The sequence below is a fragment of the Salmonella sp. SAL00672 genome, assembly GCF_046552175.1.
GTDB lineage: Bacteria > Pseudomonadota > Gammaproteobacteria > Enterobacterales > Enterobacteriaceae > Salmonella > Salmonella enterica.
In genome coordinates this window covers 286,294-343,964 of sequence record NZ_JBGDUQ010000004.1, presented here as the reverse complement: position 1 = coordinate 343,964, position 57,671 = coordinate 286,294, and the positions used below count along the sequence as shown (strand labels likewise).

Genomic DNA, 57,671 nt, shown 5'->3' with positions numbered 1-57,671 from the left:
CCGTGGACAAATCGCCATTGAAGCCGGCCTTGAGCCGCTGGCCGATCTGCTCTGGAACGAGCCGTCCCACGATCCTGACGTGGAAGCGGCAAAGTACATTGATGGCGACAAAGGCGTGGCGGACACGAAAGCCGCGCTCGACGGCGCACGCTACATTCTGATGGAGCGCTTTGCCGAAGACGCCGCATTGCTGGCGAAAGTACGTGATTACCTGTGGAAGAACGCCCATCTGGTCGCCACAGTCGTGAGCGGCAAAGAGGAAGAAGGGGCAAAATTCCGCGACTATTTCGACCATCATGAGCCCATTGCTAACGTCCCGTCTCACCGTGCGCTGGCCATGTTCCGTGGTCGTAACGAAGGCATTCTGCAACTTTCGCTCAATGCCGACCCACAGTTTGATGAGCCGCCAAAAGAGAGCTACTGCGAGCAAATCATCATGGACCATCTCGGCCTGCGGCTGAATAACGCCCCGGCGGATAGCTGGCGCAAAGGCGTAGTGAGCTGGACGTGGCGTATCAAAGTCTTAATGCACCTCGAAACCGAACTGATGGGCACCGTGCGCGAACGTGCGGAAGACGAAGCGATTAACGTGTTTGCGCGTAACCTGCACGACCTGCTGATGGCAGCCCCCGCAGGCCTGCGCGCCACGATGGGCCTTGATCCTGGCCTGCGTACCGGCGTAAAAGTCGCTGTCGTTGACGGCACCGGCAAGCTGGTGGCGACGGATACCATTTATCCGCATACCGGTCAGGCGGCCAAAGCGGCTACAGTGATCGCCGCGCTGTGCGAAAAATACCACGTCGAACTGGTCGCGATTGGCAACGGTACGGCCTCGCGTGAAACCGAACGCTTCTATCTCGACGTACAAAAACAGTTCCCGAACGTGACGGCGCAGAAAGTGATCGTCAGCGAAGCGGGGGCGTCCGTGTATTCCGCTTCTGAGCTGGCGGCGCAGGAGTTTCCGGATCTCGACGTCTCCCTGCGCGGCGCGGTCTCTATCGCGCGTCGTCTGCAGGATCCGCTGGCGGAACTGGTGAAAATCGATCCGAAATCGATCGGCGTCGGCCAATATCAACACGATGTCAGCCAGACGCAGCTGGCGCGTAAGCTGGATGCGGTGGTCGAAGACTGCGTAAACGCCGTCGGCGTCGATTTGAATACCGCCTCCGTACCGCTGCTGACCCGCGTCGCGGGCTTAACGCGCATGATGGCGCAAAACATCGTCGCCTGGCGCGATGAGAACGGTCAGTTCCAGAATCGCCAGCAACTGTTGAAGGTGAGCCGTCTGGGGCCGAAAGCGTTTGAGCAGTGCGCGGGCTTCCTGCGTATTAACCACGGCGATAACCCACTGGATGCCTCCACCGTCCACCCGGAAGCCTATCCGGTTGTCGAACGCATTCTGGCGGCGACGCAGCAAGCGCTAAAAGATCTGATGGGCAACAGCAACGAATTGCGTCACCTCAAGGCCGCTGATTTTACCGACGATAAATTCGGCGTGCCGACCGTGAGCGATATCATCAAAGAGCTGGAAAAACCGGGCCGCGACCCGCGTCCTGAATTTAAAACCGCGCAATTCGCCGATGGCGTCGAAACCATGAACGACCTGCTGCCGGGCATGATTCTGGAAGGGGCGGTCACTAACGTCACTAACTTCGGCGCGTTTGTCGATATCGGCGTTCATCAGGATGGCCTGGTCCACATCTCTTCCCTGTCGACTAAGTTCGTCGACGATCCGCACACCGTGGTGAAAGCGGGCGACATCGTGAAGGTGAAAGTGCTGGAAGTGGATCTGCAACGTAAGCGTATTGCGCTGACGATGCGTCTGGACGAACAGCCCGGCGAAACCGCCGCTCGCCGCGGCGGCGGCGCCGATCGCGCTCAGGGCAACCGCCCGGCATCAAAAGCGGCGAAACCGCGCGGTCGTGACACCCAGCCAGCCGGTAACAGCGCCATGATGGACGCGCTGGCAGCCGCAATGGGAAAAAAACGCTAATCGGGTAATACGCAGGCCGGGTTACTTCTTATCCGGCCTGCGATTTTGCAATACGTCCAACCCTTTCTTTTTTAATTAACAATTAAATCTTACCCATTAGAATCTGTTAATTAATTTCCTTCTGCTATCCGCACTATTAATTATCACTTTATTAACAGATGAAACCTTAATTAAACATTAAAAACGGTGAATATTTGCACATTAGAGGTATTTGCAAAAAGACAAATAAATGTTGAGCCATATCAACATCGGCGCAAATTATCGCTTATTTGTACATTCCGTCACATTTTAATCGTTGAAGATAGAAACCATTCTCATTATCATTGTGTTGTTGATTATTTACTCTTTCCTTCGTTGGCTAAACATCGGGTCTCCTGCCGCCCCCCTGAGCGCCGCATGAGGTATACATCCAGTTAGTAAGAAACAAGTAGGTCGTATGCAATTCACTCCTGACACTGCGTGGAAAATCACCGGCTTTGCGCGTGAAATCAGCCCGGCGTATCGTCAAAAACTGCTTTCGCTCGGCATGTTGCCCGGCTCTTCATTTAATGTCGTCCGCGTCGCGCCCTTAGGCGATCCGATCCATATCGAAACACGACGCGTGAGTCTGGTTTTGCGTAAAAAGGATTTGGCGTTAATAGAAGTGGAAGCGGTTTCCTGTTAATACAGTGAGTCTATAAAAATGAAAAAATTAACCATTGGTTTAATTGGTAATCCTAATTCCGGCAAGACCACCTTATTTAACCAACTCACCGGCGCGCGTCAGCGCGTGGGGAACTGGGCTGGCGTCACCGTCGAGCGTAAAGAGGGCCAGTTCGCGACAACTGACCACCAGGTCACGCTGGTAGATTTACCCGGCACCTATTCTCTGACGACCATCTCGTCACAAACCTCTCTCGACGAACAGATCGCCTGCCACTACATCCTGAGCGGCGACGCCGACCTGTTGATAAACGTTGTGGACGCCTCCAATCTGGAGCGCAACCTCTATTTGACGCTGCAACTGCTGGAGCTGGGTATCCCCTGTATTGTCGCGCTCAACATGCTGGATATCGCCGAAAAACAGCAGGTTCGTATTGATGTCGACGCTCTGTCCACGCGTCTGGGTTGCCCTGTCGTACCGCTGGTATCGACTCGCGGCCGCGGTATCGAGGCGCTGAAACTGGCCATTGACCGTCACAACGCTAACGACAACGTCGAACTGGTGCATTATGCCCAGCCGCTGCTGCGCGAAGCGGGTTTCCTGGCCGACGCGATGGCCCAGGAGATGCCTTTACAACAGCGCCGCTGGCTGGGTCTGCAAATGCTGGAGGGCGATATCTACAGCCGGGCTTACGCAGGCGAGGCGGCGCAAAACCTGGACACCTCCCTTGCCCGTCTGAAGGATGAAATGGACGACCCGGCGCTGCATATCGCCGACGCCCGTTATCAGTGTATCGCCGCTATTTGCGACGTGGTCAGCAATACCCTGACAGCCGAACCCAGCCGCTTCACCAGGGCGGTCGATAAAATTATCCTGAACCGCTTCCTCGGCTTACCGATTTTTTTGTTCGTAATGTACCTGATGTTCCTGCTCGCCATTAACATCGGCGGCGCGTTGCAACCCCTGTTTGATGCCGGTTCCGTCGCCATCTTTATTCATGGCATTCAATGGATTGGCTACACGCTGCACTTCCCGGATTGGTTAACCATCTTCCTGGCGCAAGGTCTTGGCGGCGGGATCAATACCGTCCTGCCGCTGGTGCCGCAAATCGGGATGATGTACCTGTTCCTCTCCTTCCTTGAAGACTCCGGTTATATGGCGCGCGCGGCCTTCGTCATGGATCGCCTGATGCAGGCGCTGGGACTACCGGGTAAATCCTTCGTGCCGCTGATTGTCGGCTTCGGCTGTAACGTACCTTCCGTGATGGGCGCCCGCACGCTTGACGCTCCGCGCGAACGCCTGATGACCATCATGATGGCGCCGTTTATGTCCTGTGGCGCGCGCCTGGCGATTTTCGCCGTCTTTGCCGCCGCCTTCTTCGGGCAAAACGGCGCGCTGGCGGTCTTCTCGCTATACGTGCTGGGTATTGTCATGGCGGTATTAACCGGCCTGATGCTGAAACATACCATTATGCGCGGCGAAGCCTCTCCGTTTGTGATGGAGCTGCCGGTTTACCACGTACCGCATATCAAGAGCCTGATCATCCAGACCTGGCAACGCCTGAAAGGTTTTGTACTACGCGCCGGTAAAGTCATTATCATCGTGAGTATTTTCCTGAGCGCGTTTAACAGTTTCTCGCTGAGCGGCAAAATCGTCGATAACATTAATGACTCCGCCCTCGCCTCTGTAAGCCGGGTCATCACACCAGTCTTTAAACCGATCGGCGTCCATGAGGATAACTGGCAAGCGACCGTGGGTCTGTTTACGGGCGCCATGGCGAAAGAAGTTGTCGTCGGTACGCTGAACACGCTCTACACCGCCGAAAATATTCAGGACGAAGCGTTTAATCCTGCCGACTTCCACCTCGGCGATGAACTGCTGGGCGCGGTTGACGATACCTGGCAAAGCCTGAAAGACACCTTTAGCCTGAGCGTACTGGCTAACCCGATCGAAGCGAGTAAAGGTGACGGCGAAATGGCGACCGGCGCGATGGGCGTGATGGATCAAAAATTCGGCAGCGCCGCGGCGGCGTACAGTTACCTGATTTTCGTCCTGCTTTACGTACCGTGTATCTCGGTAATGGGCGCTATCGCCCGCGAGTCCAGCCGCGGCTGGATGGGCTTCTCCATCCTGTGGGGGCTGAATATCGCCTATTCGCTCGCCACGCTGTTCTACCAGGTTACCAGCTTCAGTCAGCACCCGACGTACAGCCTGATCTGTATTCTGGCAGTGATCGTCTTTAACGTTGTGGTGTTAAGCCTGTTACGCCGCGCCCGCAGCCGTGTAGACATTGAACTGCTGGCAACCCGCAAAAACGTCAGTTCCTGTTGTTCGGGCACTGCGGGCAATTGTCACTAAGGGATGTAAAAAATGGCTTCATTGATACAGGTTCGCGATCTACTGGCGCTGCGGGGGCGTATGGAAGCAACGCAGATCAGCCATACGCTGCACGCTCCGCAGCCCATGATCGACGCCATGCTGAATCAACTGGAGATCATGGGTAAAGCGGTACGTATCCCGGAAGAACCGGACGGCTGCCTTTCAGGCAGCTGTAAAAGTTGTCCGGAAGGTAAAGCCTGCCTGCGCGAATGGTGGGCCTTGCGTTAGCCTTCGCCGGGTAGCGACGTAACGCGTCTTATCCGGCCTTTATCCCGCGTTATGTTGCCCGGTACGCGTCACGCTGCCGGGCAATTTTGCGTCATGCCTTCCACAAAGATGAAAGCGTTACCGCCGTGCGCATTTATCTCCCCATGCGCCTCGCAAGCGCACTAATCCTCTACTGCAATCAGCCCGGTCTGCGCGTAGCGTCACGCCATTGAACTTCACCGATGACGGATCGATATGGCGACCTCAACAACATCCACGCCGCATGACGCGGTATTCAAACAGTTTCTATGCCACCCCGATACTGCACGGGATTTTTTGGAAATTCATCTCCCGACGACATTACGTCAAATCTGTAATCTGAATACGTTACGGCTGGAGTCCGGTAGCTTTATTGAAGAGGATTTACGCCCCCATTATTCCGATATCCTTTGGTCGCTGGAAACAAGTGAAGGTGACGGTTACATTTACGTGGTTATTGAACATCAGAGTACGCCGGACGCGCATATGGCATTTCGGCTGATGCGTTACGCAATGGCTGCAATGCAACGGCACCTGGAGGCCGGGCATAAGACGTTGCCATTAGTGGTGCCAATGCTGTTTTACCACGGAAACCGAAGCCCGTATCCGTTCTCATTATGCTGGCTGGATGAATTTGCCGACCCGGTGATGGCGCGTAAGCTATACGCCACCGCCTTTCCTCTGGTCGATATTACGGTCGTGCCGGACGACGAGATTATGCGACACCGACGGGTCGCGCTGCTGGAACTCATACAAAAACACATCCGCCAGCGCGATCTGATGGGGCTTGTCGAACAGCTGGTCGCCCTGCTGGTTAAGGGATACGCTAATGACACCCAGCTTCAAAGTCTGTTTAATTACATGATGCACACTGGCGACGCCGCGCGCTTCAATACGTTTATCCGCCAGGTGGCTATGCGTATCCCACAGCATAAGGAGAAGATCATGACTATCGCAGAAAGATTACGTCAGGAAGGACATCGTAACGGGTTACAGAAAGGGCTACAACAAGGCAAACAGGAAGGCCAACGGCTCGCCGCATTGCGCATTGCCCGCTCCATGCTAAACGATGGTTTCGATCGCGATACCGTGCTTAGGGTTACCGGGCTGGCGCCTGCCGATCTGGCGTCTGAAAGCCATTAATCTGGCAGAATGGTCCGGGCCCGGCAACGCCCTGGTTACAGCGATGATTTTAGCGTCATCAGCGCCTGACAAAACGCCGCCGGATGCGAGATAAACGGCGCATGGGCCGCCTTCGCCATTATCTGTGATGTACTGTGCGGCCATAACGTATCGAGCAAAGGCACGATTTTACGCGGCACCAGACCGTCCAGATAACCATACAAACGCAAAAACGGCATGTTCACATTTTTAAGCGCTTCTCGTAGATCGACCGTTTTTAAGATTTCCAGTCCGCCATTGAGCACCTCTACATCCGGCATAGGCTGCGCCAGCACCACGCTTTTTAAGGTGCGGGCATCCTGACGCGCCGTCTCCGTCCCTAACGTTTGCAGCGCCAGAAAACGCTCCACCGTGCGCTGAAAATCGTCGCTAAGCTGCTGCTGGAATCCGCCGAGGATTTCTGGTTTTATTCCCGGCCACCCCTCACGCGCGCTAAAGCATGGCGAAGAGGCGACAGTCACCAGCGCCTGGACGCGTTCAGGGTGGGTGAGCGCCATCTGACTCGCCACCAGGCCACCCAGGCTCCAGCCAAGCCAGATAGCCTGGTCCGGCGCGTTTTTCGCTACCTGCGCCGTCATCTCTTCAAGCGTCATGGCGCCAAACCCCGAGCTGCGACCATAGCCCGGCAAGTCGACCAGATGCAGCGTAAAATGCGAGCCGAGTTCCTCGCGAATGCAATGCCATACCTCCGCGTTCAATCCCCATCCGTGCAGCAGCACAAGATGACAATTTCCCTCGCCGTAGGTCTGCCACCAGATGTCATTCATCAGTTACTGTTCTCTTTTGTCTAACAAGGATGCACCTATGCTAACAGTACCGGGATTATGCTGGCTATGCCGAATGCCGCTGGCGTTAAGCCACTGGGGGATTTGTTCCGTATGCGCGCGCGCTGTTCGTCAGCGCGTCAGCCTGTGTCCGCAATGCGGATTACCTGCCGCGCATCCTTCGCTCCCCTGCGGTCGCTGCCTGCAAAAACCTCCGCCCTGGCAGCGTCTGGTGAGCGTCAGTGACTATACACCGCCCTTGAGTTTACTGGTGCATCAGCTTAAATTTACCCGCCGCAGCGAAATTGCCGCCGCACTGGCGCGTCTACTGTTGCAGGAAGTCCTCATGGCGCGCCGCAGCACCGGCTTGCAGCTTCCCGACAGAATCGTCAGCGTTCCGCTCTGGTCGCGCCGACACTGGCGGCGGGGATTTAACCAAAGCGATCTGTTATGTCAACCGTTAGCGCGCTGGCTTGGCTGCGCATGGGACAGCCAGACCATCACGCGGGTACGGGCGACCGCAACACAACATCATCTCAGCGCCAGGTTACGTAAACGCAATTTGAAAAACGCGTTTCGCCTTGAATTGCCGGTACAGGGTCTCCATATGGTTATTGTGGATGATGTCGTCACTACCGGAAGTACCGTCGCGGAAATCGCGCAACTGCTTTTGCGCAACGGCGCAGCGACTGTCCAGGTATGGTGCCTGTGTCGAACCTTGTAGAGCCTCGATGATGGGCGTATTATAACCAACTAAAATAGTCAACTATTAGGCCATTACTATGATCCGTATTTCCGATGCTGCACAAGCGCACTTTGCCAAACTGCTGGCAAATCAGGAAGAAGGGACGCAAATCCGCGTATTTGTCATTAATCCCGGCACTCCTAACGCAGAGTGCGGTGTTTCTTATTGTCCGCCCGACGCCGTAGAAGCCACCGATACTGCACTGAAATTTGACCTGTTGACCGCTTATGTCGACGAGCTGAGCGCGCCCTATCTGGAAGACGCGGAAATTGATTTCGTGACCGACCAGCTAGGTTCTCAACTCACATTGAAAGCGCCAAACGCGAAGATGCGCAAAGTGGCCGATGACGCGCCGCTGATGGAGCGCGTGGAATATGCTCTGCAATCGCAGATTAACCCGCAGTTGGCGGGCCACGGCGGTCGCGTCTCGCTGATGGAAATTACCGATGAAGGCTATGCAATTCTGCAGTTTGGCGGCGGTTGTAACGGTTGCTCGATGGTTGACGTCACGCTGAAAGAAGGGATCGAGAAACAGTTGCTGAATGAATTCCCGGAACTGAAAGGCGTTCGCGATCTGACCGAACACCAGCGCGGCGAGCACTCATACTACTAAGATTTTCCCCGCATCCATGCCCGATGGTGCTTGCGCCTGTCGGGCCTTGTCTGCCCCACCGTAGGCCGAATAAGGCGTCTACGCCGCCATCCGGCGCTATCAACCACATCTCATAACAATGGCCCTTCTTCTTTCGCCGATAACATGACCTGTGTCTCATAATTTAAATTTTGCCTGCCAGGGTCATTTTCAACACCCATATGTTACCCGTATCATTCTTATGGGCACCTAACATCCATATAACATCTGACTACGCTCATTCGTTTCAACGGTAATCAGTATTGGTGCTATTGCGACTCTGTTCCCGTCGGGAACAACAGGAATTTGTCGTCGAAACAATGACGTTACCCATAACAAAGTAAAGGCCAGGTAAATCATGCCATTAGTCATCGTTGCTATCGGTGTTATCTTGTTACTTCTTCTGATGATCCGCTTCAAAATGAACGGATTTATCGCCCTTGTCCTGGTAGCGCTCGCTGTCGGGTTGATGCAGGGAATGCCGCTGGATAAAGTCATCGGCTCCATCAAAGCCGGTGTCGGTGGTACGCTTGGCAGTCTAGCCCTGATTATGGGGTTCGGCGCCATGCTGGGCAAAATGCTTGCCGACTGCGGCGGCGCTCAACGTATCGCCACTACCCTGATCGCGAAATTTGGTAAAAAGCATATTCAGTGGGCCGTAGTGTTAACCGGCTTTACCGTCGGCTTCGCTCTGTTCTATGAAGTGGGCTTCGTTCTGATGCTGCCGCTGGTATTCACCATTGCCGCAGCGGCGAATATCCCGTTACTGTACGTCGGCGTGCCGATGGCCGCGGCGCTCTCCGTCACACACGGCTTCCTGCCGCCGCACCCGGGTCCAACCGCAATCGCCACGATTTTCCATGCCGATATGGGTAAGACGCTGCTGTTTGGTACGATTCTGGCGATCCCGACCGTGATCCTTGCCGGACCGGTTTACGCCCGTTTCCTGAAAGGCATCGATAAGCCGATCCCGGAAGGCCTGTACAGCGCGAAAACTTTTACGGAAGAAGAGATGCCGGGCTTTGGCGTCAGCGTCTGGACGTCGCTGGTTCCGGTTATTCTGATGGCGATGCGTGCGATTGCCGAGATGATTCTGCCAAAAGGCCACGCTTTCCTGCCCGTTGCCGAGTTCCTGGGCGACCCGGTAATGGCTACGTTAATTGCCGTACTGATTGCGATGTTCACCTTTGGCCTGAACCGCGGGCGTTCCATGGATCAGATTAACGATACGCTGGTCTCTTCCATCAAAATTATCGCCATGATGCTGCTGATCATCGGCGGCGGCGGCGCGTTCAAGCAGGTGCTGGTCGATAGCGGCGTGGATAAATACATCGCTTCAATGATGCATGAAACCAATATCTCTCCGCTGTTGATGGCGTGGTCTATCGCGGCGGTGCTGCGTATCGCGCTGGGCTCCGCGACTGTCGCGGCGATTACCGCAGGCGGCATTGCGGCGCCGCTGATCGCCACTACCGGCGTTAGCCCTGAACTGATGGTTATCGCAGTCGGTTCCGGGAGCGTGATTTTCTCTCACGTCAACGACCCGGGCTTCTGGCTGTTCAAAGAGTATTTCAATTTGACTATCGGCGAGACCATTAAATCCTGGTCGATGCTGGAAACGATCATCTCCGTCTGCGGCCTGATCGGCTGTCTGCTGTTGGGTATGGTGGTTTAAGCGAGGCGGCTTGTAGGCCGGATAAGGCAGCAATGTGCGCCAGGATTGCCTGATGGCGCTGCGCTTATCAGACCTACGTGCTCTCACCATCATAAAGCCGGGGAAATCCCCGGCTTTATTACTTCTTCTTCGCGGCCGCTTTTCGGCGCTTATCCAAATCCTTAATCAGCTTGTTTACGCCCTCATCGGCAAACATCTGCTCCAGCGTGGCGGTGAGCTTCCGCCGCCAGTTTTTATACTGATCGCTGGTGCCCGGTACGTTAACCGGATCGGCCATATCCAGCCAGTCCTCCGGCTGAAGCCCCAACAGACCGCTGTTACTGTCGGCGATATAGCGCTGAAGTCCGCGATTTAGCGTTGGCGTCATCGACATTAACGATGCCTTATGCCCGGCGCGTTTTGGCAGACAGCCATATTTATGCAGCGCGTCCAATAGCCCCTGTTTCGCCCGCTCGCGATCCTCATACAGCCCGCGCAGAATCACTTCATCCGGATAAAGCCCCAAAGCTTTACCCAACGTCAGGTCACCGCATTCCCAATAGCCGCGCAGCGTGGGGAGATCGTGCGTCGAGGCGACAGCCATCGATTGTTGCGGATATGCGCCCGGCGCGCGGAAGTTTTTCTCAAGGTCATTTTCAAACCACAGCACTTTATAAGAATAGACCCCGCTATCGCGCAGCTTGCCGACAATCTCAACTGGCACCGTCCCCAGATCTTCGCCTATCACCATACAGCGGTGACGTTGGCTCTCCAGCGCCAGAATAGAAAGCAAATCATCTACCGGATAATGGACGTAAGCCCCCTGATCCGCTGTTTCGCCATACGGTATCCACCACAGGCGCAGCAACGACATGACATGGTCAATGCGCAACGCGCCGCAGTTTTGCATATTGGCGCGCAGCAGGTCGATAAAGGGCTCATACGCCCGGGCGACAATGATATGCGGGTCCATCGGCGGCAGCCCCCAGTTCTGACCGAGCGGGCCGAGGATATCCGGCGGCGCGCCGACAGATGCTTTCAGGCAGTACAGCTCCCGGTCGCACCAGGTTTCCGCGCCGCCTTCCGCTACGCCAACCGCCAGATCGCGGTACAGACCAATCGGTAGTTTAAAACTCTGGCAGGTATCCCAGCAGGCGGCGAATTGGCGCCAGGCCAGCCACTGAAGCCAGAGATAAAACTCCACCTCTTCGCGGTGCGCTTCACAGAATTGTTTTACAGCGGGAGACTCTACCGACTGGTACGCCTCCGGCCAGGCTGGCCAGCCCCAGCGCTGCTCATCCTCTTTTACCTGATACGCATGCAGCGCGTCGAATGCCGCCTGCCAGTAAAGGCTTTCGCCTTCGCGGGCGATAAAGTGACGAAACTCCGCCATTTGCGCATCGTCGCGAGCGGCAAAGCGCGTCCACGCCATCCGCAGCGCCGTGATTTTCAGCGCGGTAACGGTAGCGTAATCCACCCATTGCGCATCGCGCGCCTGTCGCAGCTTTTGCTGTGTGGCGGGCATTTGCCACCATGCCTGCGCCTCTTCGCTCAGGCGGAAATCTTCGACGGCGTTGACGTCGATATATATCACGTTCAGCCAGCGACGAGACGAGGGGCTGTAGGGACTGGCGCTCTCCGGATTCGCCGGATAAAGCGCGTGGATCGGATTCAGGCCGATAAACGCGCCGCCGCGTGTCGCCACGTCGACCAGCATCGACTTCAAATCGCCGAAATCGCCAATACCCCAGTTTTTTTCTGAACGCAGAGTATAAAGCTGGACGCAGGCCCCCCACAGTTTTTTCCCTTCCAGCAGCGCCTGCGGCTCATAGCATCGCGGCGGGGCGACGATAATACGGCAGTGCGTACGCTGTTCATCCTGGGTCAACGTCAGGGTGTGGTAGCCCTCCGGCAACGTAGCCGGCAGGTTAAGTTTTTTACCGCCCGTCACGCGCCCTTTGTAATGCTCGCCCTCTTCCGTAGTCAGCAGCCAGGAAAACTCACCGCGCCCCTCTACCGGCAACGCCATTTTTTTACCCGCGGTATAAACCTTCACATTCGGCACGACCGCCTGTGGTCCTGTTGTCGTGCCGTGCATCGCCGCCAGCAAACGTCTCTTGGTTTCAGCGCCAATAGACTGCGGTTTGCCATGAGCATTGATGTAACTGGGGCTGATCCCCGCCGCCAGCGCGGCACTATCGAGACGTTTATTTTCCATCGCGCTCCCTTAGCGTTTTGCCTGCCAGATACGGGCCTGATAATCGCGAATAGAGCGATCGGAACTGAACATACCGCAGCGCGCGGTATTGAGGATCGCGGCGCGCGTCCACGCTTCCTGGTCGCGATACAGCGCATCCACCTGCTTTTGCGCCTCGACATAAGCGGCGAAGTCCGCCATGACCAGGTACGGATCGCCCCCCTGTTTGCCGAGGCTATGCAGCATCTGGTCAAAGGCATGTTTATCGCCATCGCTGTATTGACCGCTTTCCAGCTCTTTTAGCACCGCATCCAGCACTTTGTCTTTTTTACGCCATTTCACCGGATCGTAGCCTTTGGCTTTGAGCGCCTTGACCTCTTCCACAGTATGGCCAAAGATAAAGATATTCTCTTCACCCACCTTCTCAGCGATTTCAACGTTAGCGCCGTCCAGCGTTCCCACAGTCAACGCCCCGTTCAGCGCCAGTTTCATGTTGCCGGTGCCGGACGCCTCTTTCCCGGCGGTAGAAATTTGCTCGGAAATATCCGCCGCCGGAATGAGCATTTCCGCCGCCGAGACGCAGTAATCCGGCAGGAAAACCACCTTCAGCTTATCACCCACCGCCGGGTCGTTATTAATGGCTTCCGCAACCTTATTGATAGCAAAAATGATGTTCTTCGCCAGGTAATAGCCCGGCGCCGCCTTCGCGCCAAACAGGAATACGCGCGGTACGCGGTCGGCCTGCGGGTTTTCGCGGATCTCTTTGTACAGCGCCAGAATATGCAACAGATTCAGATGCTGACGCTTGTACTCGTGCAGACGTTTGATTTGAATATCAAAAATCGCATGGCTCGAAATCTCAATCCCGGTACGGGCCTGGATAAATTTCACCAGGCGCTCTTTGTTCGCCCGTTTGATGTCGCGATATTGCTGACGGAATTTGGCGTCGTCAGCGTATTTTTCGAGGTTGATCAACTGGTCGAGATCGTTAGCCCACTCTTTTTTCAGCGTTTTATCCAGCAACGCCGCAAGCTGCGGATTGCACTGTTTGATCCAGCGACGCGGCGTAATGCCGTTGGTGACATTGTGGAATTTGTTCGGCCAAAGCTGGTGATATTCCGGGAACAGATCTTTCACCACCAGATCGGAGTGCAGCGCCGCCACACCGTTGACCGCAAAGCCGCTGACCACGCACATATTGGCCATGCGTACCTGACGGTCGTGCACCACCGCCAGTTTTGCCCATACCTGCTTATCGCCAGGCCAGGTCTTATCGACCAGCGTCTTAAAGCGATCGTTAATCTGCTTGATAATCTGCATATGACGCGGCAACAGCGCTTTGATTAACCTCTCGTCCCAGCACTCCAGCGCTTCCGGCATCAGGGTGTGGTTGGTGTAGGCGAAGGTTTTGCTGGTGATAGCCCAGGCGTCATCCCAGCTCAGCTGGTGCTCGTCAATCAGCACGCGCAGCAGTTCCGGAATGGCGATGGTCGGGTGAGTATCGTTCAACTGAATGACCTCGTAATCCGCCAGCTCATGCAGTTTGCGTCCGGCCAGATGATGGCGACGCAGAATATCCGCTACCGAGCAGGCGCACTGGAAGTATTGCTGCATCAGGCGCAGTTTTTTGCCCGCCGTGTGGTTATCGTTGGGATAAAGCACCTTCGTCAGTTTTTCCGCATCGATACCCTGCTGTTCCGCCCGCAGGAAAGCGCCGTCGTTGAATTTGGTCAGATCAAACGGATGCGCGTGGGTCGCCTGCCACAAACGCAGCGGTTGCGCGACGCCGTTACGATAGCCTAACACCGGCAGATCCCAGGCCTGGCCTGTAATCACAAAACCTGGCTCCCAGCGCCCTTCTTTGGTGACTTTACCGCCGATCCCAACCTGGACGTCCAGCGCCTCGTTGTGGCGGAACCACGGATAGCTGCCGCGATGCCAGTCATCCGGCGCTTCCATCTGCTTGCCCTCAACAAATGACTGACGGAACAGCCCATACTGGTAGTTCAGACCATAGCCCGTAGCGGACTGCCCGACGGTGGCCATCGAATCGAGGAAGCAGGCGGCCAGACGTCCCAGACCACCGTTGCCGAGCGCCGGATCGACTTCCTCTTCCAGCAGATCGGTCAGATTAATATCGTGCGCTTTCAGTACATCGCTAACGTCCTGGTACCATCCCAGATTTAACAGGTTATTTCCCGTCAGGCGGCCAATCAAAAATTCCATCGAAATGTAGTTCACATGACGCTGGCCTTTCGTCGGCTGCGCTACCGGTTGCGCGCTCAGTAATTCCGCCAGCGCGCCGCTAACGGCCTGCCACCACTGACGAGGCGTCATGTCAGACGCTGACAGTAAACCGAAACGCTGCCACTGACGCGTCAGGGCGGCCTGGAATTGATCTTTATTGAAGGTTGGCTGTGACATAGGAAATCCGTCCTCGGGTAATAAAACAACGTTATCGCTAGTTTGCCAGGCTCGATGTTGACCTTCCTCCTCCCGGCAATGATTAGGGAGGGAGGAGGAGCGGGGATGAGCATAAAAGTGTGATCGCCGCCACTTACCCCTGTATAAACGCGCCGATTCCTGTCAACGACACCCAGTGTTACGCATAATCAAATGAATAAACAGAAATAACAGTAAATCGCGAAGGGGTATTTTCGAAGATTATATGAACGCCGAAATAGTTTCTTACCTGAAATATTCAGCAGCGGGAGGTTCACTAACTTAACATAATTAATTAAACGCCTGGTATCGCCATTGTGTTAAATCCGCATCCTGTCCAGGACATTATTTACAATAACGGAAATATGACCTCAGCCCAGCTCTGACGCTCGTTTCAACCGCGCCGAATACTTTTTTAATACCGTTATTTAGAATTGTGACAGAGTGCAAATTCAGACACATAAAAAGTCTGCTTAGCTTGCATTAAAATGCTTTCTGGCCGACCTTATATCTATTAATTACGAAGCGCAAAAAAAATCGCAGTTCCCCCCATTTCCCACAGTGAAGTGATTGCTATGTTGATTCCGTCTAAATTAAGTCGTCCGGTTCGTCTCGACCATACCGTGGTTCGTGAGCGGCTGTTGGCTAAACTTTCCGGCGCGAACAATTTCAGGCTCGCCCTGGTAACCAGTCCTGCTGGCTATGGGAAAACCACGCTTGTCTCACAGTGGGCGGCGGGCAAAAATGAATTAGGCTGGTACTCTCTCGACGAAGGCGATAACCAGCAAGAGCGATTCGCCAGTTACTTAATTGCCGCTATCCAACAGGCCACTGGCGGACACTGCTCTACCAGCGAAGCGATGGCGCAAAAACGTCAGTATGCCAGCCTGACGTCCCTCTTCGCACAGCTCTTTATTGAACTGGCGCAGTGGCATCGCCCGCTTTATCTGGTGATTGACGACTACCATTTGATTACCAATCCGGTGATTCACGACGCGATGCGCTTTTTCTTACGGCATCAGCCGGAAAATTTCACCCTGGTGGTGTTATCGCGTAATTTGCCGCAACTGGGCATCGCTAATCTGCGCGTGCGCGATCAGCTGTTGGAAATCGGCAGCCAGCAGTTAGCTTTTAACCATCAGGAAGCAAAGCAATTTTTTGACCGTCGCCTTTCGTCGCCCATTGAAGCCGCTGAGAGCAGTCGTATGTGCGACGATGTGGCCGGTTGGGCCACTGCGCTACAGTTGATCGCCCTCTCCGCGCGCCAGAACCATACCTCTGCGCATCACTCCGCCCGCCGTCTTGCCGGGATTAATGCCAGCCACCTTTCTGATTATCTGGTGGACGAAGTACTGGATAACGTGGATGTCAGCACCCGACATTTTTTACTTAAAAGCGCGATCTTACGCTCAATGAATGACGCGTTGATTGTGCGCGTGACCGGCGAAGAAAACGGCCAGATGCGGCTGGAGGAGATTGAGCGCCAGGGGTTATTCCTGCAACGCATGGACGACACGGGCGAATGGTTCAGCTATCACCCGTTGTTTGGTAGCTTTCTGCGCCAGCGTTGCCAGTGGGAACTGGCGGCGGAACTGCCGGAGATCCACCGTGCGGCCGCGGAAAGCTGGATGGAACAAGGTTTTCCCAGCGAAGCTATACATCATGCGCTGGCGGCGGGTGACGCGCAAATGCTGCGCGATATCCTGCTTAACCATGCGTGGGGGCTGTTTAATCACAGTGAACTGGCGCTGCTGGAAGAGTCATTAAAAGCGCTGCCGTGGGAAAGCCTGCTGGAAAATCCGCGGCTGGTGTTGTTACAGGCCTGGCTGATGCAAAGCCAACACCGCTACAGCGAAGTGAATACGCTGCTGGCGCGCGCCGAGCAAGAGATCAAAGGGGTCATGGACGGCACACTGCATGCTGAATTTAACGCGCTGCGCGCCCAGGTCGCCATCAACGACGGCAATCCGGAAGAGGCAGAGCGGCTGGCGAAACTGGCGCTGGATGAGCTTCCTCTCGCCTGGTTTTATAGCCGTATTGTCGCGACCTCCGTTCACGGCGAAGTGCTGCACTGTAAAGGCGATCTCAGCCAGTCTTTATCGCTGATGCAGCAAACCGAACAAATGGCGCGCCATCATGACGTCTGGCATTACGCGCTGTGGAGCTTAATTCAACAAAGCGAAATTCAGTTCGCCCAGGGATTCCTGCAGGCCGCATGGGAAACGCAGGAGAGAGCCTTCCAGTTGATCAAAGAGCAACATCTGGAACAACTGCCGATGCATGAGTTTCTGGTACGTATCCGCGCGCAATTGCTGTGGGCGTGGGCGCGCCTTGACGAAGCGGAAGCCTCGGCGCGCAGCGGTATCGCTGTGCTGTCCACCTTCCAGCCGCAACAACAGTTGCAGTGCCTGACGTTACTGGTGCAGTGCTCGCTGGCGCGCGGCGATCTGGATAATGCCCGTAGTCAGCTTAACCGACTGGAAAATTTATTAGGCAATGGTCGTTATCACTGCGACTGGATCTCTAACGCCGATAAAGTGCGTGTCATTTACTGGCAGTTAACCGGCGACAAGAAATCCGCCGCCAACTGGTTACGTCATACGCCCAAACCGGCGTTTGCCAATAACCATTTTCTGCAAGGACAATGGCGGAATATCGCCCGCGCGCAGATCCTGCTGGGCGAATTCGAGCCTGCGGAAATCGTGCTGGAAGAGTTAAATGAGAATGCCCGTAGCCTGCGCTTAATGAGCGATTTAAACCGCAATCTGCTGTTACTCAATCAGCTTTACTGGCAATCCGGGCGGAAAAACGACGCCCAGCGCGTATTGCTTGATGCCTTACAGCTCGCCAACCGCACCGGATTTATCAGCCATTTTGTGATTGAAGGCGAAGCCATGGCGCAACAATTGCGTCAGCTTATCCAGCTCAATACGCTGCCGGAGATGGAGCAGCATCGCGCGCAGCGCATCCTGCGAGAGATTAACCAACATCACCGGCATAAATTCGCCCATTTTGACGAAGGCTTCGTCGAGCGCCTGCTTAACCATCCGGATGTCCCGGAGCTTATTCGCACCAGCCCGCTCACCCAGCGTGAATGGCAGGTGTTAGGGCTTATCTATTCCGGTTACAGCAACGAACAGATTGCCGGCGAACTGGCGGTGGCCGCGACCACCATTAAGACGCATATCCGCAACCTCTACCAGAAACTCGGCGTCGCGCACCGTCAGGACGCGGTACAGCACGCGCAGCAGTTGCTGAAGATGATGGGGTACGGGGTTTGAGGCAAAACAGGCAACGTCCTGGTGTGTAAATTTGTTTAATCATAAAACCTGAAAGCACCGGTTAACATATGGGCAAAAACGGCGCTTTTAAAATAAATCGGCATGCGTTCCTGTTCGTTCAAATCGCAGGCATTCATCCGTTATCTTATCAATAAGAATCCAGTCAGGCCCAATATGGGCATCCCGGTATCCGCTATATGAACCTTGTAACGGGTGATCTTTATAAATGGCAGGAAGGGGAAAATGGTGGTGAATCAGAAGCGTCATAAGTGTTTTAAGTTTGCCGACATCCTTATGACGCTTTTGTGCCCGTTTTACATCTTTCTGGAACTGTCCCGAATATTCAATTTCCCTTTGCCCCATAGTCAGATCCCTAACTGGTCAAACAAATCATCAGCATCTTTGGCTTTATGAATGTCAACGCCAGCTTCGCTATTTTCTATCGTTCGGGACGTTAACTCATTGGGTATCCGCAAATCAAAAGGCAATGCCTTTTCACGCGCAACTTTAGTCAGTGTAATCCGTATCAAATCAGAAATGGTTAACCCCATTTCAGCCAGGACATCTGCCGCCTGATTCTTCAGCGTTTCGTCGATACGGGCACGAACAAGCGCATTTGCAGCCATCGATTAGTCTCCTGCACTGTGTATCTATACAGTTCAAATTGTGGCTCAACTGAGACACACATACAAACCGGGCCTGGATGTTTGCCTTGCAATGCTCGTAAAGATGACTTAGTCGCTTACCCGGACAAGATAGCCACTTTCGGTTGCTTCACAGGAAAATCTGACCGGCAAAAACCGTTCCACCACCGCAATATTGGTAAGCAAGTGAGCGGAGGCCCGCGCCACGGTAAACGCGCCTTCGCCCGCCAGCGCCAGCGGTAAAATCAGCTGGTCGGCCAGATGCTCTCCCACCGCCGCCGGGCTTGCGAGATAGCGCCGCGCTTCATGCGCAACCTGGTTAGCTACCGCTTCCGCGCTGGTGCCTTTAACGCCGAACGCGGCGAACAGTTCGGTCAGTTGTTCGCTTTGAATCATCAGCGACAGCGCGTTGCCCGGCCCGCAGCCGCCTTCCAGCGCAACGACGTTTTTCTCCGCCTGCGGGAAGTGGGCTTCCAGCGTTGCGACTTCACGTTCGCCAACGTGGTAAGGAACCGCCGCCAGCAAAGCTTCAGCGGTGGTGCGCAGCGTCTCGCCGCGCGATATCAGCGTTAGCCCGCGTAAAGACGTTGCCGGTTCGACGACCGTCGCCGCCGCGCCGCCGCCTGCCGGATAAAAGCCGTGTTTTATCAGCGTGGTACGCTGGCTGATGCCCATCCTCGCCAACAGCGGCTCCCAGACGCGGCAAATAAAATCGGCGCTGGGCGCGGCCTGATTATGCGTCCCGCCGTGAACCTCCACGCGGGATGAACCGTCAGCAAACCACAGCGCGGGCAGGACGGTTTGCAGCACCAGCATACAACTGCCCGCGCTGCCAATCGCGAAACGGTACTCGCCGCCGCGAATCGGCCCCGGCGTAAAACGCAACTGTTGCGAGCCCAGTTCGTCGCCGTTCACCTGCGCGCCGCAGATTTCCGTCGCCGCCCGCACTGCCGTTAAATGCTGGCGTAGCAGCCCCGGTTTGGCGCGCCCGGCGCGGATGCCGCTCATTTCAAACGGCTGGCCGGTTATCATTGATAAACTCAGCGCCGAGCGCAAAATCTGCCCGCCGCCCTCTCCCTGTGCGCCATCCAGCGCGATAATCCTTGCCATTTTCTATCCTTTAACGCACACCACCTGCCGCAGGGTGTACATGATTTCCACCAGGTCAGACTGCGCCGCCATCACCGCATCAATGTCTTTATACGCCATTGGGATCTCGTCGATCACGTCCGCATCTTTACGGCATTCGACATGCGCGGTGGCGCGAATCTGATCGTCAACGCTAAACAGTTTCTTCGCTTTCGTTCGGCTCATCACACGTCCGGCGCCGTGGCTGCACGAACAGAACGACTCTTCGTTACCCAGCCCGCGCACGATAAAGCTTTTCGCCCCCATCGAACCGGGAATGATACCGAACTCACCGCGCCACGCCGAAACCGCCCCTTTACGCGTCACATAGATCTCTTCGCCAAAGTGCTGCTCTTTTTGCACATAGTTATGGTGGCAGTTGATCTCGTCCATATCGAGGGCGATCGGTTTTTCCACGCAGCGCTGGAGCGCCGCCAGCGCGTTTTCCATCATCGCCTCGCGGTTCAGGCTGGCGAATTGCTGCGCCCAGTGTACCGCTTTCAGATAATCATCAAAATATTCGCTTCCTTCATTAAAATACGCCAGATCGCGGGACGGCAGCGTTTCTAACTGCTCCTGCATTTCTTGCTGCGCCAGGCCGATAAAATAGGTGCCGATGGCGTTACCGATCCCGCGCGAACCGGAGTGCAGCATGATCCATACCCGATCGGTTTCATCCAGACAGATCTCAATAAAGTGGTTACCGGTTCCCAACGTTCCCAGGTGCTTATAGCTATTGGTATTCAAAAAGCGCGGATATTTTTGCGTTAACCACTGATATCCCGCTTCCAGCTGCGCCCATTTTTCATCAACGTTGGCGGGCGGGTTTCCCCATGCGCCCACATCGCGACGCCCGCGTCCGGTGGTACGCCCGTGAGGCACAGCGGCCTCTATGGCGCTACGCAGCTCCGCCAGATTTTCCGGCAGATCGGCCGCCGTTAAGCTGGTACGCAGCGCGTTCATTCCACAACCGATATCCACGCCCACCGCCGCCGGAATAATCGCCCCTTTCGTCGGGATCACGCTACCGATGGTCGATCCTTTCCCCAAATGCACATCCGGCATAACGGCAATATGTTTGAAAATAAACGGCATTTTCGCCGTATTAATCAGTTGCTGACGGGCATCGTCTTCTACCGGTACGCCTTTGGTCCACATTTTTACCGGTGCATTCTGGGTGGTCATCAATTCGTAATTCATCATTTTTTCTCATTTTAATCATTAGGGTGGCGACAAGTTTATGTGAATACACCGCTCTACCATTGAGCTACAGAGCCGGGCTCTGACGGGTCTCGAACCCGCAACAAATGTAGATCCACAGGCATTCGCCAAAATAGGGTGGCACGACAAGTTAAGGTGAATCACCCGCTCTACCGTTGAGCTACAGGGCTAAGCCCCGGCAGGGTTCGAACCTGCGTCTGGCCATACAAGGTGTAGATCCACCAGCATTCGTGCCTTCAGCGTTGCACGACAAATTCATAGCCGGGATGATACGCATCGGGAAAGATGTAATCCCGGCCAGCATTCGCGCCGCGCTGAATACTCTTTACAGCGTCACGGCTTCAATCTCTTCCAGCCAGTGCGCGCTGCCATAGCGACCGTTAACAAAGTTATCTATCACCGTAAACACCTCGTCGCTGAAGCCGCCGACGTTCAAAATATCGCTTCGTTCCGCCGCCTGGGTGGTACCGTAAGGCAGCAGATCGATACACACCAGGCGCGCCTGCGGGTTGCGCTTTTTCAGTTCGATCCAGCATTCCATGGTGGCCGTTGAGCCATGGCGAGACTTATCAACCCACGATTCGTTATCCGACACCATAATCACCAGATCCACCCGCGCCCGCTCGTTCAACAACCTACGCAGCGGCGCGGAGCAGTTGGTGCCGCCGCCGCCAACCGCCGCCAGCTTTTGCGCGTTGTGCATAACCGACTGGCGCGCATCAAGCTGCACGTCGACCACATCGCATTCAAACGGCAGCACGCGGGCCTGCGGATGATTACGCAGCACGGCGGCGGCGATCAGCCCGGCAACGTCCACGCAGCGGATCTTACTGGTCGCCCCCTTGCGATAGCCGGTTATCGACGACTTCATCGACCCCGACACGTCCGGGCAGACCACCACATTGCCGTGAAACGGCGGAATGTTCTCCAGCGCGTACTCCATCGCCTGCACTAAAGCCTCGCGAATAACCTGCGGCACGCTGCTTTGCAGATTGCTCCACGCCGACAGCAACTGATAAGGATAGACCCAGGACTGGCGCACCTGCGCCCTGTCCGCCAGCCGCTGCGCCACGCTGGCGGCAAGCGTTGCATTCTCAAACACGTCATGACGCGCCAGCGTATTCAAATTCATGCGCAGCGTTTGCCAACTCATCCGCTGCGCCAGTTGCGCCCATTGTTCGCGGCTCAGCGGCGCGTTGGTCAGCAGTAAAAACGGCACATCGGGTAAGGCCGCGCCCATGTTGCCTTCACGAAACGCCAGCAGCGCGCGCGTTTTTTCCGGCAGCTGCGCCTTATCGCACGGCTTACCAATCAGCCAGGCGAAGAAGGCTTCCTGCCATGCCGCCTGCGGCCGTGGGTGCACCATTTTGACGATATCCGCCAGCGACGGCGCATTGCCCACCGATGCCTGCAATAAACGCTCTTCGCTGGCGTTCTGCAACCAACGCTGCACCAGCTTCTTTGGCCGCGTCCCCAGCGAGCGCCGTCCGGTCACGCCGCTGCGTAACATTTGCACAAAGTTACGCAGCATCCGGCCATTGTTGATCGCTCGCGCAAATACTACCGGCAGCAGCGCCGAACCACGCGCCGCCAGAATGGCGGTCAACAGCGCGGGCATATCCTTCATCATCCCGCGTTCGCGGCCATAAATCGCCAGTTGCGCTAAAAACAGATCGTCGAGATCTTTCGCCGTCGCCAGAACATCATTTAGCTGCGCCTGGCCGCTGGCATAAAAAGTCTCGTTCATGCAGCCGGTCATCACCATTTGCGCCAGTTTATGGCGCGGGGTGAAGGCAAAGGCCGCTGCGCCTTGCTGATTGCTGGCGTTGGCCAGCGGCGCGTCCCTTAACAGCGAACGGAACAAAAGTGGATTAGCCATTTGTTTTTCCCATTTCCGTTATTCTCCATGCCAGAGTTATTGCAACCAGCGTGCCAGAAAATAAATTATTTTATAATTTATTGATTTTTAAAAAATTTATTTCTTTGGTATTCAGATGAAAGAAAAATGCCTGCACGGCAGCCATTAAAAAGCGATAAAATTATCTCGTCTTTTAGAAGGAAATCTAAGATGCGAAAAACGGTGGCCTTTGGTTTTGTCGGCACGGTGCTCGACTATGCAGGACGCGGCAGTCAGCGTTGGGAAAAATGGCGCCCTACTTTGTGTCTGTGCCAGCAGGAGACGCTGGTCGTTCACCGCCTGGAACTGCTGTACGATGCCCGCTCTCGCTCGCTGTTTGAAGGATTAAAGAAGGATATCGCCAGCGTCTCGCCGGAAACGGACGTCGTCGGCGTAGAAATCGCGATCCGCAACCCGTGGGACTTCGAAGAGGTTTACGCCTGCCTGCACGATTTCGCCCGCAGCCATACTTTTCATCCCGAAGATGAAGACTATCTGATTCACATCACCACCGGCACCCACGTCGCGCAGATCTGCTGGTTCCTGCTGGCGGAGGCGCGCTATCTTCCGGCGCGATTAGCGCAGACCTCGCCGCCGCGCAAAAAAGATAAACCGCATAGCACGGGCGACGTGACGATTATTGACCTCGACCTCAGCCGCTACAATGACATCGCCACCCGCTTCGCCCAGGAGCGGGAGGAGACGCTCAACTTCCTGAAGTCCGGCATTGCAACCCGCAACCCGTGTTTCAACCGGATGATTGAGCAAATTGAGCGCGTCGCGATACGCTCCCGTTCGCCAATCCTGCTCAATGGCCCGACCGGCGCGGGCAAGTCGTTTCTCGCCCGTCGCATCTATGAACTAAAACTGGCCCGCCACCAGTTCAGCGGCCCGTTTGTCGAAGTGAACTGCGCCACCCTGCGCGGCGACACGGCGATGTCGGCGCTGTTCGGCCACGTTAAGGGGGCGTTTACCGGCGCGAGAGAGGAGCGTGCAGGGCTGCTGCGCAGCGCCGACGGCGGCATGTTGTTTCTTGACGAAGTGGGAGAACTGGGCGCGGATGAACAGGCCATGTTGCTGAAAGCCATTGAAGAAAAACGCTTTTACCCTTTCGGCAGCGACCAGCAGGTCAGCAGCGATTTCCAGTTGATTGCCGGCACGGTGCGCGACCTGCGCCAGCGGGTGGCGGAGGGGACATTCCGCGAAGACCTGTACGCGCGTATTAATCTCTGGACCTTCGAACTACCGGGCCTGCGTCAGCGCCAGGAAGATATTGAGCCAAACCTTGACTACGAACTGGAACGCCACGCGGCGCTAACCGGCGACAGCGTGCGTTTTAATACCGAAGCGCGCCGCGCCTGGCTGAGCTTCGCCACCTCGCCGCAGGCCGCCTGGCGCGGTAACTTCCGCGAACTCTCCGCCAGCGTCACCCGCATGGCGACGCTGGCGGACAACGGGCGAATCACGGTCGAAACGGTAGACGATGAAATCGCGCGTTTGCGCTATAGCTGGAATGACCATCGCCCCTCCGCGCTCGACGGACTGCCGGGCATTGACGCAACGGCGCTGGATCTGTTTGACCGTATGCAACTGGAAAACGTCGTTGCGGTCTGCCGCCAGGCGAAAACCCTTTCCGACGCCGGGCGGCAGCTATTCAACGTTTCCCGTCAGGGGAAAGCCACGGTGAATGACGCTGACCGGCTGCGTAAGTACCTGGCGCGTTTTGGGCTGACGTGGGACGTTTTACAGAATTAACACAGCTCCAGTTGAATATGGTTCTCCGTCAACACCTGCATCACGCCCGGCGGCGGCAGGGTATCGGTGTAGACCGCATCGACCATACTAATGCTGCCCATGTTTACCATCGCGTTACGGCCAAATTTAGAGTGATCCACCACCAGCATCACGTGGCGCGAATTTTCGATAATCGCGCGCTTGGTGCGTACCTCATGGTAGTCAAATTCCAGCAATGAGCCGTCGCTATCAATACCGCTAATACCGAGAATGCCGAAATCGAGACGGAACTGGGCGATAAAGTCCTGCGTCGCTTCGCCAATAATGCCGCCGTCGCGGCTGCGGAGTTCGCCGCCGGCGAGGATAATACGAAAATCCTCTTTCGCCATTAGCGTGTTCGCTACGTTCAAATTGTTGGTCACGATCCGCAAATTACTGTGCCCTAACAGGGCGTGCGCTACGGCTTCCGGCGTCGTGCCGATATCAATAAACAGCGTTGAACCATTGGGGATCTGGGCCGCGACTTTGCGAGCGATGCGCTCTTTTTCTTCCGTTTGCGTCGCCTTACGATCGTGCCACGGCGTGTTCACCGAGCTGGAGGGCAACGCCGCGCCGCCGTGGTGGCGCAAAATCATATTCTGTTCCGCCAGATCGTTAAGATCCCGACGAATGGTTTGCGGGCTGACAGAAAAATGCTCCACCAGCTCTTCCGTACTGACGTACCCCTGTTTTTTCACCAGTTCAATGATCGCGTCATGCCGTTGTGTTTGTTTCATGAATAATCTCTGAAAGTAACCAACCTTGCGCCGGATAGCGGCATTCGCCCTACCCGGCCTGGAAAAATATCTCGACCACAGGCCGGATACGCCTCACGTTCGTTTTCGCGCATTCAGCGTATCAACAAAGGCCATCGCTAAACCGACGATAAGCCCGGCGATGTGCGCGCCGTTCGCCATAGACATGCCAAACCAGTCAAACCAACCAGCGACTATCCACAATAATGCAAAAATAATTAAGCCGCGCTGGAGGTAAATTCCGCTTTGCGGATCGCGCTCTCCGCGCAGCCACACGTACCCCATCAGCGCATAGACGACGCCAGACAGTCCGCCAAACCACGGGCCGCTAAATTTCTGCTGTACATAGCCGCTTAGCAGCGCGCTTATCACCGTAATGACGATTAATTTACCGCTGCCCAGGCGCTTCTCTACCGCCCCGCCGAGATACCACCACCACAGCAGGTTAAAAAGAATATGCATCAATGAGAAGTGCATAAAGATATGGGTGAAGTAGCGCCAGACTTCAAATTTTAAAACCGGATCGAACGGCCACGCCAGCCACACCATCACCGTCTGATCGCCGATGAGACTCATCGCGATATAGACCACCACGCAGGCGAGCATCACGATCCAGGTAACAGGGCCGGCTCGTTCACGCAGCGTGGCGAGAAAGGGAAAACGGCGGTAGCGTAGCCCGCTGTTAGTCTGTCCGGACTGCCAGCTAGCCGCCAGATAACTCGGATCGCCGGGATTTTCTATAAACCGCGCCAGCTCGACCCGCACACGTTCGGCCTGCGATTCATCTGCCAACCAGATATCGCTTTGATTATGTTGCTGAATAGTAAGAATGACGCCCTGGGTGGCCATGTAATCAACAAATGCCTGCGCCACGCGAGGATTCGCAAAGGAAGTAATCATCAACATTATTGCTGTCGCTTAGTCCATACAAAAGAAGACAGTATATATACCCTTCTCGTCGGAGGCTGCATCTTTATGGGATTACGCGCCATTCGCGACATTGGCAGGGAAACGGCGATGCCAGGCCTCAAACCCGCCGTCAATGCTGTAAACCGCATCATAGCCTTGCTGGAGCAGATACTGCGCGGCGCCTTTACTACTGTTGCCGTGATAGCACATTACCATCACGGCGGTATCGAAACCATGCTCACGCATAAACGCGCCCAGCGTATCGTTAGTCAAGTGAAACGCCTGCGGCGCATGACCCATGGCATAACTTTGCGGATCGCGAATATCGACCAGCACCGCCGCGCCCTGGTGCAGTTTCTGATACGCCTCTTCTACAGTGATACATTCAAATTGTTCCATGAATCGCTCTTTCATTATTGCCGGTGAAGCCAATTAAGGCATTTTATCGCCCAGTGTACGTTGACGGAGTAGCTTAACGCCATAATGTTATACATATCACTCTAAAATGTTTTTTCGATGTTACCAATAGCGCGTTTCTTTGCTATTATGTTCGATAACGAACATTTTTGAACTTTAACGAAAGTGCAAGAGGGCAGCATGGAAACCAAAGATCTGATCGTGATAGGCGGGGGCATTAACGGTGCAGGCATCGCGGCTGATGCCGCCGGACGCGGTTTGTCCGTACTCATGCTGGAAGCGCAGGATTTGGCCTGCGCGACCTCTTCCGCCAGTTCGAAACTTATCCACGGCGGCTTACGCTACCTTGAACACTACGAGTTCCGTCTGGTCAGCGAAGCGCTGGCAGAACGTGAAGTGCTGTTGAAAATGGCGCCGCACATCGCCTTCCCGATGCGTTTTCGTCTGCCGCACCGCCCGCATTTACGTCCAGCCTGGATGATCCGTATCGGTCTGTTTATGTACGATCACCTCGGCAAACGTACCAGCTTACCCGGTTCCACCGGTGTGCGGTTTGGCGCAGATTCGGTGCTCAAACCTGAAATCGTGCGCGGATTCGAATATTCCGACTGCTGGGTAGACGATGCGCGTCTGGTGCTGGCTAACGCACAGATGGTGGTGCGTAAAGGCGGCGAAGTCCTTACCCGTACTCGCGCAACCGCCGCTCGTCGGGAAAATGGCCTGTGGATTGTCGAAGCGGAAGATATCGACACCGGTAAAAAATATGTCTGGCAGGCGCGCGGACTGGTTAACGCCACCGGACCGTGGGTCAAACAGTTCTTCGACGAAGGGATGCACCTGCCGTCGCCGTATGGCATCCGCCTGATCAAAGGCAGCCATATCGTCGTGCCACGCGTCCATAATCAGAAGCAGGCGTATATTCTGCAAAACGAAGATAAGCGTATCGTCTTTGTCATTCCGTGGATGGAAGAGTTTTCGATCATTGGCACGACCGATGTCGAATATAAAGGCGATCCGAAAGCGGTAAAAATTGAAGAGAGCGAAATTAATTACCTGTTGAAGGTTTATAACGCGCACTTCCAGAAACAACTGGGGCGCGATGACATCGTCTGGACGTACTCCGGCGTCCGTCCGCTGTGCGATGATGAGTCCGACTCACCGCAGGCGATCACTCGCGATTATACCCTTGATATTCATGATGAAAACGGCAAAGCGCCGCTGCTTTCCGTGTTTGGCGGTAAGCTCACGACCTACCGTAAGCTGGCCGAACATGCGATGGAAAAACTGGCGTCTTATTATCCAGGCATCGGCCCGGCATGGACCAAAACGTGCGTACTGCCCGGCGGCGACATCGACGGCAGCCGCGAAGATTACGCGGCGAAGCTGCGTCGTCGTTACCCATTCCTGACGGAATCGCTGGCGCGCCACTATTCGCGCACTTACGGCAGCAACACGGAGTGGATTCTCGGCGAAGCCACGTCACTGCTTGATTTAGGCGAAGATTTCGGTCATGAGTTTTACGAAGCAGAACTCAAGTACCTGGTGGATCACGAATGGGTGCGCCGTACTGAAGACGCTATCTGGCGTCGCACCAAAGAAGGCATGTGGCTGACCGCCGAACAGCAGTCCCGCATCACCCAGTGGCTGGCGGCGTATGTTGAGAAACACCAACTTTCACTGGCGTCGTAATAAAATCCGGGGCGGTTTATACCGCCCTTTTCGCCACATACCGCATTCACTCGCCGGGTTTTGTACAGTTGGGCATATGATTAGTGATACGGTAGCGATCGACACTTATTTGGGTAATAAAGAAGGGTTTTGCCCGCGCTTCGCTATTCCAGAGAGTTTTCCCCGTTTTACACCAGCTTTTATGAGTAAAGTTGGCATAATGAACCACGCTCTCCTCCCCCAGCACGCTTTCAAAATGCGCGCGTTTATCACCGTCGGCCACGCTAAAGTCAGCATAAAAAAGATTGCTGTCCAGGTTAAACGTCATTTCTATTTCACTGGCGGACGATGGAAAGAACACAGGTAGCCAGGTCCAGATACCGGACTGCTCGGGTATGGCGGCATAATCAGGAAAATAGCTTACCTGGCGATCATCGCAGGCGGTCAGCACAGCGATGATGATTAATGCTGCGCCACACCGGAGGACCTGATTAATCAGCTCAGCAACAATATCTTTATGCCACGAAGTGGATTCACGCCGTGCAATACGAATATCAGCGCCGCTGGCCGGGTCTACGCCTACCCGTTCCACATATAATTTAACATCTTCCATTTAGTCCCTTTATTTCGCGGCCGGATACAGCGGCACATATCCCACATCCTGCACCAACTGTTGTCCCTGCGGGCTTAGAAACCAGTCCACCAGCTTTTGTGTTTCCGCTGTGGGGTGTTCACGGGTGACCATATAAACATCAACCGTGTACGGGTAACTGCCGTTACGAATATTTTCAACCGTCGGCGCAACATCGTTTATCGCCAGTAATTTAATCTCTTTATTGCTGTGCATCTGCGTAGCGTAATAACGAAAGGTATAGCCAATGGCGTTGTGCGTATTGCGATACTCAGCCACGATATCCACCATTTCCCCCATCGCGGTTGCCACTGATGTTGTTTGCGCTGGCATCAGCTTTGTTTCTTTCATTACCTTCGCCAGCATCGCCGTTTGGCTGCCAGAGTTTTCCGGTCGCTGCCAGGGCTTAATGTCGATTGCCTCTCCGCCTACCTCATTCCAGTGGGTGATTCTTCCGCTAAAAATGCCGCGAATTTGTACATCACTCAACGATGACACGGGATTGTTTTGGTTGACGATAAACACAAACGCTTCACGTGCAAAGGGGGTGTAAACCAGTTTTACGCCACTGGCCTCGGCCAATTGCTTTTGAGCAGTGGAAGGCTGGGCGACAAAAATAAGATCGGCATTGCCGTTAAGGATATTTTGATAGGCTTCAATGGTTCCCTGGTTTTCAAGGTAGTCTTCAGGGCAGATATCATCCGGAAAGCGCGTAAGCGCATAAAAAGCCGAGGCGTATAACGGCAAGCCAGCCGTTGCGCCATCAAGCCGCGGCCAATTTTGAGTGAGCAAAAGTGTCGGTTCATCGCGCAGCCCGGTTAGCTTGTTGCCCCATGTGTGCGCCTGATAATCGCGGAAATAAAGATATTCACTGCTCTCGGGAGCGGGATACTTCACGGCATAAAGATGTGACTGGTATACGGCACAGCTCCCGAAAAACAGCAGGCAAATCACCAGCAGGTTACGACAAGTGTAGCCCGCACCGCCGCGTAGCACTCCCCAACGCGCACCGCCATACCCTAATGCAAAACAGAGCTGCGAGCCAACCGGGATGAGCAACACTGCCCATACCCAGCCATTGAAAAAGGATATTACGCTGGGTACTAACCAAAGCGTTTGCACTACCTGGGCGATGGGTTTACGCCCTATCGCGCGAATATTAAGATCGGTGAGAAACATCAGGATGACCCACCCCATCAGCACCACCAGAGCGGGCATAAGCAGGCAGCAATCACGCCATTCTGGATTTACCTCTGATGCATTTCCCTTTCCCCATATTCGGCCACAAAGAAAAATTAACCCTGCGCCCAGAAGCGCTACCGGGATAATGGTCGCCTTCTCAATAGATTGCGCGACGGGGATACTATTTTCAAGAACGCTAATGCACGCCCACATTCCCCCCACGATAATCGTAATAATGTTCACCAGCAGCGGCACGCCGATAAACGCCATTATGATTGACAAAAAAAGCCACTTAGCATTTTTCATTTTTCTATCCGCTAATCCCTGCGATAGCGGAAGTATAAACCCGGTAGTCCTGAGCACCCCCCATGCATTTTTCTGAAATCGCGACGTTAAAACATTCACGATAGCGGCAGACAGAAGTTGAAAGTTCCGGCTGCCGTTTTTTATTTACAGTCTCACATTAACCTGCAAGATCGATCTTTTTCCGCGCCTGCCCAACAGCATCGGCGGCCCGCAATGCCGCCTGAACGGCCTCCGGCGTAATGGTAAACGGCTCGTTGTGTATCGTTTCCCCAGTTTGACAAGACGCCCTGGCAACGGCCAGCAGTTCATCATCGCTAACGCCAGCCAGACCAATATCCGCCAGCGTGGTGGGCAAGCCTATATCTTCACAAAATTGATAAACCTCCTCGATAAGCTCAGGCGCTCTATCGGTGAGCATAAGCATTGCCAGCGTGCCAAACGCAACCTTTTCCCCATGCCAGTATTTGTGCGTGGCGGGCAGTACCGTCAGACCGTTATGAATGGCGTGCGCCGCCGCCAGCCCACCGCTTTCAAAACCGAGCCCGGATAATAGTGTATTCGCTTCGATAACATGTTCGAGCGCCGGAGTAACCTGATGTTGTTCACAGGCAAGCTTCGCCAGGCGCCCATAGCGCATTAAGGTGGTGTAGCAAAAGCGCGCCAGCTCAAATGCGGTCATCGGTCCTGGCCTGGTGGTCATATTGCCTGCCCCTTTGATGCGGCAATCTTCCGCTTCAAACCAGGTTGCCAGCGCATCGCCTATCCCGGAAACCAAAAAGCGTACCGGCGCAGCAGCAATAATACTGCTGTCCACCAGCACAAGCGTCGGGTTACGTGGAATCATCAGGTAGCGTTTGAATTTCCCTTCTGGCGTATAGATAACAACCAGTGAACTGCACGGCGCATCCGTTGAGGCCAGAGTAGGAACCACGGCAATAGGCAGCCGCAGGCTGGCGCCGGTTGCTTTTGCCGTATCCAGGGTTTTCCCGCCCCCCATACCAACAATCACATCGGCGCCAATTTCCTGCGCGCGTGCGGAGATGCGAGCAATTTCCTCATCACTGCACTCGCTACTGAACACTTCGATATCAAATTCAATCACCCCGTGCAGTGCTGTTGCAACTGTATCCCGGTAGGTGTTGTGAACAACAGGATCCTGCAAAATCAGCGCCTTATGACCGAGTGCGGCCAATTCCTGCGGGAGATGCGTTGTCAACGCTCCTTTACCCTGAACATATCGTGACGGAAAGATCGCGGTAGTAACCATTGTTTCTCCTTAAAAAGCATTAAAGTTCAATATACAGAACACAAATTCCACATAAAGAATTTAATGCTGTTTACTCTGAACGCACAATGACCAGGTGAGAGCATAATCTTATCCTGTGAGGCAGCGCACAATTTTGGCTATGTATTAGACCGATGAGCAGTTTCCATTGGGTTATCCGCTCTTTCTCACCTTATCTCCGTTCATTTTTGAAGCAAATCACAAAATATAACCTTCCTTAGAGTATGGAATTGACGCTGTATGAATACGTCGGCATAGTGTCAATATACAGAACAGTAGTTCCATATACAGAACACATTTTTGATACTAAAGGGATGCAATGATGAGCATTGAAATAGAGAAACCGACCACACGAGGGCGCTGGCTGCATATTATTCCAGCCACGATCCTCGTTTATATCGTGGCCTATATGGACAGGACTAATATCGCCATTGGGATCGCAGGCGGCATGGATGAAGATTTAGGCATGACGGCTTCTTTTGCCGGTCTGGTCGCCGGGATCTTCTTTATTGGTTATATCTTCCTGCAAATTCCCGGCGGTCAGATAGCCGAGCGGCTAAGCGCCAAAAAGTTAATTGCCTGGACAATCGTCGCCTGGGGGGGCTTTGCCCTGCTGACCGGTTTTGTTCAGACACCGACGCAGTTGTTGATTATCCGCTTTGTGCTCGGCGTGGCGGAAGGTGCTGTGTATCCCGCCATTCTGGCGCTGATTGGCCACTGGTTCCCAAATGAGGAGCGCGCCAGGGCTATCGCCTATTTTCAGATGAACCTGGCCGTCGCTTCTATTATTACCGGGCCGCTTTCCGGCTGGCTTATTGAAACCTACGGCTGGCGGGAGATGTTTATCATCGAAGGCTTGCTCTCTCTGGGACTGCTCTTTGTCTGGCTACCTTTGGTTTCCGATCACCCGCATCAGGCAAAGTGGCTGGATCCGAAAGAGCGCGCCTGGATCGAACAAAAATTGCTGGCCGATCGCGCGTTGAGTATTGGCGGAGAACAAAGCAGCATTCGCAGCGTATTAAAAAGCATCAACCTGTGGAAGCTTGTCGGTATCTATTTCTTCGTACAGGTCGGCTTCTATGGCTTCGCGCTATGGATGCCAAATCTGATTAAACACCTGACCGGCAGCGGCATGACCATCGTTGGGGTACTCACTGCGGCGCCTTACGTTCTGTGCATTATCGGTCAGTATTACATCGCCAAATGGTGTGATAAGACGATGAATCGCCGCCTTTACACGGCTATTCCTCTGCTGGGTTTCGCGGTCTGTCTCGCCCTCTCCTTATTACTGAAAGATAACGTCTGGCTCGCCTACGGCATGATGGTTATTTGCGGGTTCTTCCTGCAAGCCTATGCCGGTCCATTCTGGACGCTGCCGCCATTACTCTTCGCCCCCAACGTTCTGGGCGGCGTGCGCGGCACGATCAACGCCCTGGGCAACATCGGCGGCTTTATCGGTCCGTACCTCGTCGGGCTGTTAACGGTGACGTTCTCGCAAACAGCAGGAATGACCGTACTGGTTGCTGCCCTGCTTATCGCCGTTGGACTGCTTTTCAGCTTACCTTCTGTTACCGCTCATCCTGCAGGTAGCAGCAACACACCTAACACCTCGACGCCGGGTGCGTCACTTAAACAGGAAGGAATCGCCAAATGAGCCAAAAATGTCAACATGCTCGCGACCTGTGGTCGCAGCTCGACGCCCTGCGTCTTGGAATGAATTACAGCAAAGAAGATGTCAATAAACTGCAGGTCCTGGTGGATGATTGCTATGGCGAAAGTCATCCGGGCAGTTTCCATCTTAACCAACTGGGCGATGAAGCCGTGCTGGGTGTTCATGAAAGCGGCGGGCGCGCGGTCCGTCACCATGTGACGGATATCTGCGACGGCTGGGGTCAGGGCCACGATGGGATGAACTACATCCTGGCATCTCGCGAAGCCATTGCCAACATGGTCGAAATTCATGCCTCAGTGGTGCCTTATGATGCCGGTATTCTGATCTCAAGCTGCGATAAATCTATCCCGGCGCATCTGATTGCCGCCGCACGCCTGAACCTGCCGCTGCTGCATATTCCCGGCGGTTCTATGCGTCCGGCACCGAATATGAGTACTTCTGACCTCGGCGGGATCACTGCTAAGTTGAAGAAAGGCGAAATCGGCATTCAGCAAGTAGAAGCCATGCAGCAATGCGGTTGCCCCACCGCCGGAGCCTGCCAGTTTATGGGAACGGCCAGTACCATGCAGTGCATGTCAGAGGCCTTGGGGCTGGCCCTGCCAGGCAGCGCTTTGCTGCCATCGACCCTGGCGGAAATTCGCCGCGTTGCCAGAACCGCAGGCCACCAGGCGCTGTATCTGGCGGAGAAAAATATCACCACCCATAAGATCCTGACTCCTGCGGCGTTTGAAAATGCTATCAAAGTCCATGCTGCTATTGGTGGCAGCACCAATGCGATGATCCACCTTCCGGCCATCGCTCATGAACTTGGATGGGAGCTGAAGCCCGAACTGTTTGATCGGATCAATAACGAAATCCCTTATCTGACCAATATTCAGCCCAGCGGTGAATACGTTACCGAAATGATGTGGTTCGCTGGCGGCGTGCCAATGGTGCAATGGTATCTGCGCGATTATCTGGATCTTGATGTTCTTACCGTGACTGGCCGTACGCTCGGCGACAACCTGGAAATGCTCCATCAATCTGGCTTCTTTACCCGCAACCACGGTTACCTCAACAATTACAAAGTCAGTCCGGAGGAGGTGATCCGTAAACCAGAAAATGCCACCAAAAAAGGGTCGATTGCGGTACTGAAAGGCAACATCGCGCCTGAAGGAGCGGTCATTAAATACGCGGCCTGTGCGCCGGATATGCACCACCATACCGGTCCGGCTCGGGTCTTTAACTCCGAAGAAGACGCTCAGCAGGCCATCATCCATAACCATATCGAACCCGGCGACGTCATTTTCATTCGCTACGAAGGCGCAAAAGGCTCTGGCGCACCGGAAATGCTGATGACCACCGATGCCATCGTGTATGACAAACGCCTCGACGGAAAAGTCGCATTGATTACCGACGGTCGTTTCTCTGGAGCGACCAGCGGGCCATGTGTCGGACACGTCTCGCCAGAAGCCGCTGATGGCGGGCCGATTGCCCTGGTGGAAGATGGTGATTTAATCGAAATGGATGTGAAAGGCCGCAAGCTCAATATTGTAGGGATCGACGGGGTGCCTAAAACAGAAGAGGAAATACGCCGCTGTCTTGAAGAGCGTCGAGCAAGCTGGAAGAAACCTGATTATTCAAACCGTCGCGGCGTCTTTAAACAGTTCACCGCTAATGCAACATCATTAATGGCCGGAGCCTGGCTTAAATAATATCCCTGGCGGGCTACGGCTCGCCTGTTTTAAGGATCAATACATGACTCAGATTACGAAATTTCACGGCGTATTTCCGCCAGTTCCGACCATTGTTAATGCGCAGGGAGAGTTAGATAAAGTCGGCATGGCAACCTTGCTGGATCATCTTATTGCAAGCAAGGTCAATGGCGTATTACTGCTGGGCAGCGGGGGGGAATTTTGCCATATGACCAATGCGCTGCGTCTGGAAACCGCAGAGTTTTGCGTCCGTCATATTAACCGCCGTATTCCAGTACTATTAGGTATTAGCAGCACCAGCACGCAGGAAGTGATTGAGTATGGTCAGCATGCCGACCGACTCGAAGTCGATGCCGTGCTGGTACTCAATCCCTACTATGCCAGATTGACCGATGAGTATATTTATCATCATTTCAAAACCGTGGCTAATAACATAAAAAGCCCGGTCATTCTCTACAACTTTCCAGCATTGACGGGACAGGACCTTAGCGTTGATTTAATTACCCGGCTGGCGCAGGATCACCCCAATATTATCGGCATTAAGGATACCGTTGATAATATCAGCCATATTCGTGAAATCATCAATAATGTCAGGCCAGTGCGTCCGGACTTCGTTATTTTCTCCGGCTATGATGAATATATGATGGATACGCTTATCTTAGGCGGCAACGGCGGGATCCCAGCGACAGCGAACTTTGCGCCGCAGCTAACCTGCGGGATCTACCGCGCGTGGTGTGAAAAAGAGTATGAGACAATGTTCGGATTACAGCGCAGGCTGTCCGCACTTTCCACTATTTACAGCCTGGATTCACCTTTCTTCGGGATAATCAAAAAGGCAATTCAGCTTAGCGGAGTCGATATTTCAACTCATGTAATGCCCCCCGTTTTGCCGGCAAATGAAGAACATATTTCGAATTTGAAGCAGATCTTACAGCGTGCGGGACTTTAAGCGATGACGAAAGCGGGCTTCTTGCCCGCTGTGTCTTTTTATTTCAGCACATCAGACGCGTCAGGCTACGGCTGGCATCCATCATCAGCGTAGCAAGCGACTCGCGTTTATCATCGGGGATCTGGAACGTAACGCCGGATACGCTCAGGGCGGCGATCACTTTCCCCTGCGTATTGAATACCGGCACCGCAATGCAGCGCACGCCAAGGGAGTCTTCTTCGTTATCATAACCCCAGCCGCGACGGCGAATTCCTGCTAACTCCTGCTTAAGGATATTCACATCCGTGATCGTCGTATCCGTAAAACGCGTTAATATCTGATCTGGAGGCAGCAACTCCTCCAGCTCTTCCCCGCTAAGCCATGCAATCAGCACCTTTCCCAGCCCTGAGCTATGTAATGAGAGGCGCTTGCCCTCCCAGCTTCGAATCACAATAGCCTGTGGGCTTTCGACTTTCAGAAGATAAATAGGGGCATCGCCTTCCAGAACGCCAAGATGGCAGGTCAGGCCGGTGTTATCGCGAATCTCTTCAAGAATCGGTAACGCGATTTTTTTAATGTCGTACTGTTCCGCCGCTTTATTACCTAATTCATACAGGCGTAGCCCCAGATAATACTTGTCTTTTTCCTGGCGTAATAACCCATGCTCCACCATGCCGTTGAGCAAAGATGAGGTACTGCTTTTCGCAATCCCTGAATTTTGATGGATCTGGGTAAACGTTGCGCCATCGCACTCCAGAAGGTAAGCAAATACGCGCATAATTTTATCGAGAGCCGGAATAGATGTCGTAATCTTTTTCATATTATTATCAATTAATTATGGATTTTTCTGCTAATACTATACACCAGTACTCAACCCTTTTTCCATGACAGAGACCAAGTGCCGCTAACAGATTCAGCAGACGAATATCGGCATACCCCCCGAATATACCACGATAAAAAACGGGGCCGTTTGGCCCCGTTCTCAAGCGTTAAACCGCTACAACCGCACCGGATCAATATGCCAGATATTTTCGGCATACTCTTTGATGGTTCTGTCCGATGAGAAGTAGCCCATATTGGCAATGTTGAGCATCGCTTTCGTCGTCCACTCTTCCGGGCGACGATACAACTCATCCACCTTATCCTGGCAGTCCACGTAGCTGCGGTAGTCCGCCAGCACCTGATAGTGATCGCCAAAGTTAATCAGCGAATCTACCAGATCGCGGTAACGGCCTGGCTCTTCCGGATTAAAGACGCCGCTACCAATCTGCGTCAGTACCTGATGTAGCTCTTCATCTTTTTCATAATAGTCGCGAGGCTTATAACCCTGCCTGCGCAACGCTTCCACCTCTTCGGCAGTATTACCGAAGATAAAGATATTCTCCTCGCCGACATGCTCCTGCATCTCTACGTTCGCGCCATCCAGCGTACCAATGGTGAGCGCGCCGTTCAGGGCAAATTTCATATTACTGGTGCCGGAAGCTTCTGTCCCTGCCAGCGAAATCTGCTCAGACAGGTCGGCAGCGGGAATGATCACCTGCGCCAGGCTGACGCTGTAGTTCGGGATAAACACCACTTTCAGCTTGTCGCCAATCTGCGGATCGTTGTTAATCACTTTCGCCACGTCGTTGATCAGATGAATAATGTGTTTTGCCATGTAATAGGCGGAAGCCGCCTTACCGGCAAAAATATTCACCCGCGGCACCCAGTCGGCCTCCGGATTTTCTTTAATGCGGTTATAGCGGGTAATGACATGCAGCACGTTCATCAGCTGACGTTTGTACTCGTGAATACGCTTGATCTGCACGTCAAACAGCGCCTTCGGGTTAACCACCACATTAAGCTGCTGCGCTATCACTACCGCCAGCCGTTTTTTATTTTCCAGCTTCGCCTGACGCACCGCATGATTGACCAGCGGATAATCACAATGCTGCTTTAGCTCGCTGAGCTGACTAAGATCGGTACGCCAGGTACGACCAATATTCTCATCCAGCACGTCAGAAAGCGGCGGGTTTGCCAGCGCCAGCCAGCGGCGCGGCGTAACGCCGTTCGTGACGTTACAAAAACGGGTCGGAAAAATCTTCGCAAAATCCGCGAACAGCGACTGCACCATCAGGTTGGAATGGAGTTCAGAAACGCCGTTGACTTTATGGCTGACCACCACCGCCAGCCAGGCCATCCGTACCCGGCGACCGTTCGACTCATCAATAATCGACGCGCGTCCAAGCAGGCTGGTATCGTTGGGATATTGCTCCTGCAACGTTTTCAGGAAATAGTCGTTAATCTCGAAGATAATCTGCAGGTGACGGGGCAGAATTTTCCCCAGCATATCGACGGGCCAGGTTTCCAGCGCCTCGCTCATCAACGTATGGTTGGTATAAGAGAAGACCTGACAGCACACCTCAAACGCGTCGTCCCAGCTAAATTTATGTTCATCAATCAGCAGGCGCATCAGCTCCGGAATTGACAGCACCGGATGCGTATCATTGAGGTGAATGGCGATTTTATCCGCCAGATTCTCATAGGTTTTATGCAGTTGATAATGACGGTGCAGGATATCCTGTACCGTCGCCGAGACCAGAAAATACTCCTGGCGCAGGCGTAGCTCGCGTCCGGAATAGGTGGAATCGTCCGGGTAGAGCACCCGTGAAACGTTCTCAGAGTGGTTTTTATCTTCCACCGCCGCAAAGTAGTCGCCCTGGTTGAATTTACCGAGGTTGATTTCACTACTGGCCTGCGCATTCCACAGCCGCAGTGTGTTAGTGGCGTCGGTGTCGTAACCGGGGATGATCTGATCATACGCGACGGCCAGAATCTCTTCCGTCTCAATCCAGCGCGCTTTTTTACCTTCCTGCTGAATGCGACCGCCAAAAAGCACCTTATAGCGCGTATTGTGGCGCTTGAACTCCCACGGGTTGCCATATTCCAGCCAGTAATCCGGAGACTCTTTTTGCCGCCCGTCGACAATATTCTGCTTAAACATGCCGTAGTCGTAGCGAATGCCATACCCGCGACCCGGTAATCCTAGCGTCGCCAGCGAGTCCAGGAAGCAAGCCGCCAGCCGTCCTAAGCCGCCGTTGCCAAGCCCTGGATCATTCTCTTCATCGATCAGCTCTTCGAGATCTAAGCCCATGGCCTCCAGCGCGCCTTTAACGTCGTCATAAATGCCCAACGAGAGCAGCGCGTTAGAGAGAGTACGACCAATCAAAAACTCCATCGACAGGTAATAAACCTGCCGGGTTTCCTGCGATAATTGGGCTCGATTAGAACGCAGCCAGCGCTCCACCAGACGATCGCGCACCGCGAACAACGTGGCGTTCAGCCATTCGTGTTTATTGGCAATGACCGGGTCTTTACCAATCGTAAACATCAGCTTATAGGCAATAGAATGCTTAAGCGCCTCAACGCTGAGAGTGGGCGATGCATAAGTAAACGGAGCATTCATATAAATGATTCCTGGATGACTATTTCAAGCGATAGTACAGCTCGCGGTATGATTTCGCGGCAACTTGCCAGCTAAAATCCATCGCCATCGCCTGCCGTTGTACAAACCGCCAAAGCGAAGGCCGTGACCACAACACAAAAGCACGCCGAATCGCGCGTAGCAACGACCAGGCGTTACTGTCTTCGAAGACAAAACCGCTGGCGATACCGTCCGCCAGATTTTCCAGCGAACTGTCGGAGACCGTATCGGCCAATCCCCCGGTACGCCGCACCAGAGGCAGCGTGCCATACTTTAAGCCATATAACTGCGTTAAGCCGCACGGTTCGAAACGACTGGGCACCAGAATAACGTCCGCGCCGCCCATAATGCGATGCGAGAAAGCTTCGTGATAGCCGATCTGTACGCCAACCTGCCCTGGGTGTTCCGCCGCCGCCGCGAGGAACCCTTCCTGAAGCACCGGATCGCCCGCGCCGAGTAGCGCCAACTGCCCGCCCTGCTCCAGCAGCCCCGGTAACGCCTCCAGCACCAGATCCAGACCTTTCTGGTTGGTCAGACGGCTTACCACGGCAAACAGCGGCACTTTGTCGTTAACCTTCAACCCCATCGCAATTTGTAGCTGACGTTTGTTTTCCGCCTTCTCTTCCAGGGTATCGCGCGTGTAGCGCGACGCCAGCAGCAGATCGGATTCCGGATTCCAGATCTTCTCATCCACGCCGTTCAGTATGCCGGACAAGCGCCCTTCCAGATGACGCTGACGCAGCAGGCCTTCCATACCATAAGCAAACTGCGGTTCGGTAATTTCACGCGCATAGGTCGGGCTCACCGCCGTAATATGGTCGGCATAGTACAAACCGGCCTTCAAAAAGGAGAGTTGTCCGTTGAACTCCAGCCCATGCATATTAAAGAATGACCACGGCAGTTCGATGTCATCCATATGCTTTGCATAAAACATGCCTTGATAGGCCAGGTTGTGTACGGTAAAGACCGATTTCGCCGGCCGCCCGCGCGCCGCCAGATAGGCGGGCGCCAGCCCGGCGTGCCAGTCATGGGCGTGCACCACGTCGGGGCGCCAGAATGGATCAAGTCCGCAGGCCATTTCACAGCCGACCCACCCTAACAGGGCAAAGCGCAGCACGTTATCGGTATAGGCATATAAATTCGTATCGTGATAGGGACTGCCTGGACGCTCGTACAGATGCGGCGCGTCGATCAGATAAATGCCCACGCCGTTATAATGCCCGAACAGCAGCGATATCTTACCTGCGAAAGTATCGCGGCGGCTCACCACATGCGCATCGGGTATCCCCCGACGGATATCGGGAAACCCAGGAAGCAGAACGCGAACATCAACACCATCCGCAATTTGTGCCGCAGGCAACGCGCCTATCACATCCGCCAGCCCCCCAGTCTTCAGCAGGGGGAACATCTCTGAACATACATGTAAAACCTGCATTATCGCTCCTGTTTGACCTGCAGTTTGCGCAGCATTTCACGCGTGACCAGTACAATACCTTCTTCTGAACGGTAGAAACGACGAGCGTCCTCTTCCGCATTTTCACCAATCACCATGCCTTCCGGGATAATACAGGCACGGTCAATAACACAGCGACGTAAACGGCAGGAGCGCCCTACCCAAACCTCAGGTAACAACACTGCCGAATCAATATTACAAAAAGAATTTATTCTCACCCGTGGGAAGAGCACAGATTGCACCACCACCGAACCGGAGATAATGCAGCCGCCGGAGACCAGCGAGTTCAGCGTCATACCGTGGCTACCGGAGCGGTCCTGCACGAATTTCGCAGGCGGTAGCGATTCCATATGCGTACGGATAGGCCAGTTCTGGTCATACATATCCAGCTCCGGCGTCACCGAGGCTAAATCCAGGTTCGCCTTCCAGTAAGCTTCCAGCGTACCTACATCGCGCCAGTACGGTTCGGCTTGCGGATCGGACTGCACGCAGGAGAGCGGGAAAGGATGCGCGTAAGCCATACCTTCGCGGGTGATTTTGGGGATAATGTCTTTACCGAAATCGTGGCTGGAAGCGTCATCTTTATCGTCTGCCGCCAGCAATTCATACAGGTAATCGGCGTCAAAAACGTAAATGCCCATACTGGCCAGCGCTTTGCTGGCGTCACCAGGCATTGCGGGGGGATTCGCCGGTTTTTCGACAAAATCAATAATCTTGTCGCTTTCATCGACCGCCATCACGCCGAACGCCGTCGCCTCTTTGATCGGCACCGGCATACAGGCCACCGTGCAACGCGCGCCCTTTTCAACGTGATCGATCAACATACGCGAGTAGTCCTGCTTATAGATATGATCGCCTGCCAGGATGACGACATATTCCGCTTTATAGCGACGAATAATATCCAGGTTCTGGGTCACCGCGTCTGCCGTGCCGCGATACCAGTTTTCGCCCTTCATACGCTGTTGAGCTGGCAGCAGATCGACAAATTCGTTCATCTCTTCGCTAAACAGTGACCAGCCGCGCTGAATATGCTGCACCAGCGTGTGGGACTGATACTGAGTGATCACGCCGATACGGCGAATCCCGGAGTTCAGACAATTAGATAAGGCGAAATCGATGATGCGGAACTTCCCACCAAAGTGGACGGCTGGTTTGGCGCGTTTGTTCGTTAAATCTTTTAGACGCGTGCCACGGCCGCCGGCCAGGATTAGGGCAACAGATTTCAATGGCAGCTGGCGCGCCAACATTACACGATCGTTCTTCTCTAAACTCACCATGATTAACTCCTTTTTTATCCTCTCTGGAACACACACAGTCCATGCGCAGGTCCCTGCCAGACCGCCGTTATCACCGGATTATCCTCTCCAGCGAATGGGGGAACGGCGCGCCATTCCCCTTCGGGTAAAACTATATCTGTCACCTCAAGCGTGGCATTTATCGCAATCAGAAAACGGTCCGACAACAGAATTTGCATCAGCTTAGGCCCGTTTTGCCACTCATCCGCACTCAAGGGTTGCGCGTTTTTATTCAGCCAACGCACGTTGCCATCGCCCTCTTCCCACCAGCTATTGCCGGTTAAAGCCGGTATCTGCTGACGCAAACGAATCAGCGCGGCGGTAAACGTGGTTAACCCACGGTTTGCCTGCTGCCAGTCCAGCCAGGTTAAGGCATTATCCTGACAGTAGGCGTTATTGTTGCCATGCTGGCTATGGCCGTGTTCATCGCCTGCCAGCAGCATCGGCGTTCCCTGAGAGAGCAGTAGCGTCGCCAGCAGGGCATGAATGCTGTCGCGCCGCCGCTCCATTAAATCAAGCGGACCGCCTAATCCTTCTTTACCATGATTGTCGCTGTAATTGCTGTTGGTGCCGTCGCGATTTTCCTCACCGTTCGCCTCATTGTGTTTCTGATTGAAACAGACGCAGTCCCGGAGCGTAAAACCGTCATGCGCCGTGAGCAGATTGACAGAGGCGCCGGGCGCGCGGCCATTGCGTTTAAACACATCGCTGGAAGCGGCGAAACGACAGGCAAACTCCCCGGTCGTCAGGTTACGCGGCAACCAGAATCGGCGGGCCGCATCGCGAAAATGATCGTTCCACTCGGCAAACGGTGGCGGAAAATTCCCGACCTGATAGCCGCCCTCGCCAATATCCCACGGTTCAGCAATCAGCTTGACCGTTGATAACACAGGACACGCTTTAATCGCGGCGAACAGCGGCGCATCCTGGCGAAACGTCGGCGTGCGCCCCATGACGGACGCCAAATCAAAACGAAAACCATCGACATGACAGGTTTCCACCCAATAGCGCAAACACTCGCACGCGTACTCCACCACGCCAGGATGGCTTAAATTGAGCGTGTTGCCGCACCCCGTCCAGTTGTGATAATCGCCATCGTCCCTTATCCAATAATAGCTACGGTTATCAATTCCGCGCAGGGAGAAGGTTGGACCGTCCAGATCCAGCTCGGCGCTATGGTTTAATACGATGTCCAGAATGACCTCAATCCCCGCGCGATGCAGCGCTTTCACCGCATCGCGAAACTCGTCCAGCGCCGTCTCGGGCGAACTGGCCCAGGCGGGATGCAGCGCGAACATCGCCATCGGGTTATAACCCCAATAATTGGTCAGCCCCATACGTTGCAGGCGCGGCTCGCTGGCAAACTGCGCCACCGGCAACAGTTCCAGCGCCGTAATGCCAAGCTGTTTGAAGTACGCCACCATGACCGGATGACCGAGCGCTTTATAGGTACCGCGTATCTCCTGGGGGAGTTCCGGATGCAGGTAGGTAAGCCCTTTGACATGCGCTTCATAGATGACCGTTTTTCCCCACGGCGTGCGCGGCGCGGCGTCATCTTCCCAGTCATAATGGTCGCTGATTACCACGCTTTTCGGCGCCACCGCCGCGTTATCGCGGTAGTCCGGTTCATCGTGTCCGCCGTGCAACAGCGGATGATCTTTTAGTTCGCCCTCGACCCGGCGCGCATAAGGATCAAGCAGTAACTTCGCCGGATTAAACCGATGCCCCTGCGCTGGCTGCCACGGGCCATGTACGCGATAGCCATAGCGCAAACCTGGCCTGGCGCCTGCCAGATAACCATGCCAGACATCGCCGCGACGTCCTGGCAGGTCATAGCGACGCTCATTCCCTCGGGAATCAAAAACGCACAGCTCTACGCGCTCCGCATGGGCGGAAAAGAGCGTGAAATTCACGCCATGACCGTCATACGTTGCGCCATGCGGCGTTGCTTCGCCGATCGCAAGCTGCGTCATTCCCCCTCCCGCATCAGCCAGATCGTCGCCAACGGCGGTAACGTCAGGTTAAGAGAGTGCTGACGGCCATGGCTTTCGATCTCATCGCTGTGCACCACGCCGCCATTGCCGGTGTTGCTACCGTGATAATGCATCGAATCAGTATTGAGAATTTCACGCCAGCGTCCCGGCTGATTGATGCCAAAACGGTAGTCGTGGCGAGGAACGGGCGTAAAGTTGCTGGCGACGATGATCTCGTTACCGGCTTTATCACGGCGTACAAAAATCAGTACCGAGCGTTCATTGTCATCGACCACCAGCCACTCAAAGCCGTAAGCATCGAAATCCAGCTCATGCAACGCTTTATGGTGGCGATAGGTGTGGTTGAGATCGCGTACCAGACGCTGAACTCCGTGGTGCCAGTTATCGCTCCCCTCCAGCAGGTGCCAGTCGAGGCTGGCGTCATGGTTCCACTCGCGTCCCTGGGCAAACTCATTCCCCATAAACAGCAGTTTCTTGCCGGGGAAGGCCCACATCCAGCCATAATAGGCGCGCAGGTTGGCGAATTTTTGCCACGCATCGCCCGGCATACGATCGAGAATGGATTTCTTGCCGTGAACCACCTCATCGTGCGACAGCGGCAGAACAAAGTTTTCGGTATGGTTGTACAACATACCAAAGGTCAGCTTGTCGTGATGATACTGGCGGTACACCGGGTCCAGCTTCATGTAGTCCAGCGTGTCGTGCATCCAGCCCAGATTCCACTTGTACCAGAACCCCAGGCCGCCCGTTTCCGGTGGACGCGTCACGCCAGAGAAGTCTGTCGATTCTTCCGCCATGCTGACCGCGCCGGGCACCTGCTCGCCAATAATGCGGTTGGTATTACGCAGAAACTCAATGGCTTCCAGGTTTTCACGACCGCCGAACTCGTTCGGTATCCACTCGCCCTCTTTGCGGCTGTAGTCGCGGTAGATCATAGAGGCCACCGCATCGACACGCAGCGCATCAATCCCAAAACGCTCCATCCAGTACAGGGCGTTACCCACCAGATAATTACTGACTTCACGACGACCATAGTTGTAGATCAGCGTATTCCAGTCCTGGTGATAGCCCTCGCGCGGGTCGCTGTGCTCATAGAGGTGGGTGCCGTCAAACTCCGCGAGGCTAAATTCATCGGACGGGAAATGGCCCGGCACCCAGTCGAGAATGACGTTAAGGCCCGCCGCGTGGGCCGCATTGATGAAATAGCGGAAGTCGTCCCGCGTACCAAAGCGGCGGGTCGGCGCGTAGAGGCCGGTCGGCTGGTAGCCCCAACTGCCGTCAAACGGATGTTCGTTGACTGGCAAGAGTTCAAGGTGCGTAAAGCCCATCCATTTGGCGTAAGGCACAAGCTGATCCGCCAGCTCACGATAGCTCAGCCAGAAATTGTTATCCGTATGGCGGCGCCATGAACCTAAATGCACCTCATAAATCGAGATCGGCGCATCAAACTGATTGGCTTTTTGTCGTTCTTCGCTTGGCGTCACTTTCTCCGGCAGTCCGCAAATCATCGACGCCGTTTCCGGACGCATCTGCGCCTCAAAAGCATAGGGATCGGCTTTAATGCGCAGATTACCGTTCGCATCAAGCAGCTCGAATTTATACAGTTGTCCATTATGCGCGCCGGGGATAAACAGCTCCCAAATACCGCTCTCTTTGCGCAGACGCATCGGGTGGCGACGCCCATCCCAATAGTTGAATTGCCCGACAACCGAAACGCGACGAGCATTAGGCGCCCAGACGGAGAAACGGGTGCCGGTGACGCCATCCATCGTATCGGCGTGCGCGCCCAGCGTTTCATAAGGACGCAGGTGGGTGCCTTCCGACAATAGCCAGGCATCCATTTCCTGTATTAATGGACCAAAACGGTAAGGATCGTCGATGAGGTTCTGCTGTCCGTGCCAGGTCACGGCGAGCTGATAGCGAAAGAAATTTTTACGTCGGGGTAAAACGCCGCAGAAAAAACCGCGAGCGTCGAGACATTCCAGTTTGCCGACTTTACGTCCGGTTTTGGGTTCAATCACCCATACGTCGGTGGCGTCAGGTAATAGGGCGCGGACTTCTAGTCCGGCTTGGGTCTGGTGCATTCCGAGTACGGAAAAAGGGTCCGCAAAATGTCCTGCAATTAGCGCATTAATCACGTCTCTATCGATACGACTGGACATGGTTTGTCATCCTGTTTTGTGGCGTCACTCCATCTCACTGAATTCAACATCAGGTAGTGACACTTCTTTGACCTGAACGGCGCAGCACACTGTGCATCCTATCTGCGTCGTCCTACCTTCAGGTTAGGCTTAATACCCGTGGGATTAAGCTACCCTTAAAGAATAGCCAATGCTCTGCTTAACTCCTGATAAAAATGAAACATCTGCGTTTACTCCTGTATTACGCAAAAAAAAGGGTGACGATGCACCCCTGGTTTAACACAAATTTCCCCGCCGGATGGCGGCGCTGACGCGCCTTATCCGGCCTACAGAACCACACGCAGGCCCGATAAGCGCTGCAATAGCCACTACGCCAACTGGCGCAGCATTCGACGCAGCGGTTCGGCGGCGCCCCATAACAACTGGTCGCCTACGGTAAACGCCGACAAGAACTCTGGCCCCATGTTCAGCTTACGCAGACGACCAACCGGCGTAGTCAACGTGCCGGTCACCGCCGCCGGGGTTAATTCGCGCATAGTGATATCACGATCGTTCGGTACCACTTTCGCCCACGGATTATGTGCCGCCAGCAGTTCTTCCACCGTCGGAATGGATACCTCTTTTTTCAGCTTAATGGTGAACGCCTGGCTGTGACAGCGCAGCGCGCCGACGCGCACACACAAACCATCAACCGGGATCACAGAGGCAGTATTGAGAATCTTGTTGGTTTCCGCCTGGCCTTTCCACTCTTCGCGGCTCTGGCCGTTATCGAGCTGTTTGTCGATCCAGGGGATCAGGCTTCCCGCCAGCGGTACGCCAAAGTTATCAACCGGCAGCTCGCCGCTGCGGGTCAATGCCGTAACTTTGCGTTCAATATCAAGAATTGCGGAAGACGGCGTCGCCAGTTCATCGGCGACATGGCCATACAACTGACCCATTTGGGTTAACAGCTCGCGCATATGGCGCGCGCCGCCGCCGGAGGCGGCCTGATAGGTCGCGACGGATACCCAGTCAACGAGATTATGGGCAAAGAGACCGCCCAGCGACATCAACATCAGGCTAACGGTACAGTTACCGCCCACAAAGGTCTTCACGCCATTGTTCAGGCCGTCGGTAATCACGTCCTGGTTGACCGGGTCGAGAATAATAATGGCATCATCTTTCATGCGCAGCGTAGAAGCCGCGTCAATCCAGTAACCCTGCCATCCGCTTTCGCGCAGCTTTGGATAAATTTCGTTGGTATAATCGCCGCCCTGGCAGGTCACGATGATATCGAGCGCTTTTAGCGCATCCAGATCAAAAGCGTCCTGTAGCGTGCCGGTGGAGGTGTCGCCGAAGGTGGGCGCCGCCTGTCCAAACTGGGAGGTAGAAAAGAAAACAGGGCGAATAGCGTCGAAATCGCGCTCCTCTACCATGCGTTGCATGAGAACAGAGCCGACCATTCCGCGCCAGCCGATAAAACCAACATTTTTCATAGCGTTTTTTTCCTGCAAAGAGATGTGCTGTGTATGCGCGCCAGTATCCTGTGGCGCATCCTTCACCATACAAAAAGCAGCCAAAGTCGCAAGTGAAATTAATCAATGATAGCGAAGCCATCAGTAATGCGACTTATCCTGCCTTACCGCGCAAGCAGAAAGTCCAGTGGCGATTATCAGGGAATTTGCGTTAGGAAGGGAATCATTTCCGTCGCTGTTTTATTGATCCTAATTATGGATCAGCGTAGAAATTTTCCTGCTTTTATGCGCGTACTGAAACATGGCGAGGCAAAATATCGTTGGGCGATTGCCATGCACACCTCAATAAAAAAACCGGGTAGCGATTACGCCTTACCCGGCTTACGGTGTCGATATGTGCCCGTTTCCAGGCCCGGTAAGCACAGCGCCACCGGGCAACAAGACTCAGCTCAGCAGTTGGAAAGCAATCATCCCGACAATCGCGCCGACCGTGCCGAGGATAGTTTCCATCATCGTCCAGGTTTTTAACGTCTGCGCTTCGGTCGCGCCGGTAAATTTACCGAACAGCCAGAAGCCAGCGTCGTTAACATGAGAAACCACAATTGAACCGCCGGCGATACAGATAGAGAGCGCCGCCATCTGCGCGCCGGAGAAATTCAGTTGCTCTATGACCGGCATCACCAGACCGACCGCGGTTAAACACGCCACGGTCGCGGAACCCTGAATGATGCGCACCGCCGCCGCCAGCACAAAGCAGGTAATGGCAATCGGCAGTCCCATACCGGTTAACGCTTCGCCCAGCGCCGGGCCGACGCCGGAGTCAACCAGTACCTGTTTGAACACCCCGCCTGCGCCAATCACCAGCAGGATAATGCCCGCCGGTTGCAGCGCGTGGCCGCAGATTTCCATCACTTTGTCTTTCGGCATCCCCTGGCGCATCGCCAGGCCGTAAATCGCTACCAGACAAGCGACCAGAATCGCAGTGAAGGGGTGGCCGATAAACTCAAACCATTCGTAAGCGGTGGAACCTTCCGGCACAAAACGCGCGGCGATCGTTTTCAGCCCTACCAGCACCAACGGCAGCAGGATCAGCGACAGGCTGAAGCCGAAAGAAGGCATTTTACCTTCACCCAGATGCGGCTCGGTAATGTCGTCAGGAATACGCAGCTCAACATAACGGCTGATAAAATTCCCCCACAGCGGCCCGGCGATAATCATGCCAGGAATGGCGGCGCACAGCCCAATCAGGATCATCCACCCGAAATCAGCATGCATCTGGGAAGCCAGCAGCATCGGCGCAGGCCCAGGCAACAAAAACGCCGCGGCTGCCGCCACGCCCGCAAACAGCGGAATGACCAGCTTCACCAGGTTTGTGCCGGTATGACGCGCCATAGAGAATGCCACGCTTATCAGCAGCACAATCGCCACTTCAAAGAACAGCGGAAGCGCGCAAATCAGCCCGGCCAGGCCAATCGCATAGTGCGCGCGGTTATGACCAAAGGATTTAAGCATCTTGACGGCTATCTGATCGACCGCGCCGGTTTCATGCAGAATCTTGCCGAACATCGCCCCCAGCGCGACCACAATCGCCAGGAATCCCAGCGTGCCGCCCATCCCTTTTTCCATGGTCGCGGCGATTTTATCAAGCGGCATCCCTGAAAAAAGCCCCGCGCCCATCGAGACGACCATTAACGCGACGAAGGCGTGCATACGCGCCTTCATCACCAAAAACAGCAGCAGTAAGACGGAACCGACGGCGGTTAAAACCAGTGTTAATGTACTCACAGCGTACTGCCTTTATTGATGACCTCAATGGTGCTCGCCACGACGCCTTCCAGCGGCTGGTCGATATCCACCACCAGAACATCGCGTTCGTCGGCACCCGGCTCTTGCAGCGTTTCAAACTGCGTCACCAGCATCTGGGTTTTGAAGAAATGACCTTTGCGCGCTTTCAGACGGCTTTCAATGACGTCGAAATCACCTTTCAGGTAGATAAAGGAGAGGTTCGGGTTTCCCTCGCGCAGCAGGTCACGATAATGTTTTTTCAGTGCGGAGCAGACGATCAGCGAGATTTTATTGGTACGCTGCATCGCGAAAGCGGCGTCGTTCAGCGCCTGTAACCACGGTTTGCGGTCATCGTCATTCAACGGCTCGCCGGAAGCCATTTTTTCAATATTGCAGCGCGGATGCAGAAAATCGCCGTCCAGAAACGCGGCATGAAGCTGATGCGCCACGGCGCTTGCGACAGCGGATTTACCGCTGCCTGATACGCCCATCAGAACGTAAACGTGGTGATCATGATTAGTCGTGCTCAAAGCGGGCCCCCACTCTACAAGTTGCAAAATTTGTTACGGGTAACTGTTATCGGTAACATTGTCCAACCGCACCATTCACGACGCAATGACCATTCGTGCCAAAAGTGAATAAGTGTGAGCTACTTCAAAGTTGTCAGACTAAATAGATCCGCCCGGTGACAAGGTGAAACCTAAATCTAACATTTTCGGCGTGACCGTTTCGCCGCGAATGCGGGCTAACAAACGTTCCGCGCCAATGCTGCCCATTCGCTCGCGCGGCGTCAGGACGCTTGCCAGACGCGGTTCCATCACCTGGCCGATGTCATGACCGTGGAACCCGGCGATCGCCATGTCGTCCGGGATTTTTAGCCCCAGGCGCTGGCATTCGAAGGCCGCCCCCACCGCCAGGTCATCGTTGGTGCAAAAAATACCGTCAAGCTGTGGGTATTCACGTCGCGCCTGGCGCATGAGTTCGATACCGGAAGAGTAGGATGAAGATTGCTCCATCATCACACTGTAAGGAACCAGGCCTGCGTCCCGCATCGCCTGTTCATAGCCCTTCTGCTTGATGATAGTACGTTCGTCGAGGCGCGCCCCCAGATAGGCGATATGACGATGACCACGCGCGATAATCGCGGCGGTCATCTGACGGGCGGCCTCGAAGTTATCAAAACCAACGGCAATATCCAGACACGGCGACTGGCTGTCCATCAGTTCCACCACCGGAATCCCGGCGACTTCGATCATTTTTAAGGTGCGCGGCGTATGGGTACGCTCAGTGAGGATAAGACCGTCGATATTCCAGGAGAGCATCGACTCCAGGCGCTCCTGCTCCATTTCGGGCTTATAGCCGTAGTGCGCCAGCATGGTTTGATAACCATGCGCGTCGGTGACGGCCTCAATGCCGCGTAACACTTCCGCAAAAACCTGGTTGGTGAGAGACGGTAACAGCACGCCGATAGCGCGACTGGTGGCGTTAGAAAGGATATCAGGAGCGCGATTGGGAATATAACCCAGCTCATCAAGTGCAGCGGCAATTTTGCCCCGCAGCGCCACGGAGACCTGCTCCGGGTTACGCAAAAAGCGGCTGACCGTCATTTTGGTCACGCCCACGCGGTCGGCTACATCCTGAAGTACGGGTCTTTTCTTTTTCATCGTCCTGAAAGGTATAAAAGGGATAGATTTGCCCAGTTTACCACGGACGTGCGGAATTAATGACAAACGATGAAAAGCCGGATGGCAACGCTTTCGCGTCTTATCCGGCCTACAAAAGGTTACAGCACGTTAAACTGGCGGCAAGTCAAACAGCAACACTTCACTGTCGCTATCGGCATGAATCGAGATTGCCTGCTCATCCCAAATCGCCAGGCCATCGCTGGTGGTGGCTTTAGTACCGTTAATAGTCACGTTACCTTTTACCACCTGTATCCAGACGCGGCGCTCAGCGGCAATCTGATGCACCGACTGCTCATCTTTGAGCAGCGCCCAGCGGTACAGCTCCATATCCTGGTGGACCTTCAGCGAACCATCGCGAGCATCTGGCGAAAGCACCAGTTGCTTGCCCTGCGCGGCGTCGAAGCGACGCTGTTCGTAGCGCGGCGTGATGCCGGTTTCTTGCGGAATGATCCAGATCTGGTACAGCCGCAGACGATCCGTTTTGCTCGGGTTGTACTCGGAGTGGCGAACGCCGGTCCCGGCGCTCATAATCTGGAATTCACCGGCCGGAACCTGTTCTTTATTGCCCATACTGTCCTGGTGTTCTACGGCACCTTCCAGCACATAGGTCAAAATTTCCATGTCTTTATGCGGATGCGTGCCGAACCCCTGGCCTGCGTCGATCACATCGTCGTTAATCACACGCAGCGCCGAGAACCCCATAAAGTTCGGATCGTAATAATCGGCAAAAGAAAAAGTATGCCAGGAGTCAAGCCAGCCATGATTCGCATGACCGCGGTCGTTTGCTTTGCGTAAGTAGATCATTGTGTTCATCCCCAGATGTTTTCGATGGAATAAGTGTGGACTCATTCCGTCCGGGATCATAGAGGGTGAAAATTGACTCCTCTGTTCAAAAAATATGAATAAGCGCAGAGGAGTCTGTAAGGGCTATTTAGCGAGGGTTATCGTCGCAGGCGATGCCTGTTCGAAAGCACGCTCGAGGATTTCCAGATTGGTAAGAACTTCAGATTCCTTGACGTAATTAGGCGTACCGACGGTCAACGTCTGGTACAGCGCATCATAAACACGACCATAGTCACCCGTTTCCGGTTTCACCTCTTCTTTCACCGTAACGCCGTCGTCATTGACATACTCCAGCACACCGACGGATTCGTCAGCGGCAAAACCCGGCTCGCCAGGCATAATGTTCGCTTTCAGGCCGGTTTCTTGTTGATCGATACCGTATTTCACAAACGAACCTTTGGTGCCGTGAACAATAAACTTCGGATAGTCGATTTTCACCAGATGGCTGGTTTTAACGATAGCCTTCAAATCGCCATAAAACAGTTGCGCTTCAAAGGTGTCATCCGGATTCGCTTTATTACGCAGGCTACGAATGTCATACGCGACATGATCCGGACGGCCAAATAGCGAAATAATTTGATCCATGGTGTGGACGCCAAGTCCATAGAATGCGCCGTCCTGCGGCAGGCCCGGTTTGGTTTCTGCTACCGGGCGGTAATAATCGAAATGGCTTTCAATTTCGACAATCTTGCCCAGTTTCCCGCTCTCAATCGCTTTTTTAGCCGTGAGAAAACAGGAATCAAAACGCCGATTCTGATACGGCGTGACGGTCAGTCCTTTGCTTCGCGCCAGGTCGAACAACACTTTTGCCTCCGCCAGCGTCGGCGTGAAAGGTTTCTCAACCAGCACATTTTTACCCGCTTCCAGCGCGCGTTTGGCGTATTCGAAATGGCTGTCAGCATGCGTACAGACGATCACCAGCTTTACCTGCGGATCGCCCAACACCTCATCCAGATCGCTGGTGAAGTGAATATGTGAATACTGTGGCGCCTGCTCTTCCGGTTTAGCGTGACGACGGAAAATATGTGCGACATGCCAGGTATCTTTACGATTCAGAACATAGGGGAGATGGTAACGGGTGGTACTTTTGCCGAATCCAATAAATGCGCAGTGTAAGGTCATGAGACGATCCTTTTGAAGATGATTGTTTACACCATAGCGCAAAGCGTGAGGAGACTGAATGTTGGATTCTTTGCCGGATGCGGCGTTGCCTTTTTGGGCCTACAAAAGCAGATGCCTCAAGATCGGGCGTAAGTGGCGCAGGCAGATTGTTCACGGCAAGCGCGCAGGGCCCGGAGCGTACTAAATGTACGTGAGGAGCACGAGCACTTCCCGGGGACAAAATGACAAGTAAGCCAGGCTGAAACAAAACCCAAAAAAAAAGCCAGCAAAAGCTGGCCAAAATAATACTGGAAGCAATGTGAGCAATGTCGTGCTTTCAGGTTCTCCGTAGGGGTTCCCCTGAACGCAAGGCAATAATAATCATTCTCATTCGCACTTGTCTACTTCTTTTTGCAAAAAAATGCGGTTGACGGAATTTTCTTTCTCAGCGAGTGTAAATACACAATTAACCCTGCAGGAGATAAGGAATGAGTGAAATAGTGATACGCCACGCTGAACCGAAAGATTACGACGCCATTCGTCAGATCCACGCCCAGCCGGAGGTGTATCACAACACGCTACAGGTTCCTCATCCTTCCCTCGAAATGTGGCAGGCGCGGCTAACCGAGCAAGCCGGGGTTAAACAACTGGTTGCCTGCATTGACGATATTGTCGTTGGCCATCTTTCTATTCAGGTCACCCAACGTCCCCGTCGCAGCCACGTGGCCGATTTTGGTATCTGCGTGGATGCCCGGTGGCACAATCGTGGCATTGCCAGCGCGCTGATCCGCACCATGATCGACATGTGCGATAACTGGCTGCGCGTTGACCGTATTGAGTTAACGGTGTTTGTTGATAACGAGCCCGCCGTGGCGGTGTATAAGAAGTACGGCTTTGAAATCGAAGGCACCGGTAAGAAATACGGCCTGCGCAACGGTGAGTACGTTGATGCGTACTTTATGGCGCGCGTGAAATAGCGCTTCCCCGCCCCACCCTGTGGGGCGAAACGTCACAAACCTTCACAACATTCCAGTTATTGCAACCTACTTCCCCTATATCAAAACAATAACCATCTGAATTTCATGGTTATTGCCGCTTTAAGCTTTATCACCGTTTTTTTCGTAATTTTAGCAATATTAATATTACATTTTTGTTTTTTTTTGGTTTCTGCCATCACTTTATGGTGACAATCACAACAATATACTCCTCCCGGGACTAATTTAACCACGGTGAGGTAAAAAATGAAATTTGAACGCCATCATAGAATATTGAAGGAACTCAGTATTTCGGGAGTTGTAAAAGTTTCAAATCTGGCGAAAAGTCTCAAGGTAACAAAGGAAACTATTCGTTCAGATCTCAATGAACTTGCCGGACAGGGATATCTTACTCGCTGTCATGGTGGTGCATTTATTACCCTTGATTCTCTTGATAACGTCGCAAAAAATGAAATTGCTTATGTGCTGGAAAAATATGAATCAGCGCAGAAAATAAAAAAAGGTCTCTCTGCCATGAAAAATAATGTATGTGTTATTGGCTCGTTCAATGTTGATATCATCAGTTATCTACCGAGATTACCCTCAACGGGAGAATCATTGCTGGCCGATAAATTTATTTTTTCACCCGGCGGTAAGGGATGTAATCAGGCATTAGCAGCAAGCTATGCCGACTCTGATGTGCATTTTATTACTAAAGTCGGCTCAGACCATTTTAGCGATTACGCCATTAATTTTATAAACTCATCAAAAATCCATAAAAGTGTTATCTACCAGACCAAAGAAACACAAACAGGTACAGCAACCATCATGGTGAATGGAGATACCGGAGATAACGTCATCGCTATCTACCCTGGCGCCAACATGACAATTTCCCCTGATGAAATCACCATTCAGAAAGAAGCCATTGTTCATTCAGATATTGTTCTTGTCCAACTGGAGACGAATTACGAAGCGCTGCAGCAAACAATTCGTCTCGCACAAAAAAATGACATACCGGTCATCATCAATCCAGCGCCATACAATGACATGGTTAACACCATCATTGATAACATTGACTATATTACGCCAAATGAAACGGAAGCAGGCCTGCTGGCCAATATGGCGGTTAATGATATCGAATCAGCCAAATGCGCGGCCAAAATTATTCATCAGAAAGGCGTCAAAAATACCATTATTACATTAGGTAGCAAAGGTTCGCTTGCTTATGATGGCACACAATTCATCTATTCCCCGGCATTTCCGGCAGTTGTAAAAAATACGGCGGGAGCGGGTGACGCTTTCAATGGCGCCCTCGCATCTGGTCTTGCAAAAGGAAAGTCACTGGCATCCGCATTGTGCTACGCCAGCGCATTTGCCTCACTTGCGGTTGAAACGCCTAATGCCTCTGATATGCCGGAAAACGACTCCGTTCTTCATCGTATTCAGGGTTCACATTACAAACAAACTATCTCTACTCACTAAATCAAGGAGCAGACTATGAACAATACGCAGAAAAAACTAAAGGTGCTCTTTATTGGAGAATCCTGGCATATTCATATGATTCATTCAAAAGGTTATGACAGTTTCACCTCCAGTAAATATGAAGAAGGCGCTACATGGTTACTGGAATGCTTGAGGAAAGGCGGCGTTGATATTGATTACATGCCTGCCCACACGGTACAAATTGCCTTTCCAGAGAGTATTGACGAATTAAACCGTTACGATGTGATTGTTATTAGCGACATTGGTAGTAATACCTTCCTGTTGCAAAACGAGACATTTTATCAGCTAAAAATAAAACCAAACGCTCTGGAGTCCATTAAAGAGTACGTCAAAAATGGCGGTGGACTACTCATGATTGGTGGCTATCTGTCGTTCATGGGTATTGAGGCAAAAGCCAATTATAAGAACACCGTTCTTGCTGAGGTTCTGCCAGTTATTATGCTTGATGGCGATGACCGGGTAGAAAAGCCCGAGGGTATCTGTGCTGAGGCTGTCTCACCTGAACATCCTGTTGTTAACGGGTTCTCAGATTATCCGGTATTTCTTGGATATAACCAGGCCGTCGCCAGAGACGATGCCGATGTCGTATTAACAATAAATAATGACCCATTGTTAGTGTTCGGTGAATACCAACAGGGTAAAACCGCCTGCTTTATGAGTGACTGCTCCCCACACTGGGGAACCCAGCAGTTTATGTCATGGCCGTTTTATACCGACCTGTGGGTCAACACGCTTCAATTCATCGCCAGAAAATAAAAAACAATGGAGTAACGAAAGTTACTCCTTTTATAAAATATAAGGATTGATGTATGAACAAGAATAAGTACTCAACCCCCTTACTGATGCTTGCCACCATCTTAGCCGGTATGCTTTCCCCGATGCAGTCTGCCGTTAATGGGCAGTTAGGACATTGGTTACAAGACGGTAATGCTTGCGCAGTAATCTCGTTTGCCAGCGGTCTGGTCGTCATGTTTTTTATTATTATTGCGCGCAAAGAAACACGCCAGCAATTCGCCTCAATCCCTACTCTGATTAAAAAGAGAAAAATCCCTCTATGGAATTGGTTTGCAGGATTATGCGGGGCGATGGTCGTATTTTCTGAAGGCGCATCCGCCAGCGCGCTGGGCGTTGCCACCTTTCAAACGGCATTAATTTCCGCTCTGCTTCTTTCCGGCCTGCTGTGCGACCGTTTTGGCATCGGTGTGGAGGAGAAGAAATATTTTACGCCATGGCGCATTACTGGCGCATTATTCGCCGTTATCGCCACCATTTTTGTCGTGTCGCCACAGTGGCACTCAACCTCGTTTATCCTGCTCGCTATCCTCCCCTTTTTGGCAGGGTTACTCGCTGGCTGGCAGCCTGCGGGAAATGCGAAAGTCGCCGAGGCAACGGGCTCCATGCTGGTGTCCATTACATGGAACTTCATCGTCGGCTTTTGTGTCCTGGGCGCGGCGCTGGCGATACGTATCGCATTAGGCCATGTCACCATTCAGTTACCCGATACATGGTGGATGTATCTCGGTGGTCCGCTGGGTCTGCTGTCCATCGGGCTAATGGCGATTCTGGTGAGAGGCTTAGGGCTATTGATGCTGGGCGTAGCGTCAACAGCAGGCCAACTGCTTGGCTCAGTGCTAATTGATGAATTGATCCCTTCATTAGGCAATACGGTCTACCTGGTCACCATCATCGGTACGCTGTTCGCGTTAGTCGGTG

Annotated in this window: 45 protein-coding genes (2 of these 45 only partly in view); 19 read left to right on the top strand and 26 right to left on the bottom strand. The window is 53.8% G+C overall.

The window, feature by feature from the left end; translation table 11 throughout:
• From ACLJTG_RS14115 to ACLJTG_RS14095, 5 genes are all read left to right on the top strand, one after another.
• A protein-coding gene (locus tag ACLJTG_RS14115; protein WP_198898236.1) for a Tex-like N-terminal domain-containing protein crosses the window boundary here: on the top strand, positions 1-1,993 show its 3' portion. Its footprint begins 338 nt before the window's first position; only the last 1,993 of its 2,331 coding nucleotides appear in the window; the start codon falls outside the window, past its left edge; its stop codon occupies positions 1,991-1,993.
• A 436-nt stretch (positions 1,994-2,429) separates the two neighbouring features.
• Positions 2,430-2,657, top strand: a complete 228-nt coding sequence (feoA, locus tag ACLJTG_RS14110; protein ID WP_001160955.1) for a ferrous iron transporter A — start codon at positions 2,430-2,432, stop codon at positions 2,655-2,657.
• Positions 2,658-2,675: 18 nt separating this feature from the next.
• Positions 2,676-4,994 carry a Fe(2+) transporter permease subunit FeoB gene (gene feoB, locus ACLJTG_RS14105; protein ID WP_000736983.1) on the top strand — a complete coding sequence of 773 codons (2,319 nt, stop codon included), beginning with the start codon at positions 2,676-2,678 and terminating at the stop codon, positions 4,992-4,994.
• Positions 4,995-5,006: 12 nt separating this feature from the next.
• The gene (gene feoC / locus ACLJTG_RS14100) at positions 5,007-5,243 is read left to right on the top strand and encodes a [Fe-S]-dependent transcriptional repressor FeoC (protein ID WP_000157589.1); all 237 of its coding nucleotides are present in this window, start codon (positions 5,007-5,009) and stop codon (positions 5,241-5,243) included.
• Between the two features lie 234 nt (positions 5,244-5,477).
• Positions 5,478-6,404 (top strand): Rpn family recombination-promoting nuclease/putative transposase, encoded by a 927-nt coding sequence (locus tag ACLJTG_RS14095; RefSeq protein ID WP_000235952.1) that lies wholly within the window; start codon positions 5,478-5,480, stop codon positions 6,402-6,404.
• 35 nt (positions 6,405-6,439) lie between these two features.
• Here ACLJTG_RS14095 and bioH read toward each other — a convergent pair whose 3' ends face one another.
• Positions 6,440-7,210 carry a pimeloyl-ACP methyl ester esterase BioH gene (gene bioH / locus ACLJTG_RS14090; protein WP_000998146.1) on the bottom strand — a complete coding sequence of 257 codons (771 nt, stop codon included), beginning with the start codon at positions 7,208-7,210 and terminating at the stop codon, positions 6,440-6,442.
• Between the two features lie 37 nt (positions 7,211-7,247).
• Between bioH and gntX the strand changes: the two genes are divergently transcribed.
• From gntX to gntT, 3 genes are all read left to right on the top strand, one after another.
• Positions 7,248-7,931: a DNA utilization protein GntX gene (gntX, locus tag ACLJTG_RS14085; protein WP_000958733.1), complete on the top strand. Its 684-nt coding sequence runs from the start codon at positions 7,248-7,250 to the stop codon at positions 7,929-7,931.
• A 58-nt stretch (positions 7,932-7,989) separates the two neighbouring features.
• Positions 7,990-8,565: a Fe-S biogenesis protein NfuA gene (gene nfuA / locus ACLJTG_RS14080; RefSeq protein WP_000619387.1), complete on the top strand. Its 576-nt coding sequence runs from the start codon at positions 7,990-7,992 to the stop codon at positions 8,563-8,565.
• Between the two features lie 376 nt (positions 8,566-8,941).
• The gene (gene gntT, locus ACLJTG_RS14075) at positions 8,942-10,258 is read left to right on the top strand and encodes a gluconate transporter (RefSeq protein ID WP_023228826.1); all 1,317 of its coding nucleotides are present in this window, start codon (positions 8,942-8,944) and stop codon (positions 10,256-10,258) included.
• A 118-nt stretch (positions 10,259-10,376) separates the two neighbouring features.
• Here the strand turns inward: gntT and malQ are convergent, their stop codons facing one another.
• Both malQ and malP read right to left on the bottom strand, forming a co-directional pair.
• Entirely contained in the window at positions 10,377-12,455 is a 2,079-nt protein-coding gene (gene malQ, locus ACLJTG_RS14070; RefSeq protein WP_000428728.1) for a 4-alpha-glucanotransferase, read from the bottom strand.
• 9 nt (positions 12,456-12,464) lie between these two features.
• A complete protein-coding gene (gene malP / locus ACLJTG_RS14065; RefSeq protein ID WP_023181718.1) occupies positions 12,465-14,858 on the bottom strand; it encodes a maltodextrin phosphorylase in 2,394 nt (797 codons plus the stop codon).
• Between the two features lie 593 nt (positions 14,859-15,451).
• Here malP and malT point away from each other — a divergent pair.
• Entirely contained in the window at positions 15,452-18,157 is a 2,706-nt protein-coding gene (malT, locus tag ACLJTG_RS14060; RefSeq protein WP_000907030.1) for an HTH-type transcriptional regulator MalT, read from the top strand.
• Positions 18,158-18,244: 87 nt separating this feature from the next.
• On the opposite strand, the gene ACLJTG_RS14055 is transcribed toward malT, so the two are convergent.
• From ACLJTG_RS14055 to ACLJTG_RS14035, 5 genes are all read right to left on the bottom strand, one after another.
• A complete protein-coding gene (locus tag ACLJTG_RS14055; RefSeq protein WP_079951243.1) occupies positions 18,245-18,520 on the bottom strand; it encodes a type II toxin-antitoxin system YafQ family toxin in 276 nt (91 codons plus the stop codon).
• A gap of 2 nt (positions 18,521-18,522) precedes the next feature.
• Complete coding sequence (locus tag ACLJTG_RS14050; RefSeq protein WP_000729714.1) at positions 18,523-18,783, bottom strand: type II toxin-antitoxin system RelB/DinJ family antitoxin; 261 nt, start codon at positions 18,781-18,783, stop codon at positions 18,523-18,525.
• A gap of 108 nt (positions 18,784-18,891) precedes the next feature.
• Positions 18,892-19,911 (bottom strand): RNA 3'-terminal phosphate cyclase, encoded by a 1,020-nt coding sequence (rtcA, locus tag ACLJTG_RS14045; protein WP_023238362.1) that lies wholly within the window; start codon positions 19,909-19,911, stop codon positions 18,892-18,894.
• A gap of 3 nt (positions 19,912-19,914) precedes the next feature.
• Positions 19,915-21,129, bottom strand: a complete 1,215-nt coding sequence (gene rtcB, locus ACLJTG_RS14040) for an RNA-splicing ligase RtcB (RefSeq protein ID WP_139761598.1) — start codon at positions 21,127-21,129, stop codon at positions 19,915-19,917.
• Positions 21,130-21,475: 346 nt separating this feature from the next.
• The gene (locus ACLJTG_RS14035; RefSeq protein WP_079951241.1) at positions 21,476-23,029 is read right to left on the bottom strand and encodes a vWA domain-containing protein; all 1,554 of its coding nucleotides are present in this window, start codon (positions 23,027-23,029) and stop codon (positions 21,476-21,478) included.
• Positions 23,030-23,218: 189 nt separating this feature from the next.
• Here ACLJTG_RS14035 and rtcR point away from each other — a divergent pair, with 189 nt between their 5' ends.
• On the top strand, positions 23,219-24,802 hold the full coding sequence (gene rtcR, locus ACLJTG_RS14030) for an RNA repair transcriptional activator RtcR (RefSeq protein WP_001659351.1): 1,584 nt from the start codon (positions 23,219-23,221) through the stop codon (positions 24,800-24,802).
• Here the strand turns inward: rtcR and ACLJTG_RS14025 are convergent.
• From ACLJTG_RS14025 to glpE, 3 genes are all read right to left on the bottom strand, one after another.
• Positions 24,799-25,557, bottom strand: a complete 759-nt coding sequence (locus ACLJTG_RS14025) for a DeoR/GlpR family transcriptional regulator (protein ID WP_000815085.1) — start codon at positions 25,555-25,557, stop codon at positions 24,799-24,801. The genes rtcR and ACLJTG_RS14025 overlap by 4 nt on opposite strands.
• 93 nt (positions 25,558-25,650) lie before the next feature.
• Positions 25,651-26,481, bottom strand: a complete 831-nt coding sequence (gene glpG, locus ACLJTG_RS14020) for a rhomboid family intramembrane serine protease GlpG (protein ID WP_198898237.1) — start codon at positions 26,479-26,481, stop codon at positions 25,651-25,653.
• A gap of 75 nt (positions 26,482-26,556) precedes the next feature.
• Complete coding sequence (gene glpE / locus ACLJTG_RS14015) at positions 26,557-26,883, bottom strand: thiosulfate sulfurtransferase GlpE (protein WP_000434524.1); 327 nt, start codon at positions 26,881-26,883, stop codon at positions 26,557-26,559.
• Positions 26,884-27,081: 198 nt separating this feature from the next.
• Here glpE and glpD point away from each other — a divergent pair, with 198 nt between their 5' ends.
• Positions 27,082-28,590 carry a glycerol-3-phosphate dehydrogenase gene (gene glpD, locus ACLJTG_RS14010; RefSeq protein ID WP_000448178.1) on the top strand — a complete coding sequence of 503 codons (1,509 nt, stop codon included), beginning with the start codon at positions 27,082-27,084 and terminating at the stop codon, positions 28,588-28,590.
• 46 nt (positions 28,591-28,636) lie between these two features.
• Here glpD and ACLJTG_RS14005 read toward each other — a convergent pair whose 3' ends face one another.
• The 3 genes from ACLJTG_RS14005 to ACLJTG_RS13995 form a co-directional block, all read right to left on the bottom strand.
• Entirely contained in the window at positions 28,637-29,182 is a 546-nt protein-coding gene (locus ACLJTG_RS14005; RefSeq protein WP_001620635.1) for a Putative inner membrane protein, read from the bottom strand.
• Positions 29,183-29,191: 9 nt separating this feature from the next.
• On the bottom strand, positions 29,192-30,688 hold the full coding sequence (locus ACLJTG_RS14000; protein ID WP_017441605.1) for a PstS family phosphate ABC transporter substrate-binding protein: 1,497 nt from the start codon (positions 30,686-30,688) through the stop codon (positions 29,192-29,194).
• 157 nt (positions 30,689-30,845) lie between these two features.
• Positions 30,846-31,955 (bottom strand): glycerol dehydrogenase, encoded by a 1,110-nt coding sequence (locus tag ACLJTG_RS13995; protein WP_000258839.1) that lies wholly within the window; start codon positions 31,953-31,955, stop codon positions 30,846-30,848.
• Between the two features lie 337 nt (positions 31,956-32,292).
• On the opposite strand from ACLJTG_RS13995, the gene ACLJTG_RS13990 reads away from it, so the two are divergent.
• The 3 genes from ACLJTG_RS13990 to ACLJTG_RS13980 are packed head-to-tail and all read left to right on the top strand — an operon-like array spanning position 32,293 to position 36,288.
• A complete protein-coding gene (locus ACLJTG_RS13990) occupies positions 32,293-33,627 on the top strand; it encodes an MFS transporter (protein WP_079951240.1) in 1,335 nt (444 codons plus the stop codon).
• On the top strand, positions 33,624-35,339 hold the full coding sequence (gene ilvD / locus ACLJTG_RS13985; RefSeq protein ID WP_000078497.1) for a dihydroxy-acid dehydratase: 1,716 nt from the start codon (positions 33,624-33,626) through the stop codon (positions 35,337-35,339). Before ACLJTG_RS13990 ends, ilvD begins: the two co-directional genes overlap by 4 nt.
• Positions 35,340-35,382: 43 nt before the next feature.
• Positions 35,383-36,288, top strand: coding sequence for a dihydrodipicolinate synthase family protein (locus ACLJTG_RS13980; RefSeq protein ID WP_000192193.1), 906 nt, complete (start codon positions 35,383-35,385; stop codon positions 36,286-36,288).
• A 43-nt stretch (positions 36,289-36,331) separates the two neighbouring features.
• Here the strand turns inward: ACLJTG_RS13980 and ACLJTG_RS13975 are convergent, their stop codons facing one another.
• The 7 genes from ACLJTG_RS13975 to asd all read right to left on the bottom strand — a co-directional run bounded on the left by ACLJTG_RS13975 (position 36,332) and on the right by asd (position 48,088).
• Positions 36,332-37,087, bottom strand: coding sequence for an IclR family transcriptional regulator (locus ACLJTG_RS13975; RefSeq protein WP_000724553.1), 756 nt, complete (start codon positions 37,085-37,087; stop codon positions 36,332-36,334).
• Positions 37,088-37,264: 177 nt separating this feature from the next.
• Complete coding sequence (gene glgP, locus ACLJTG_RS13970; RefSeq protein ID WP_000993424.1) at positions 37,265-39,712, bottom strand: glycogen phosphorylase; 2,448 nt, start codon at positions 39,710-39,712, stop codon at positions 37,265-37,267.
• Positions 39,713-39,731: 19 nt separating this feature from the next.
• Positions 39,732-41,165, bottom strand: a complete 1,434-nt coding sequence (gene glgA / locus ACLJTG_RS13965; RefSeq protein ID WP_001197669.1) for a glycogen synthase GlgA — start codon at positions 41,163-41,165, stop codon at positions 39,732-39,734.
• Complete coding sequence (glgC, locus tag ACLJTG_RS13960) at positions 41,165-42,460, bottom strand: glucose-1-phosphate adenylyltransferase (RefSeq protein ID WP_000253994.1); 1,296 nt, start codon at positions 42,458-42,460, stop codon at positions 41,165-41,167. Before glgC ends, glgA begins: the two co-directional genes overlap by 1 nt.
• A gap of 14 nt (positions 42,461-42,474) precedes the next feature.
• Positions 42,475-44,451 carry a glycogen debranching protein GlgX gene (gene glgX / locus ACLJTG_RS13955; protein ID WP_000192491.1) on the bottom strand — a complete coding sequence of 659 codons (1,977 nt, stop codon included), beginning with the start codon at positions 44,449-44,451 and terminating at the stop codon, positions 42,475-42,477.
• Entirely contained in the window at positions 44,448-46,634 is a 2,187-nt protein-coding gene (gene glgB, locus ACLJTG_RS13950) for a 1,4-alpha-glucan branching enzyme (RefSeq protein WP_023233969.1), read from the bottom strand. Before glgB ends, glgX begins: the two co-directional genes overlap by 4 nt.
• A gap of 347 nt (positions 46,635-46,981) precedes the next feature.
• Positions 46,982-48,088 (bottom strand): aspartate-semialdehyde dehydrogenase, encoded by a 1,107-nt coding sequence (gene asd, locus ACLJTG_RS13945; RefSeq protein ID WP_000799940.1) that lies wholly within the window; start codon positions 48,086-48,088, stop codon positions 46,982-46,984.
• 126 nt (positions 48,089-48,214) lie between these two features.
• On the opposite strand from asd, the gene ACLJTG_RS13940 reads away from it, so the two are divergent.
• A complete protein-coding gene (locus ACLJTG_RS13940) occupies positions 48,215-48,595 on the top strand; it encodes a MarC family protein (protein ID WP_077950651.1) in 381 nt (126 codons plus the stop codon).
• Here ACLJTG_RS13940 and gntU read toward each other — a convergent pair.
• The 5 genes from gntU to ACLJTG_RS13915 all read right to left on the bottom strand — a co-directional run bounded on the left by gntU (position 48,512) and on the right by ACLJTG_RS13915 (position 53,502).
• Positions 48,512-49,852, bottom strand: a complete 1,341-nt coding sequence (gene gntU / locus ACLJTG_RS13935) for a gluconate transporter (protein WP_000105950.1) — start codon at positions 49,850-49,852, stop codon at positions 48,512-48,514. The genes ACLJTG_RS13940 and gntU overlap by 84 nt on opposite strands.
• Positions 49,849-50,382: a gluconokinase gene (gene gntK / locus ACLJTG_RS13930; RefSeq protein WP_000108342.1), complete on the bottom strand. Its 534-nt coding sequence runs from the start codon at positions 50,380-50,382 to the stop codon at positions 49,849-49,851. Before gntK ends, gntU begins: the two co-directional genes overlap by 4 nt.
• 138 nt (positions 50,383-50,520) lie before the next feature.
• On the bottom strand, positions 50,521-51,516 hold the full coding sequence (gene gntR, locus ACLJTG_RS13925; protein WP_000730239.1) for a gluconate operon transcriptional repressor GntR: 996 nt from the start codon (positions 51,514-51,516) through the stop codon (positions 50,521-50,523).
• 129 nt (positions 51,517-51,645) lie between these two features.
• Positions 51,646-52,341, bottom strand: a complete 696-nt coding sequence (locus ACLJTG_RS13920; protein ID WP_000639789.1) for a pirin family protein — start codon at positions 52,339-52,341, stop codon at positions 51,646-51,648.
• A gap of 123 nt (positions 52,342-52,464) precedes the next feature.
• Entirely contained in the window at positions 52,465-53,502 is a 1,038-nt protein-coding gene (locus ACLJTG_RS13915) for an oxidoreductase (protein WP_023193919.1), read from the bottom strand.
• A gap of 467 nt (positions 53,503-53,969) precedes the next feature.
• Between ACLJTG_RS13915 and yhhY the strand changes: the two genes are divergently transcribed.
• The 4 genes from yhhY to ACLJTG_RS13895 form a co-directional block, all read left to right on the top strand.
• Positions 53,970-54,458, top strand: coding sequence for an N-acetyltransferase (gene yhhY / locus ACLJTG_RS13910; RefSeq protein ID WP_001290278.1), 489 nt, complete (start codon positions 53,970-53,972; stop codon positions 54,456-54,458).
• A 264-nt stretch (positions 54,459-54,722) separates the two neighbouring features.
• The gene (locus tag ACLJTG_RS13905) at positions 54,723-55,937 is read left to right on the top strand and encodes a PfkB family carbohydrate kinase (RefSeq protein ID WP_000667440.1); all 1,215 of its coding nucleotides are present in this window, start codon (positions 54,723-54,725) and stop codon (positions 55,935-55,937) included.
• A 15-nt stretch (positions 55,938-55,952) separates the two neighbouring features.
• Positions 55,953-56,714 carry a glutamine amidotransferase gene (locus ACLJTG_RS13900; RefSeq protein WP_001066509.1) on the top strand — a complete coding sequence of 254 codons (762 nt, stop codon included), beginning with the start codon at positions 55,953-55,955 and terminating at the stop codon, positions 56,712-56,714.
• A 53-nt stretch (positions 56,715-56,767) separates the two neighbouring features.
• Positions 56,768-57,671: the 5' portion of a DMT family transporter gene (locus ACLJTG_RS13895; protein WP_001038949.1), read on the top strand. Its footprint extends 68 nt past the window's final position; 904 of the gene's 972 nt are visible here — the first part of the coding sequence; it begins with the start codon at positions 56,768-56,770; the stop codon falls past the right edge of the window.

What these genes read in the sequence shown, in the direction of transcription:
- feoA (WP_001160955.1), top strand. Translation starts at nt 2,430, where the DNA reads ATGCAATTCACTCCTGACACTGCGTGGAAAATCACCGGCTTTGCGCGT.
- feoB (WP_000736983.1), top strand. Translation starts at nt 2,676, where the DNA reads ATGAAAAAATTAACCATTGGTTTAATTGGTAATCCTAATTCCGGCAAG.
- feoC (WP_000157589.1), top strand. Translation starts at nt 5,007, where the DNA reads ATGGCTTCATTGATACAGGTTCGCGATCTACTGGCGCTGCGGGGGCGT.
- ACLJTG_RS14095 (WP_000235952.1), top strand. Translation starts at nt 5,478, where the DNA reads ATGGCGACCTCAACAACATCCACGCCGCATGACGCGGTATTCAAACAG.
- bioH (WP_000998146.1), bottom strand. Translation starts at nt 7,210, where the DNA reads ATGAATGACATCTGGTGGCAGACCTACGGCGAGGGAAATTGTCATCTT.
- gntX (WP_000958733.1), top strand. Translation starts at nt 7,248, where the DNA reads ATGCTAACAGTACCGGGATTATGCTGGCTATGCCGAATGCCGCTGGCG.
- nfuA (WP_000619387.1), top strand. Translation starts at nt 7,990, where the DNA reads ATGATCCGTATTTCCGATGCTGCACAAGCGCACTTTGCCAAACTGCTG.
- gntT (WP_023228826.1), top strand. Translation starts at nt 8,942, where the DNA reads ATGCCATTAGTCATCGTTGCTATCGGTGTTATCTTGTTACTTCTTCTG.
- malQ (WP_000428728.1), bottom strand. Translation starts at nt 12,455, where the DNA reads ATGGAAAATAAACGTCTCGATAGTGCCGCGCTGGCGGCGGGGATCAGC.
- malP (WP_023181718.1), bottom strand. Translation starts at nt 14,858, where the DNA reads ATGTCACAGCCAACCTTCAATAAAGATCAATTCCAGGCCGCCCTGACG.
- malT (WP_000907030.1), top strand. Translation starts at nt 15,452, where the DNA reads ATGTTGATTCCGTCTAAATTAAGTCGTCCGGTTCGTCTCGACCATACC.
- ACLJTG_RS14055 (WP_079951243.1), bottom strand. Translation starts at nt 18,520, where the DNA reads ATGGGGCAAAGGGAAATTGAATATTCGGGACAGTTCCAGAAAGATGTA.
- ACLJTG_RS14050 (WP_000729714.1), bottom strand. Translation starts at nt 18,783, where the DNA reads ATGGCTGCAAATGCGCTTGTTCGTGCCCGTATCGACGAAACGCTGAAG.
- rtcA (WP_023238362.1), bottom strand. Translation starts at nt 19,911, where the DNA reads ATGGCAAGGATTATCGCGCTGGATGGCGCACAGGGAGAGGGCGGCGGG.
- rtcB (WP_139761598.1), bottom strand. Translation starts at nt 21,129, where the DNA reads ATGAATTACGAATTGATGACCACCCAGAATGCACCGGTAAAAATGTGG.
- ACLJTG_RS14035 (WP_079951241.1), bottom strand. Translation starts at nt 23,029, where the DNA reads ATGGCTAATCCACTTTTGTTCCGTTCGCTGTTAAGGGACGCGCCGCTG.
- rtcR (WP_001659351.1), top strand. Translation starts at nt 23,219, where the DNA reads ATGCGAAAAACGGTGGCCTTTGGTTTTGTCGGCACGGTGCTCGACTAT.
- ACLJTG_RS14025 (WP_000815085.1), bottom strand. Translation starts at nt 25,557, where the DNA reads ATGAAACAAACACAACGGCATGACGCGATCATTGAACTGGTGAAAAAA.
- glpG (WP_198898237.1), bottom strand. Translation starts at nt 26,481, where the DNA reads ATGTTGATGATTACTTCCTTTGCGAATCCTCGCGTGGCGCAGGCATTT.
- glpE (WP_000434524.1), bottom strand. Translation starts at nt 26,883, where the DNA reads ATGGAACAATTTGAATGTATCACTGTAGAAGAGGCGTATCAGAAACTG.
- glpD (WP_000448178.1), top strand. Translation starts at nt 27,082, where the DNA reads ATGGAAACCAAAGATCTGATCGTGATAGGCGGGGGCATTAACGGTGCA.
- ACLJTG_RS14005 (WP_001620635.1), bottom strand. Translation starts at nt 29,182, where the DNA reads ATGGAAGATGTTAAATTATATGTGGAACGGGTAGGCGTAGACCCGGCC.
- ACLJTG_RS14000 (WP_017441605.1), bottom strand. Translation starts at nt 30,688, where the DNA reads ATGAAAAATGCTAAGTGGCTTTTTTTGTCAATCATAATGGCGTTTATC.
- ACLJTG_RS13995 (WP_000258839.1), bottom strand. Translation starts at nt 31,955, where the DNA reads ATGGTTACTACCGCGATCTTTCCGTCACGATATGTTCAGGGTAAAGGA.
- ACLJTG_RS13990 (WP_079951240.1), top strand. Translation starts at nt 32,293, where the DNA reads ATGATGAGCATTGAAATAGAGAAACCGACCACACGAGGGCGCTGGCTG.
- ilvD (WP_000078497.1), top strand. Translation starts at nt 33,624, where the DNA reads ATGAGCCAAAAATGTCAACATGCTCGCGACCTGTGGTCGCAGCTCGAC.
- ACLJTG_RS13980 (WP_000192193.1), top strand. Translation starts at nt 35,383, where the DNA reads ATGACTCAGATTACGAAATTTCACGGCGTATTTCCGCCAGTTCCGACC.
- ACLJTG_RS13975 (WP_000724553.1), bottom strand. Translation starts at nt 37,087, where the DNA reads ATGAAAAAGATTACGACATCTATTCCGGCTCTCGATAAAATTATGCGC.
- glgP (WP_000993424.1), bottom strand. Translation starts at nt 39,712, where the DNA reads ATGAATGCTCCGTTTACTTATGCATCGCCCACTCTCAGCGTTGAGGCG.
- glgA (WP_001197669.1), bottom strand. Translation starts at nt 41,165, where the DNA reads ATGCAGGTTTTACATGTATGTTCAGAGATGTTCCCCCTGCTGAAGACT.
- glgC (WP_000253994.1), bottom strand. Translation starts at nt 42,460, where the DNA reads ATGGTGAGTTTAGAGAAGAACGATCGTGTAATGTTGGCGCGCCAGCTG.
- glgX (WP_000192491.1), bottom strand. Translation starts at nt 44,451, where the DNA reads ATGACGCAGCTTGCGATCGGCGAAGCAACGCCGCATGGCGCAACGTAT.
- glgB (WP_023233969.1), bottom strand. Translation starts at nt 46,634, where the DNA reads ATGTCCAGTCGTATCGATAGAGACGTGATTAATGCGCTAATTGCAGGA.
- asd (WP_000799940.1), bottom strand. Translation starts at nt 48,088, where the DNA reads ATGAAAAATGTTGGTTTTATCGGCTGGCGCGGAATGGTCGGCTCTGTT.
- ACLJTG_RS13940 (WP_077950651.1), top strand. Translation starts at nt 48,215, where the DNA reads ATGCGACTTATCCTGCCTTACCGCGCAAGCAGAAAGTCCAGTGGCGAT.
- gntR (WP_000730239.1), bottom strand. Translation starts at nt 51,516, where the DNA reads ATGAAAAAGAAAAGACCCGTACTTCAGGATGTAGCCGACCGCGTGGGC.
- ACLJTG_RS13920 (WP_000639789.1), bottom strand. Translation starts at nt 52,341, where the DNA reads ATGATCTACTTACGCAAAGCAAACGACCGCGGTCATGCGAATCATGGC.
- ACLJTG_RS13915 (WP_023193919.1), bottom strand. Translation starts at nt 53,502, where the DNA reads ATGACCTTACACTGCGCATTTATTGGATTCGGCAAAAGTACCACCCGT.
- yhhY (WP_001290278.1), top strand. Translation starts at nt 53,970, where the DNA reads ATGAGTGAAATAGTGATACGCCACGCTGAACCGAAAGATTACGACGCC.
- ACLJTG_RS13905 (WP_000667440.1), top strand. Translation starts at nt 54,723, where the DNA reads ATGAAATTTGAACGCCATCATAGAATATTGAAGGAACTCAGTATTTCG.
- ACLJTG_RS13900 (WP_001066509.1), top strand. Translation starts at nt 55,953, where the DNA reads ATGAACAATACGCAGAAAAAACTAAAGGTGCTCTTTATTGGAGAATCC.